The sequence below is a fragment of the Streptomyces sp. NPDC017943 genome, from assembly GCF_044328425.1.
Classification (GTDB): Bacteria; Actinomycetota; Actinomycetes; order Streptomycetales; family Streptomycetaceae; genus Streptomyces; species Streptomyces djakartensis_A.
In genome coordinates this window covers 37,327-93,840 of record NZ_JBIRHH010000015.1, presented here as the reverse complement: position 1 = coordinate 93,840, position 56,514 = coordinate 37,327, and the positions used below count along the sequence as shown (strand labels likewise).

Below are 56,514 nucleotides of genomic sequence, written 5' to 3'. Positions count from 1 at the left end.
TCCGCCTCGGGCATGTCAGCCGCGCCATGGAGGGCACGTGGCATGTGGCACGTGGTGCCCGAGGGGGACGCCGGCCGGCTGCTGAGGAGCTGGACGGGACACGAGATCCACCGGACCGCGTTCGGCCCGGTGGGCGCGTCCGAGGGCGGCGGGTGGTGCATCGTCCGGGCCGAGGCGGAGCGGGATCCGGACCGGTACCCGGACTTCGGGGCGGAGTTCGACGCGGTGATGCCGGAACTCGTCCTGCGCACCTGCGCGTTGGCCGAACCCGCGGCGGATCTGCGCACCCGCATGGTTCGCCTCGTCGCCGAGGCCACGGGCGACACCGACGCCCCCTCCGCCTTCGTGGAGACGAGCCTGCTCGGCACGCGTACGGACCCACCTCCGGCCGACCGGCCGTGACCGGCTCCCGCCGGGGGGCCGGCCCGATCACCCCCGGCGGCGGGAGAGGGCCACGGCGGCTCCGCCCGCGGCCAGGAGGGCGAGGGCGCTCGCCGCCACGTACGGCGTGGTCGAACTGCCGCCCGTCTCGGCCAGGTTCTCCTCCTTCGGGGCGCCCTGCGGTTCCACGGCGGCCGGTGGGGCGGCGGACGCGGACGGAGGCTGCTCCGCCGCCGCGGGCCGGGGTGTCTCACAGCTCGCCTCGGCCAGGGTGAGGGTGCCGTCGACCTCGGCGACGTTCAGCTTCAACGGGTTGACGGAGACCTTGAGTTCGAGGGCCGTGGCGGCCGCCGAGCGGGCTGTCGTGCGGTCGTGGGACAGATCGAGCCGGACCTCGCCGACCCCGGGCACCTCGATGTCGGTGGGGCCGCCGGCGGTGAGGCGCACGCGCTTGCCGAGCACGGTCACCGAGCCGGGCAGGTCGGTCGTGGCCACCGGCTTCCTCCCGACCTCGCAGGTGGCCCTGGACGTGACCTGCTCGATCTCGATGACCGACAGCAGCGGAAGCCCGGGGACGTGCAGCCGGGCGTGGGCCAGGGTGGCGGACGCCTCGGCCTTCGTGGCGCTCGTGGTGGCGGTCGCCCGGGCCGCCTCGGCCCGCAGCACGCTGAACGGCCTGCCGCCGTCCACCGCGTCGAGCTCGGCCGTCAGCGTGCTCTTCTCCGCGCTCTGCGGGGCCCGCACCTCGTTGAGGGACACGGCGAGCGGGACGTTCACCGACTTGTTCAGCAGGGAGACGTCCAGGCCCGTGCGCAGGACGGCGGCGCTCGCGCGGCCGTGGTCGCCGGTGGCGTGCGCCGGGCTCACGCCGGTCAGCGCCATGGCTCCGGCGGCGAGGGTCGTGGCCGTCGCGACGGTCGCCAGTCGGCGTGCGGGCATGCGGAAGCAAGGGCTGTTCACGTGGGGACTCCTGGAAAGACAGGCTCGGGACCCGCACAGAATCGCCCCGGCGCGCGGGCGGCGTCAGCGATCCGCCGCCGCTTCACTCCAACGTGGCGAGACCGCGCGGCCTTTCGAATCTGGCGGCACAGGCGTTCCCCGACGTCACCCGGGTGGCCGGGGGACCTCAGCCCACCACGCGCCCGTTCAGCACCACCCGGCGCGGTGCGGCCAGGACGCGCACGTCGGCCCGCGGGTCCTCGTCGTAGACCACGAGGTCGGCCGGGGCCCCCTCCTCCAGGCCGGGGCGCCCGAGCCAGGAACGGGCCGTCCAGGTGCCCGCCGCCAGGGCCTCCACGGGCGGGATGCCCGCGGTGACCAGTTCGGCGACCTCGGCCGCCGCGAGACCGTGGGCCAGCGCTCCCCCGGCGTCGGTGCCGACGAAGACCGGGATGCCGGCGTCGTAGGCGCCCCGCACGGTGTCGTAGCGGCGTTCGTGCAACCGTCGCATGTGGGCCGACCAGCGCGGGAACTTGCCCTCGCCGCCGTCGGCGAGCTGCGGGAACGTCGCGATGTTCACCAGGGTCGGCACGATGGCCACACCCCGCTCGGCGAACAGCGGGACGAGGTCGTCGGTCAGGCCCGTGGCGTGTTCGATGCAGTCGATGCCGGCCTCGACGAGGTCCCGCAGGGAGTCCTCCGCGAAGCAGTGGGCGGTGACGCGGGCGCCCAGCCGGTGGGCCTCGGCGATGGCCGCCTCGACGGCCCCGCGGGGCCAGCAGGCGGACAGGTCACCCAGGTCGCGGTCGATCCAGTCGCCGACCAGCTTCACCCAGCCGTCGCCGCGCCGGGCCTCCTGGGCCACGTACGCGACGAGGTCCTCCGGCTCGATCTCCCAAGCGTAGTTGCGGATGTAGCGCCGGGTGCGGGCGATGTGCCGCCCGGCGCGGATGATCTTCGGCAGGTCCTCGCGGTCGTCGATCCAGCGGGTGTCGGAGGGCGAGCCGGCGTCGCGGATCAGCAGCGTGCCGGCGTCCCGGTCGGTGAGCGCCTGCTTCTCGGCGACGTCCGCGGGCACCGGGCCGTGCCGGTCCAGCCCGACGTGGCAGTGCGCGTCCACCAGGCCGGGCAGCGCCCAGCCCCTGACGGTGCGCACGTCCCCGGCTCCGGACGGCCGGTCGTAGGTGACACGGCCGTCGACCACCCACAGTTCGTCCCGGACGTCCTCGGGCCCGACGAGCACCCGTCCCCTCACGTGCAGCACCGCGCGTTCGCTCATGCACCGCACCTTAGTGAGCCGGTCCGACCGCCTCGAAGGGGGCCGGGACCGGGCCTCGCCGCGCGAGGGGAAGGGGGCCGCCGGTTACCCTCGTTGCCGTCGAACCTGTGAGTGAAGAGAGCATTGCCGTGACGCATCCGTTTCTGGACCTGGCCCCGCTCGGCGCGGACCGTTTCGCCGCGATCGAGGACCGTGTGGCCCGGCTGCTGAGCACCGAGCAGGATGTCGTGATCATGCAGGGCGAGGCGCTGCTGCCGCTGGAGGGCGCCATCCGCGCCACGGCCGGTCCGGGCACCACCGCGCTGAACGTGATCACGGGACCGTACGGGCAGACCTTCGGCGACTGGCTGCGCGACTGCGGTGCGACGGTGATCGACCTGGCGGTTCCGTTCCACACGGCGGTCACGGCCGAGCAGATCCGGCAGGCCCTCGCCGAGCACCCGGAGATCGACTTCGTCTCCCTGGTGCACGCGGAGGCCGCCACCGGCAACACCAATCCGGTCGCGGAGATCGGCGAGGTGGTCCGCGCGCACGGGGCGCTGTTCTACCTGGACGCGGTGGCCTCCATCGGCGCCGAGCCGGTGCTGCCGGACGCCTGGGGCGTGGATCTGTGCGTGATCGGCGCGCAGAAGGCGATGGGCGGGCCGGCCGGTGTGTCCGCCGTGTCGGTGAGCGAGCGCGCCTGGGCCCGGATGGCGGCCAATCCGCGGGCCCCGCGCCGGTCCTACCTGTCGCTCCTCGACTGGAAGGAGCGGTGGATCGACGGTGGGCGCAAGGCGCTGCTGCACGCCCCCGCGCAGCTGGAGATGCTGGCGCTGGAGGCGTGTGTGGAGCGGATCGAGGCCGCGGGGCTGGACAGGGTGATGGCCCGGCACGCCTCGGCCGCGGCGGCGACCCGGGCCGGGGCGTCGGCGCTCGGGGGCGGCCTGGAGCCGTACGTGCACGAGGCCCGGGACGCGGCACCGGTCGCGACGACCCTGCGGGCCCCGGCCGGCGTGGTGGCCTCGGAGCTGGTGGCGCGGGCCCTGGCGGCCGACCCGGCGCTGCCGCTGGCCGCGGGCGGGGGTGCGCTGGCCAAGGAGATGATCCGGGTCAACCACTACGGCGCGGACGCGACGCCCGGAGCCGTGCGGGCGAGCCTGGCGGCACTGGGCGGGGCGATGGCGGAGTCCGGGCTGACGGTCGACGTGGAGGGCGCACTCCGCGCGGCGGAGCAGGCGTGGCGTTAGCCACCCACTGACCGCCCACCGGCGGCGGCCCCGTCCCACCAGGGGCGGGGCCGCTGTCGCTGTCAGTGGTGCGTCCCACCCGGGGGGGGGCCGCTGTCAGTGGCCCGTGCACCAGGGCGGGGGCCGCTGTCAGTGGCCCGTGCACCAGGGCGGGGGCCGCTGTCAGTGGCCCGTGCCATCCTCCCCGGCATGACCACCGACTCCCCCCTCACCCTCCCCGACGGCCGGCCCGTCCCGCGTACCACCGGTGACGAGCGGGCCATGCTCGAGAGCTGGCTCGACTTCCACCGGGCCACCCTGGAGCTGAAGTGCGCCGGGCTGGACGACGCGCAGGTGCGCACGGCCGCGGTGGAGCCCTCCTCCCTGACCCTGCTCGGGCTGGTGCAGCACCTGGCCGAGGTCGAGCGGAACTGGTTCCAGCGCGTGGCCTGCGGTCAGGACGTACCCCCCGTGTTCGAGGACGGCACGGGCTACGCGCTGGATCCGGCCCGGGGGCTGGACGAGGCGCTCGGGATCTGGCAGCGGGAGATCGCCCGGGGGCGGGAGCTGTCGGCAGGGCTGCCGCTGGACCACGTGGGCCGGGTGGCCGAGGGGCCGGTGCCCGGGATGGAGGTCAGCCTGCGCTGGATCCTCATCCATCTGATCGAGGAGTACGCGCGGCACAACGGGCACGCGGATCTCCTGCGCGAACGCATCGACGGAGTGACCGGTACATGAATTCCGAATGCCTGCGTGATATCGCATCCGTGTAAGCTGGCGCACACGATGAGGAATTCTTCCGGGAACAGCCGACCACGTTCTTCTGCCCGCTTTTCCCGGTCCTAAACGCGTAGATTTCGAGGACCTTTCGCGAGGCAATTACGGCGCCTCGCGTGAGGGTCACATGGTTGTGACGCGTTACACAACGCGACCAATTTGCCCGGAATTTTCCGTGCGAACCAGGACAATGTTCCGCGACCTCGCGTTGATCTACGCGCCCGCGTGATAACACGAGTCCGGCCCATATGTAAGCCCCTCCCCCGATGCATTTTTGAATTCGGCTGGGTAAGTTCGATTTGCATGACCGCCGTACAAGCAGACCTGCACATCGACCGACCGACGGTGGCCGACGGAGCCGCACTGTGGCGGATGGCCAAGGACTCGAAGGTTCTCGATGTGAACTCGTCCTACAGCTATCTGCTGTGGTGCCGCGACTTCGCAGCCACGTCGACCGTGGCCCGTGACGCCCACGGCGAGCCGATCGGTTTCATCACCGGGTACGTGCGGCCGGACAGCCCGCGCACCCTGCTGGTCTGGCAGGTGGCGGTGGACGAGACCCACCGCGGACGCGGGCTGGCGGCCGCGCTGCTCGACGGACTGGTCGCGCGGACCGCCACCGAGCAGGGGGTGACGACGGTGGAGACCACCATCACCCCGGGCAACACCGCTTCCGAGCGCCTGTTCACGTCGTTCGCCGAGCGCCACGGCGCCGGGCTGGAGCGCGAGGTGCTGTTCGACGCGGGCCTGTTCCCCGACGGGCCGCACGACGCCGAGGTCCTCTACCGCATCGGCCCGCTGTCCTCCTGACTTCCTGCCCCACCTCCCACCTCCCACCCAGACTTCCCCCACGCACCGAGGAGCGATTCGTCGTGACCATCACCCAGCCCGACCTGAGCGTCTTCGGGACCCTGGAGTCCGAGGTACGCAGCTACTGCCGCGGCTGGCCCACCGTCTTCGACCGTGCGGTGGGCAGCCGCATGTACGACGAGGACGGCCACGAGTACCTCGATTTCTTCGCCGGAGCGGGGTCGCTGAACTACGGGCACAACAACCCCGTCCTCAAACGGGCGCTGATCGACTACCTGGAGCGGGACGGCGTCACGCACGGGCTCGACATGTCGACCACCGCCAAGCGCCGCTTCCTGGAGACCTTCCAGAACCTTCTGCTGCGCCCGCGCGACCTGCCGTACAAGGTCATGTTCCCGGGCCCGACCGGCACCAACGCCGTGGAGTCCGCGCTGAAGCTGGCGCGCAAGGTGAAGGGCCGCGAGGCGATCGTGTCGTTCACCAACGCCTTCCACGGCATGTCGCTCGGCTCGCTGGCCGTGACCGGCAACGCCTTCAAGCGGGCCGGCGCCGGCATCCCGCTGGTGCACGGCACCCCGATGCCGTTCGACAACTACTTCGACGGCCAGGTCCCGGACTTCCTGTGGTTCGAGCGGCTCCTGGAGGACCAGGGGTCCGGCCTGAACAAGCCGGCCGCCGTGATCGTCGAGACCGTGCAGGGCGAGGGCGGCATCAACGTGGCCCGGCCCGAGTGGCTGCGCGCGCTGGCCGACCTGTGCGAGCGGCAGGACATGCTGCTCATCGTCGACGACATCCAGATGGGCTGCGGCCGCACCGGTGCGTTCTTCTCCTTCGAGGAGGCGGGCATCACGCCGGACATCGTCACCGTCTCCAAGTCCATCAGCGGCTACGGCCTGCCGATGTCGCTGTGCCTGTTCAAGCCGGAGCTCGACGTCTGGGAGCCCGGCGAGCACAACGGCACGTTCCGCGGCAACAACCCCGCCTTCGTCACGGCCACCGCGGCCCTGGAGGCGTACTGGGCCGACGGTTCGGCGATGGAGAAGCAGACCCGCACGCGCGGCGAGCAGGTCGAGCAGGCCCTGATCTCCATCACCGAGGAGAACCTGGCCGACGTGAAGGAGTACCGGGGCCGCGGCCTGGTGTGGGGCATGGAGTTCCACGCCAAGGACCGCGCCGGCAAGGTCGCCAAGCGCGCCTTCGAGCTCGGACTGCTCATCGAGACGTCCGGTCAGGAGAGCGAGGTCGTCAAGCTGCTCCCGGCGCTGACGATCACCCCGGAGGAGCTGGACGAGGGCCTGTCCGTCCTGGCCCGCGCCGTCCGCGAGACCGCCTGACCCCCCGGCACCACAGCACCACAGCACCACCCCACCTAGGAGGCATCGCAGCACCGTGATTGTCCGTTCGTTCAAGGAGATCGAAGGCACCGACCGGCACGTGAAGGCGGCGTCCGGCACGTGGGAGAGCAAGCGCATCGTCCTCGCCAAGGAGAAGGTCGGCTTCTCCCTGCACGAGACGATCCTCTACGCGGGTACGGAGACGTCGATGTGGTACGCGAACCACATCGAGGCCGTCGTCTGCGTGGAGGGCGAGGCCGAGCTGACCGACCACGAGACCGGGCAGAAGCACACGATCACGCCCGGCACGATGTACCTCCTGGACGGCCATGAGAGGCACACGCTGAAGGTCAAGGAGGACTTCCGCTGCCTCTGCGTGTTCAACCCGCCCGTGACCGGACGGGAGGACCACGACGAGAACGGCGTCTACCCGCTGCTCACCGAGGAGGTGTGACGTTCCATGACCGCCACCACCGACACGACCCCCACCACCGGTACGCCCGACCTCTACCCGACGCGCGGTGCCTCCGAGGTGCTCACGCCCCGGCAGGACCCGGTCGTCTGGGGCGCACCCGACGCCCCGGGCCCGGTCGCGCCGGCCGACCTGCTGTCGTTCGAGCGTGACGGCTTCCTCGCCATCGACGAGCTCATCGGCGAGGACGAGGTCTCCGTCTACCGCGACGAGCTGAACCGGCTGGTCGCCGACCCGGGCATCCGTGCCGACGAGCGGTCGATCGTCGAGCCGAAGTCACAGGAGATCCGTTCGGTCTTCGAGGTCCACAAGATCAGCGAGGTGTTCGCGCGGCTGGTCCGCGACGAGCGGGTCGTCGGCCGGGCGCGGCAGATCCTCGGTTCGGACGTCTATGTCCACCAGTCGCGGATCAACGTCAAGCCGGGCTTCGGGGCGAGTGGCTTCTACTGGCACTCGGACTTCGAGACGTGGCACGCCGAGGACGGGCTGCCGCGGATGCGCACGGTGTCGGTCTCGATCGCGCTGACCGAGAACCACGACACCAACGGCGGGCTCATGATCATGCCGGGGTCGCACAAGACGTTCCTCGGATGCGCGGGGGAGACGCCGAAGGACAACTACAAGAAGTCGCTGCAGATGCAGGACGCGGGGACACCGTCCGACGAGGCGCTGACCCGGTTCGCCGCCGAGCACGGCATCAAGCTCTTCACGGGCAAGGCCGGTTCGGCGACGTGGTTCGACTGCAACTGCATGCACGGCTCCGGCGACAACATCACGCCGTTCCCGCGCAGCAACGTCTTCATCGTGTTCAACAGCGTGGAGAACACGGCGGAGGAACCGTTCGCCGCCCCGGTCCGCCGACCGGAGTTCATTGGAGCGCGGGACTTCACGCCGGTGCGGTGATCACCGCCGGCGGTGACGGAGCCGCGTGACTCGGCTGCCGGGTGGGACCTCCTCGTGTGGGACGGGAGGCCCCACCCGGTTTTTCGTGTGCCCTCACGCCCTGAGGGCGTCCAGCAGCCGGTCGACGTCCGCCGCCGTGTTGTACAGGTGGAACGCGGCCCGCAGGTTGCCCGCCCGGTCGGAGACCTCGATGCCCGCACGGCTCAGTTCGCCCTGCCGGTGGCCGAGCCCGGGCACGGACACGATGGCGGAGCCCGGCGCGTCGACGGGCCGGTGACCCAGCTCGGCCAGTCCCGCGCGGAAGCGGTCCGCGAGGGCGGTGTCGTGGGCGTGCACGGCGTCGACGCCGATCTCCTCGATCAGTTCCAGTGACGCGCGCAGCCCGGCGTAGCTGAACAGGGACGGGCTGATGTCGAAGCGACGCGCGGAGCGGGCCGGTTCCTCGACCGGGCCGTAGCAGCTCTCCCAGGGGACCTCGCCGGCGACCCAGCCCGCGAGCAGCGGGGTGAGCCCGCCGAAGCCGGTGGGGACGACGAAGAAGGCGGCGCCGTGCGGTCCGAGGAGCCACTTGAAGCCGACGGCGGCCACGAAGTCGTCGGCGTCGCCGTCCAGGGGCAGCCAGCCCGCGGACTGGGAGGCGTCGACGTAGGTGCGGGCCCCGTGCGCCCGGGCCGCCTCGCGCACGGCGGGCAGGTCCGCGAGCCGCCCGTCCGCGGACTGGGCGGCACTCACGGCGACCAGCGCGGTGCCGGGCCGGACCGCTTCGGCGAGCCGCTCCAGGGGCACGGCCCGGACCTTGAGGTCGCCGCGGACGTGGAAGGGGTTCACCAGGGACGAGAAGTCGCCCTCGGCGGTGAGGACTTCGGCTCCGGAGGGCAGCGACGCGGCGATCAGCCCGCCGTACTCGGCGACCGAGGCGCCCGTCGCGACGCGGGTCGCCGGCACGCCGGCCAGCCGGGCGAAGGACGCGCGGGCGGCCTCCACGTGCTCGTACAGGGGACCCAGGGGCGTGCCCTCGGCGCGCATCCGCACGGCCTGCTGCATCGCGCTGACGGCGCGGGCGGGCAGCAGGCCGTTGCTCGCGGTGTTGAGGAAGGTGTGCTTCGGGGTGAACTCGGCACGGACGAGGTTCTCGAAGGTCTCCATGGGACCACTGTGCGTTCCCCTGGTCTCCCCGTCCATTGCCGAAAAGTGCGTGATATTCCCAAGAAACGCTTATGCATGGGCTCCGAGCTGGGCTTTCACCGCTGCGGCACCGCACACCCGTCGGGACCGCAGGCATCCGCGCCCGCGCCCTCCGCGCTCCCGCCCTCCACGCCCGCGCCCGCGTCGGTGACGAGCGTCAGCGGCGCCCGTTCGCCGTACGCCTGGGTCAGGGCCCGGGTGAAGACCTCGGTGGGCTGGGCGCCGGAGACGCCGTACCTGCGGTCGAGCACGAAGAACGGGACGCCGTTCGCCCCGAGCTGCGCGGCCTCGCGCTCGTCGGCGCGCACCTCCTCGGCGTAGGCGCCCGGGTCGGTGAGCACCGCGCGCACCGCGTCCGCGTCCAGGCCCGCGGCGACGGCCAGGTCCACGAGGCGCTCGTCGTCGTCGAAGACGGACCGCTCCTCGGCGAAGTTGGCCCGGTACAGCAGGTCCAGCAGCTGTTCCTGGCGGCCGTGGTCCTTCGCGAAGTGGAGCAGGCGGTGCATGTCGAAGGTGCTGCCGTGGTCGCGGCCGCGGGTGCGGTAGTCGAGTCCCTCGGCGGCGGCCTGCGCGCCCAGGTTGTCCTCGCCGGCCTCGGCCTGTGCCGGGCTCATGCCGTACTTCGCGGTGAGCATCGTGATCACGGGCTGGACGTCGCCCTTGGCGCGGCCCGGGTCCAGTTCGAAGGAGCGGTGCACCACCTCGACGTCGTCGCGGTGCGGGAAGTCCCGCAGCGCCTTGTCGAAGCGGGCCTTGCCCACGTAGCACCAGGGGCAGGCGATGTCGCTCCAGATCTCGACGCGCATGTGTCGGCTCTCTCCAGGTCGTGCGGTACGGAGACTCCCTCCGCCGGTGCCTGAACGTTCAAGGAGTTGTGCGTATTCCCCTGCCCGCTCACGCGCCGGGCAGGGCGAGCCGCATCCGCAGGTGGTGCTCCCCCGGTCCGGCCGGCTCGGGCACCCAGCCCTGCCGCCGGTAGAACGCCTGCGCCCGCAGGTTGTCCACGTGCACGTCGAGAACCGCCGTCCGCCTGGCGTCGGCGCGCCACTCCTCCAGACAGGCGGTGTGCAGGGCGGTGCCGACGCCGCGGCGCCAGTGGCCGGGGTCGACGTGGAACTGGAACAGCGTGACCTCGTCCGCAGGGGCTCCCGAGGCCGTCCGGAAGGACGCGAGGCCGGTCATGCGCCCCGCCTCGACGACGCACAGCACCCGACCGTCCGGCCGGGTGATCGCGGACCGCCAGGCCGCGTGCCAGTCGGTGCCGTCCTGCGGGACCCCGTCGGGGTAGTACGTCGCCCGGGCCCGCGCGTGCAGCGCGACGACGTCCGCCAGCTCGGCGGGCAGGACGGTGCGGACGACTCGGCCGGGGCTCACTCGGTCACCGATCATGGAACCGAGGACGTGGAAGGAGCGGGCGGCGGTTCCCGGCTCAGCTGCCGTCGCGCAGGTCGTCCGGCCAGCGGGGGCGGAAGGCGAGGTGATCGTAGGTCACCACGCAGCCCTCCCCCATCGGCGACTGGGTCATGAAACCGACGAGGGCCGCCCCGCTCTCCTTCTCGCCGCCGAGGGTGAACAGGCGGACGAAGGTCCAGCGTTCGCCGTCGCGGGAGGCGTGGAAGGCGAAGGCCCGGCCGGTGCGGCTGATCCGCAGCCAGACGGAACTGCCGTCCACGGTGAAGGAGTTGGCGTCGTCGGAGTGGCCCCGCGTGACGACCGTGCAGACGGTGGGGACGTCCGGGGAGTACTCCAGGCACAGCTTGGCCCAGGCGCGCTCGGCGACGTGCACGTACAGCACGCCGGCGTCGAAGGCGGCCCCGAACCCGACCGTGACCCTGGCGATCAGCTGGAAGTCCCCCTCGGGCGCGCCCAGCAGCCGCGGTGCGTCCGAGGCGGGGTCCAGGCCCTCCCCGGTGGGCGGCACGAACCGGTCCTGCCGCGCCCCGGCCCACCCGGTGAGCACACTGTCCTCGTAGGACCAGTGGGCCTCGGGCCCGTAGCTGCGCAGGGCGAACGGGAGTTCGGGAAGTATCAGATCCATTCGGCCAACTCTTTCAGCTACGCCCCTCAGGGGCGCGGGGAACTGCGCGATCGACCACGACGAACCCGCAGCCCGCAATCCACCGCGCCCCTACGGCGCTAGCGCTCCAGCCGCCCGTCGACCCGCCGCGGCAGCCCCAGCGGGTTGTCGTCCCGCAGCTCGGGCGGCAGCAGCGCCTCGGGAGCGTTCTGGTAGGCGACCGGCCGCAGCCACCGCTCGATCGCCGTCCCGCCCACCGAGGTGGACGTCGACGTCGTGGCCGGGTACGGGCCACCGTGGTGCTGCGCCGGCGCGACCGCGACCCCGGTCGGCCAGCCGTTGACCAGCACGCGTCCGGCCAATGGCGTCAGCTCCGCCAGGATCTCGGCGCCGCGGCCCTGCCCGGCGGCCTCCTCCCGCGACAGCTGGACCGTCGCCGTGAGGTTGCCCGGCAGCCGGGCCAGCACCGCCTCGACCTCGGTCTCGTCGTCGTAGCGGGCCACCACGGTGACCGGCCCGAAGCACTCCTCCAGCAGCAGGTCGTGCTCGCCGCCCTCCTGGGCCAGCCTGCTCGCCGGGACGGTGAGGAAGCCGGCACTGACGGTGTGCTCCCCGCCCGCGCCGGGCGTGACCGGGGAGTCGACGTCGGGCAGTTGGGCCCGCTCGGCGACACCGGCGACGAAGTTGTCGCGCATGCGGTGGTCGAGCAGCACACCGGCGTCGGTGTCGCTGACGGCGTCGGTCAGGGACTTCAGCAGGGCGTCGCCGGCGGCGCCGGACGGCGCCAGCACGAGGCCGGGCTTCACGCAGAACTGGCCGACGCCCAGGGTCATCGAGCCGGCCAGGCCCGCGCCGATCTCCTCGGCGCGCTCGGCGGCGGCGGCCTCGGTGACGACGACCGGGTTCAGGGAACCCAGCTCGCCGTGGAAGGGGATCGGCACCGGACGGGCCGCCGCCGCGTCGAACAGCGCGCGTCCGCCGCGCACGGACCCGGTGAACCCGGCGGCCGCGACCAGGGGGTGCTTGATCAGCTCGATGCCCGCGTCGAAGCCGTGCACCAGGCCGACGACGCCCTCGGGGACGTCGTGCCGGGCGGCGGCGCGGCGCAGCACCTTGGCGACGTACTCCGACAGGCCCGGGTGGTCGGGGTGGGCCTTGACGACGACGGGGCAGCCGGCCGCCAGGGCGCTGGCGGTGTCGCCGCCGGGCACGGAGAAGGCGAAGGGGAAGTTCGACGCCGAGTAGACGGCGACGACGCCCAGGGGCACCTTGTAGCGGCGCAGGTCCGGGATCGGCGGGGTGGCGGTGTCGTCGGGGTGGTCGACGACGATGTCGAGGAAGGCTCCCTCGTCGACGATGTCGGCGAAGGCCCGCAGCTGGTAGCAGGTGCGGGCGAGTTCACCGGTCAGCCGGACCGGGCCGAGCGCGGTCTCGGCGTCGGCGGTCTCGACGAGTCCGTCCCTGGCCGCCTCCAGTTCGTCCGCCGCGGTGCGCAGGAAGGCCGCGCGGACGGTGCGGTCGGCCAGCGCGCCCCGCGCCTCGTGCGCGGCCCGGACGGCGGCGTCCACCTCCTGGGCTGTGGCCTCCACCGCAACCTGTTCCCGCTGCTTCCCGGTTCGGGGGTCGACACTCCAGACTGGTGCTGCTGCCACCGCGGGTCCCTCCACACATGTATTGCCGCAGTTCCGGGTCATCCACCAGGGACGTTCGATATACTGAACGCTGTCTCTGATGATGAATACGCTGTGGAGACTATTTCCCGTGGAACGAAGGGGTCAAGGGCGATGTCGGCTGGCGAGACGGGCGGCGGGGCGCAGGTCAAGTCCGCGGTGAGAACGGTTGAACTGCTCGAGTACTTCGCCGGACGGCCCGGGATGCACTCCCTCGCGGCGGTCCAGGAGGCCGTCGGGTATCCGAAGTCCAGCCTCTACATGCTGCTGCGCACCCTGGTCGAGCTGGGCTGGGTGGAGACGGACGCGACGGGCACGCGCTACGGCATCGGCGTGCGGGCGCTGCTGGTCGGCACGTCGTACATCGACGGCGACGAGGTCGTCGCCGCGGCCCGCCCGACCCTGGACCGGCTCTCGGACGACACCACCGAGACGATCCACCTCGCCCGCCTCGACGGCACGAACGTCGTCTACCTGGCCACCCGCCAGTCGCAGCACTACCTGCGCCCCTTCACCCGGGTCGGGCGGCGGCTGCCCGCGCACTCGACCTCCCTCGGCAAGGCGCTGCTGAGCACGTACTCGGACGAGCAGGTCCGCACGATGCTGCCGGAGGCGCTGCCCGCGCTGACCGAGCACACCATCACCGACCGGGAGAAGCTCATCGAGGAGCTGCACCAGGTGCGCGAGCAGGGCTTCGCCGTGGACCGCGAGGAGAACACGCTGGGGCTGCGCTGCTTCGGCGTGGCCATCCCGTACCGGACGCCGGCGCGGGACGCGATCAGCTGCTCGGTGCCGGTGGCCCGGCTGACCCCGGCGCACGAACAACTGGTGAAGGACGCGCTGTTCGACGCGCGGGACCGGCTGACCCTGGCGACCCGGAGGCTGTGAAGGTGCAGATCGCGCTCCGACCCGTCCACGACAGCGACCTGCCCGTCTTCTTCCGGCAGTCGAACGACCCCGAGTCGCTGCACATGGCGGCCTTCACCCCCGCGGACCCCGCCGACCGGGCCGCCTTCGACGCCCACTGGGCGAGGATCCGCTCCTCCGGCGACGTGCTGCGCACCGTCCTGGCCGACGGGGACGTGGTCGGCAGCGCGGCCGTGTACGGGGAACCGGGCGAGCGGGAGGTGACGTACTGGATCGACCGCGCGTATTGGGGCAAGGGCATCGCCACGGCGGCGCTGCGGGCGCTGCTGGCCGAGGTCCCCGAACGCCCCCTGTACGCGAGGGCGGCCTCGGACAACGCCGGGTCGCTGCGCGTGCTGGACAAGTGCGGGTTCCGCGCCGTGGCCTCGGCGCGGGGCTTCGCGCGGGCGCGGGGTGCCGAGATCGACGAGACGGTGCTGGTCCTGGAGGGCTGAGCCCCTCTCCCCCGCGCGGCGGAGGCGGATCGTCGCCGCGCAGGAGGCGGTGCGGGCCGTCGCCGCGCGAGCCTGATCCCATGACGCAGCCGCCCGCTCCCGCCGCTCCGCCCCGGCCCGCCGCCACGTCCCGGCCCGCCGCCCGGACCGGACGGACGCGACGCGCCCTGCGGGCCGTGGCCGTCGTCTCCTGCGTGCCGTACCTCGGGCTGAAGGCCGCCTGGATCGCCGGGAGCCACCTCGGCATCCCGGAGGGCAGCTCCCTGCTCGACGACCGCGTCGGCATGGCCGTGGTCAACGGCCTGTCGGTCCTGCTGGACAGCGCGGTGATCGTGCTCGCCCTGGTGCTGACCAGGCCCTGGGGGCTGCGGGTGCCGGCCTGGCTGCTCGCCTTCCCCCTGTGGGTCGCCACCGGGCTGCTCGCCCCGGTCATGACCGGCTTCCCGGCGCAGCTGGCCGTGCGGGGAGCCGGCGGTGGGGGCGGACGCCCGGCGCAGCGCGCTCCGTTCCTGCACGAGTGGGTGTTCACCGTCGTGTACACCGGTTTCATCCTCCAAGGGCTCGCGCTGGGCGGGCTGTTCGTCCTGTACACGCGGGACCGCTGGGGGTGGTTGTGGCGCGGGCGGGTCCGGGAGCTGCCCGCCGGTACCGCGGGGCCCGCGCACCGCTTCCTCGCCGTCACGGCGTCCGTACTGGCCCTGCTCCCGCTGAGCCTGCACGTCCTGTGGGCCTGCGGAGCCACGGCCGGGCTCGGCGAGCGCCGGGCGGCGGACCGCACCGCCGACGACCACGTCCTGGAGGCCGTCTTCGCGCTCTTCCTGGCGGCGGCGGTGACCGGTGTCCTCCTGCTCGTCTTCCGGCGCGGGCGGGAGCTGCCGGCGGGCGTGCCGCTCGGGCTCGCCTGGACCGGTTCGGCCGCCGCGGCCTGCTGGGGCGGCTGGCTGTCGCTTGCCTCCCTCGGCGGTGCGCAGGACATCGCGGACCGTCCCACGCCGCTGCTGAGCCTCGCCTACGCTGGGCAGATGCTCGTCGGGTTGCTCGTCGCCGCCGTCGTCGCCCGTCACCTCGCGGAGCGTTCGGCCGGGGCCGCACGGCGCGCGGCGTGATCCGGGCCGCCCGTTCGCTGTTCGGCCGGCGGACGCGCCTGCGCTGGATCCACCTGATCCTGGGCGGTGCGCTCGCCATGCCCTACGTCCTGGTCGGCACGACGATCGTCGGCCCGGTCTCCGGGTCCGCGGACGTCTTCGGGTCCTTCCCCCTGCAACTCGCCTCCTTCGCCGTGGGTCTGCCGCTGGCCGCCGTCACCTCGCTGTTCCCGCTGACCCGGCCGCTGGAGTCCGCGGCGGTGCGCTGGCTGTGCGGGGTCGACCCGGACCGGCTGGCCGGCGCTCCCGCCCGGACGCGGGGTGAGAAGGGCCGTACGGCGGCCTGGTTCACGCTGCATCTCGGCCTCGGCGGGATCGTCGCCGGGATGACGCTGGCCCTGCCGCCGTTCGCCGCCGTGCTGATCCTGCTCCCGGTCCTCTCGGCGCTGCGCGGCGACCGGCTCGGGATGCCCGAAGTCTTCGACCACACCTGGGCGTTGCTCCTGTCCCCGGTCGCCGGGGTGCTGTCGCTCGCGGCCCTGGCGGGCTGCGCGGCGGGGTGCGGCGCCCTGCTGGCCCACGGGGCGCCGCGGTTGCTCGGACCCTCGGCGCAGGACCGGCTCGCCGCCGCCGAGGCGCGCGCAGCCGACCTGGCCGTGCGCAACCGGCTGGCACGCGAGCTGCACGACTCCGTCGGCCACGCGCTCAGCGCCGTCACGTTGCAGGCGGGCGCGGCCCGCCGGGTCCTGGACTCCGATCCCGAGTTCGTCCGCGAGGCCCTCGCCGCGATCGAGGACACCACCCGGCGCACGGTCGGCGAACTCGACGCCGTCCTGGGCGTGCTGCGTGCGGGCGACGCCCCGGGCACGGCACCGGCGCCCACGCTCGCCGAGGACCTGGACGGGCTGCTGCGGCGCACCCGGGCGGACGGGCGGCGCGTGCGGGCCACCGTCGCCGCCGACCCGGGAAAGCTGCCCGTGCTGGTGTCCCGCGAGGCCTACCGGATCGTGCAGGAAGGGCTGGGCAACGCCCTCAGGCACGGCGGTGAGCGGGCCGCGGTGGACGTGCGCGTCGCGGTCACCGGCGGACGGCTGGAGATCACCGTGGAGAATCCGCTGACCGGTTCGCGGCGCCCCCGCCCCGGCGGCGGCCACGGACTGCGCGGCGTCGCGGACCGCGCCAGGCTGCTGGGCGGGACGGCGACGGCCGGGCCCGCGGGCGGGACGTGGCGGCTGCACGTCCGCCTGCCGATCGAGGGGCCCGCACCGGGCGGGCCCGCGTGAGAGGACCCGTATGAACCCGCCCGCCGTGATCCGCGTCGTCCTCGCCGACGACGAGCGCATGGTCCGCACCGCGCTGCGCGCCATCCTGTCCGCCGAACCGGACCTGGACGTGGTGGGCGAGGCGGCCACCGGCGCCGAGGCGGTGTCGGTGGTCCGGGAACTGCGGCCGGACGTGGTCCTGATGGACGTCCGGATGCCCGGGACCGACGGCATCCGGGCCACGGAGCAGATCCTGGCCACTCTGGACGGGCCGCCCCGGATCGTCGTGGTGACGACCTTCGAGAACGACTCCTCCGTGTACGACGCCCTGCGCGCGGGTGCGTCCGGGTTCCTGCTGAAGCGGGCGGACGCCGACGCCCTCGTGCAGGCGGTCCGGCTGGTGGCGCGCAGCGACAGCCTGCTCTTCCCGGCGGCCGTGCGCGCACTGGCGACCGAGCACGCCCGCGCGCACCGCACGCCGCCCGCCTGGGTGGCGCGGCTCACCGCCCGTGAGCAGGAGGTGCTGCGGCACCTGGCCGGCGGGCTGACCAACGCGGAGATCGCCCGGCGCATGGAGGTGGGACCGGCCACCGTGAAGTCGCACGTGGCGGCCGTCCTGGCCAAGACGGGCGCCCGGGACCGCACCCAGGCGGTGATCGCCGCCTACGAGGCGGGCTTCCTGAACGCCGGATGAGAAAACCGGGCCGCCGGATGAGAAAACGGGACGGACGGGAACGATCCGCCCGGCGCCGTTCGTCTTTCCGGTCGCCATGAACAAGACGATCAGGCGCGCCTCCGCCTTCACCCTGCTGCTCGTACTGGCCCTGCTGATCAGGGCCACGTGGGTGCAGTTCTACGAGGGCCGGGCGCTGGCAGACGACAAGGACAACCGGCGGAACGCGATCGAGACGTACTCGGCGCCGCTCGGCAACATCATCGTGGGCGGCCGGTCGGTCACCGGCTCGGCGCCGACGACGACGGGCGACCTCGCGTACAAGCGGACGTACCCGGACGGCAGCCTGTACGCGGCGGTGACGGGGTACGCGTCGCAGGCGTACGCGCCGACCCAGCTGGAGGGCATCTACACCGACCTGCTCAACGGCACGGACAGCCGGCTGAGGTCGGTGATGGACACCCTCACCGGCCGGCGGGCCGACCCGGGCAACGTGATCACGACGATCGACCCGGACGTGCAGAAGGCCGCGGTCGAGGCGCTCGGTGACAAGAAGGGCGGGGCCGTCGCCATCGACCCGGGGACCGGCAGGATCCTGGCGGTGGTGTCGTCCCCCTCGTACGACCCCTCGTCGCTGACGGACGCCAACACCGCGGGGACGGCCTGGAAGAAGCTCACGGCGGACCCGGACAAGCCGCTGGTGAACCGGGCCCTGCGGCAGCCGCTGCCGCCCGGCTCGACGTTCAAGCTGGTGGTGGCCGCCGCGGCGCTGGAGGACGGGCTGTACGCGTCGGTGGACGAGCGCACCGACAGCCCCGACCCGTACACCCTGCCGGGCACGAGCCGCGAGCTGACCAACGAGAACCCCGACGCGCCCTGCACGAACGCCACCATCCGCACGGCACTGCAGTACTCGTGCAACAACGTCTTCGCGAAGATGGCCGTCACGCTGGGCCAGGACAAGGTGAAGGCGATGGCCGAGAAGTTCGGCTTCAACGACGACGAGCTGGACGTGCCGGTGCGGGCCTACACGAGCGTGTACCCCTCGGACATGCATCCGTCGCAGACGGCCCTGACGGGGATCGGCCAGTTCGACGTCACCGCCACCCCGCTCCAGATGGCCATGGTGTCGGCGGCCATCGCCAACGGCGGCAAGCTGGTCTCGCCGCACATGGTCGCGCAGATCACCGACAGCGGCGGTGACGTCCTGGAGGACTACGACGACGCGAGCTCGAAGCGGATCATGTCCTCCTCGACCGCCGGGCAACTGCGGTCGGCGATGCGGACGGTGGTGGAGAAGGGCACCGGCACGAACGCCCGGGTGCCGGGTGCGACCGTCGGCGGCAAGACGGGCACGGCCCAGCACGGCGAGAACAACAGCCAGGTGCCCTACGCCTGGTTCACCTCGTACGGCACGTCCGACGCGTCGGGCAAGGAGGTCGCCGTGGCGGTCGTCGTCGAGCAGTCCGACGCGGCCCGCTCGGAGGTGAGCGGCAACGGCCTGGCGGCACCGGTCGCCAGGGCGATGATGGAAGCGGCGCTGAGGGACTGAACCCCCGCCGCCCGGAATCCGTCTCCCCGGACGAGTCCGCACCGAGTCCCCGGCCGACCCCGGCCCCCCTGGGGTCCGCCGGTCGCCGGGGCGTCCGGCCCCCCAGCCGACGCCCCGGTACCGCGACCCTCCGGAGCCCCCCTCCGGACGGTCGGCGCAGCACCGTCCGAGCCCCCCTCGGCCGGTCTGCCGGGCGTCCCCGCCGGTTCGCACCCGGCGGGGGCGCCGTCGCCGGTCCGGGAGAACCCGTTCAGACCGGCCGCCAGTCGCCGAGCCAGGTCCGCCGGGTGTGGGCCCGTGCCTGCTCGGGGGTCAGCCGGGGGCGGTTCTCCGGCACGGTGACGGCGGCTCCGGGACCGGTGTTGCGGTACTCGGCGAACAGCATCGACTGCCAGGGGTGGGCGCTCGACATGTCGGCGTAGGGCGCGGCCGCGTCGATGCCCGGGCCGAGCCGGGTGTCGCGGACGGTGAGCATGGGGCGGGCGGTGGGGTCGGAGCTGGGCACCCAGGGGCGGGCCAGCTTGTAGAAGCCGTCCGGGGCGTCGCCGTCGACCCGGCTGCGGGTGACGAGGTAGCCGAGCGGGGTGGTGCGGGCCGTGGAGGGCGCGAACACGAAGCCGTAGGGGGCGCCGGGCAGGTCGGCGCGCGTCAGGGTGCGGAAGCGGCAGTGCGCGAAGACGGCGGTGGCCCGTCCGAAGACGAAGTCGACGTCGCCCTCGACGTGGCAGTGCGCGAAGTATTGTCGGGCGACGGTGCCGAGGGCCATGGTGTCGGCGTACAGGGTGTCCTGGTGGCCGAGGAACCGGCAGTGGTGGAAGGCGGACCGGTCGCCCTGCACCTTGAGGGCGACGGCCTGGGTGCCGGTGACGCCGGGGTGGTCGGCGCGCAGCCAGTCGTTGGCGAAGGTGATCCAGCGTGCGGTGAACCCGTCGGCCTGCACGGTGGCGGTCGCCGAGCCGGTGGTGCCGTAGGTGCCGCCGCCGGGCTTGGGAGTGCCTGCCGCGTTGTCGTACACGATCACGACGTCCCGGGCGTCCTCGCTCGCTCCGATCCAGGTCATGCCGGTGCGGGCGGGGTCGACGGCGAGGGTCTGCCGGTAGGTCCCCGGGGCGATGACCAGGGTGTGCCCGGGTCCGTCCGCCGCGGCCACCGCGTCCCGGACGGTGGTGACGTCGCCGGCACCGCCGGGGTGCACGTACAGGGTGGCCGGGGTCAGGCGGGCGGCCGGTGAGCCGTAGCGGCCGAACGGGCGCCTCGGGCCCGTGGCGCGGGCCGGGACCGCGGTCGGGCCGGCCACCAGGGCGGCCGCGGCGCTCCCGGCGCTCGCGGTCAGGAATCCTCTGCGGGACACGGGCATGCGGGTGCTCCTTCGGGGGTCGTCGCAAAGGGGGCCGGGGCGGGTGTCAGGTCCGCCCCGGCCGGCAGGGGGAGGGCGTCAGCGGAGGCGGCCGGCGCCGGCGCGCTGCCCGACGATGCCGGGCACGGCCCTGGGCGGGTCCACCCGGGTGCGCAGGGTGGGCGTCCAGCCCGCACCGGTCTGCAGGAACTCGCCCGGGATCTCGGCGTTGTGCACGGCGACGAGGTCGGTGCGCCTGCCGTTGACGTAGTTGTCCGCGGCGGTGAGGGGGGCCTCGCTCCACTTCTTGAGGATCTTCGCCGGGCTGAACCCGGGGGCCAGCGTGAAGGCGTTGTGCTCGGCGACGAGCCGGGACTCCTTGCCGATGCCGTAGACGTACCCCCACTTCTGGCCCTTGGTGACGACGAAGTGGTTGTTGTACGAGTCGACCTGCCCGAAGCGCACCCGGGGGGCGCGCTCGACGATGCCCTCGAAGCGGTTGTGGTGGAGGGTGACCTTGAGCTTGCCGGTGTCGTCGGCGGTGGCGCCGTCGCTGTTGCCGATGAGCATCGTCTTGTCGTGGTCGCGGAACGCGTTCCAGGACACGGTCACGTGGTCCGAGCCGCGCACCACGTCCAGCAGCCCGTCGTGCTGCTGGTACACCTTGCCGAAGTACTGCGGGAGGGAGCTGTCGGGGTGGCGCCCGTCGGTGAGCGTGTTGTGGTCGATCCACACATGGGTGGAGCCGTACACCACCACTCCGTCGTACTCGGAGTTCCAGGCGCCGGTGTTGCCGTCGTCGGTCGGGTCCCACTGCGGGAAGCAGTCGACCGGCGCCTCGAGGTGGAGGTTGCGGACGATGACGTTGTCGACGCCCTTGATCTGGAGGCTGCCGCCGCGGATCCCGGCGCCTCTGCCCACGCCGACGATGGTGGTATTGGCCGGCACGTTCGCCTTGATGGCGGCGTCCTGGCGGGCGGCCGACGCGGCCCGCAGGTCCTCCTGCTCCCCGCTGACCGGCTTGTCGTGGCCCCAGACGGCCGGGTCGTAGGCGGCGAGGTAGGTCCCGAGGTCGTAGCCCTCGGCCGCGAACGCGTCGCAGCCCTGCGAGACGGCGTCGATCATCCCCTTGATCTTGATGATCTTCGGTGCGGATCCGCCCTGCCGCAGGGCGGCCCGGAACTGCTCCCAGGTGGTGACGGTGTGCACGTGTGCGGCGTCGGCGGCGGCGCCGCCCGTGGTGCCGGTGCCGTACGAACCCCAGCCGTCGCCGGCCGGCAGGGTCGCGCGGGCGGGGTCGAACGGCCGGGCCTGGGCGCCCGTTCCGCTCACGGCCAGCACGAGGGCGGCACATCCGGCCACGGCGACCGCTCTCACAATGGCATGATCATGACACTTGCGGACGTTCATGGTTCTGCTCTCTTCCTTCTGCGTCGGGTCTGCGGACACGTGGAGCACCTTTCGAGCGGAGGGGGGCTGCCTCCGGGCGTGCGGGGACCTGCGCGACCGGCCGGGGGGCGGCCCGCACCCGGCACACGTCAGGCCGCCCCGCGGTCGTCACCGCGCCTACGCCTTCTGCTCGTTCCACTCCTTCTGCGCGGCGTTCAGCTGCTCGGCCATGGTGTCCAGGAACGCTTTCGCGCTCATCTTCCCGAGCAGGACCTTCTGGAAGTTCGGCTCGTTGTCCGCCTTGGAGATCGTGTTCCAGTCGGGCAGGTAGTACGGCAGTTGCACGATCGACGTGGAACCGTCCGACAGCGCCTGCGCCGCCAGCTTCGTCGGCTCGGCCTTCGAGATCCACGGGTCCTTCGCCGCGTCGGTGTTCGACGGCACCTGGCCCGCGGCCTCGTTGAACTTCGAGTTCTCGGCCCGGGACGTGGCGAACTCGATGAACTTCCAGGCGGCTTCCTTGTTCTTGCCGCTCTTGAACAGTCCCAGCCCGTCCACGGGGTTGGAGACCTGCACGCGCTTGCCGCCCGGACCGGTCGGCTGCGGAACGCCGCGGAACTTGTCGGCGCCGAGGGCCTTCACATGGTCCTGGTACGAGCCCAGGTTGTGGTTCAGCATGCCGATGGTGCCGGAGTCCCACTGCGCGACCATCTTCGTGAAGTCGTTGTTGAGGTCGGCGGCCGGGGTGACCTTCTTGTACAGGCCCGCGTACTTCTCCAGCGCCGCCACGTTCTTCGGGTCGTCGAGCGTGGTCCTCTCGCCGCCGGCGTCCCAGAACGAGGTGATCCCGGACTGCCCGTACATGGCGTCCAGCGCCTGCGCGATGGACCCGGCGCCGCCGCGGATCGTGTAGCCGAACGCGTTGCCGCCCTTGTCCGTCAGCTTCTCGGCGGCCGTGAAGAACCGCTCCCACGTCGTGGGCTCCTCCAGCCCGGCCTTCTCGAACAGGTCGGTGCGGTAGTACAGCACGCCGTTGTTGGCGGAGGTCGGGACCGAGTAGAGCGTGTCGTCGCCGCCGGCCGCCTTCAGCGACTCGACCATGTCCTTGTTGAGCCGGCCGTCGAGGGAGGAGCCGGCGAGCCGCTCGTCCAGCGGTTCCAGGGCGCCCTGCGCGGCGAACCCGGCGATCATCGCCGATCCGACACCGCCCACGTCGGGTAGCCCGCCACCCTGGAGGGCGGTGTCGACCTTCGACTGGTACTCGGTGGCGGCGATCCCGACGTACTCGACGTCGATGTCCGGGTTGGCCTTCTCGAAGTCGGCGATGATCTCCTTCCAGATCTCGGTGCGGACACCGCCGTTGTTGTCCCAGAAGACGATCCTGCCCTTGCCGCTGCCCTCGGCGCCCTTGTCGCCGCCCGCCCCGCTGCCGTCGTCACCACAGGCGGTGGCGGTCAGCGCGAGCACGGCCCCCAGGGCGACGACCGTGGCGGCGCGCCTGCTTCTGCGATTGCTGATCTTCATTGGTCGGCTCTCTTCTTCCTGATCCAGCGGAACTCGTGGGTGTGGGGGGACGGCGAGAGGCGTCGGAGCCCTTCGCGAGCGCTTGCTGCGGGGGGCGTCGTCAGGGCTCCCCACAGGCGTACGAGGTGGGTCATGCGGGGGTGACGGTGAAGCCGGTGAAGGTCGCGGGCCCGGCGTGTCCCGGGCCGTCGGGCGCGAGCGCGAACAGGCCGAGCAGGGCGCCGACCCAGCGCCACGCGGTGGCCGCGAAGACGGGCCCGGACGGCCGGAATCCGTCGCCGGTGTCGGCCGAGAAGCGGCAGCGCGCGCCCGGGCCGATCTCGACGCGCAGCCGGGCCCGGCCGCCGGGGGCGGGCCGGGCGTGCCCGGCGTCCCGCTCCCCGCCCCCGGCGGCCTCGGCGAAGCGGTGCACGAGGTGCACGGACCCGTCGGTGCCCCGTTGCAGGCCGATCCAGGAGTACGCGTCGCCGAGCACGGCGAGGCCCGCCCGCGCCCCCGCCTCGCCGCTGTCCAGGCGCAGTTCCACCTCGGCCGCGCAAGGGCTGCCGGGCAGCCGCTGGGTCAGCACATGAGGCAGCGTGCGCAGGTCGTGGGGGCCGCCCGAGCGGACGCACACCAGCCGCAGTCCGTCCCCGGAGTGCCGGGTGGCCCAACCGTCGGCCGGATCGGCAGTCCACTGCCACTGCACGCCGTACCGCCCGCCGGGGAAGGCGTCGTCGGTGGCGGGGGCGGCGGGTGGTTGCGGTGGCAGGGCGGGGCGGCGGTGCACGGTGACGGGGGCGCCGTCGTCGCCGATGACCGGCCAGCCGTGCTCCCAGCGCACGGGCTGGAGGTGCACGACCCGCCCGTAGGGGCCGCGCTGCTGGAAGTGCAGGAACCAGTCCTCGCCGGACGGGGTGCGCACCCAGCCGCCCTGGTGGGGGCCGTTGACACCGGTGTCCTTCTGCTCCAGCACGATCCGCTCCTCGTACGGCCCGAAGAAGCCGCGGGAGCGGAAGGCGCCCTGCCAGCCGGTCTCGACACCGCCCGCGGGGGCGAGGATCCAGAACCAGCCGTCGTGCCGGTAGAGCTTGGGGCCCTCCAGGGTGAACCAGCCGGGGATGCGGTCGCCGTCGACGATCACCGTGCCCTCGTCGAGGAGTCCGGTGCCGTCCGCACGCATGCGGTGGCCGGTGAGGCGGTTCTTGACGCCGGAGCGGGACCTGGCCCAGGCGTGCACCAGGTACGCCTCTCCCGTCTCCTCGTCCCACAGGGGGCAGGCGTCGATCAGCCCCTTGCCCGCCTTCAGCAGGAGCGGGCTGCTCCAGGGGCCCCTGACGTCCGGTGCGTTGACCTGGAACACACCCCGGTCGGGGTCGCCCCAGAAGATCCAGAACCGCTCGTCGTGATACCTCAGGGACGGCGCCCACACGCCGCAGTCGTGCCGGGGGGCCGCGAACTCCTCCCCGGGGGAGAGGCGTTCGAGGGCGTGGCCGATCAGCGTCCAGTTGACCAGGTCGCGCGAGTGCAGCAGCGGCAGGCCGGGCGACCGGCCGAAGCTGGAGGCCGTCAGGTAGAAGTCGTCGCCGACGCACACGACGTCCGGGTCGGACCAGTCGGCGTCGAGGACCGGGTTGGTGTAGGTGTCCGCGTCCAGGAGCGTTCCGCGCGTCACGCGCTCACCGCCTTGCGGACGAGGGAGGCCGCGCCCTCCCAGTCGAGGCGGCCGTCGGCGACCACGGTGACGATCCGGCGGACCGCGGTCCCGCCCGGCGGGATCGGCAGCCGGCCGTCGCAGGCCAGCGAGGACCCGACCCCGGGGTACTCCGCGGTCCGCACGAACCAGGGGTCCCTGCGGGTCCGTTCGGTGGCCCCGGCGAAGACGAGCGTCCAGTCCGATCCGGTCAGGGCCAGCCAGTCGGCGCTCCTGCCGTGCGCCTCGGCCTCGCCGTCACGGTCGGCGGTGAACACCTGCGGCGGGGCCGCCTCCTTGCGGGCCCGCCAGAAGAAGCCACCGTAGGCGGCGCCCGGGCGGCCGTTCGTCGCCGGGCTGCCGAGGGACAGCGGTCTCCCGCTGACGTTGATGAGGGAGAAGCTGATGTCCAGCGCCCAGGCGCGGTCGGTGAGTTCGGCGGCGGCGAGGGTGCGGCGCTCGCGCAGCAGCTCGCCGCCCGCGGCGACCCAGCGCAGTTCCTGGACGAAGCGGTCCGGGTCGCGCAGCTGGAAGGCGACGTGCCGCTGGGCACCGTGGTTGTCCAGCTCGGTCGGGCCCCGGTCGCGCACATAGGTGCGCCCGCCCCAGAAGTTGAACCCCTCGACGTCGGGAACGGCGACACCGACGCCGAGGTGGTGTGCGTGGTCGGCCGGACCGGACTCGGTCACGGTGGTGCCGGCCAGGGTGGTGACGGGGTGCAGGTAGGGGCGCGGCGACAGCCGGGCGGGCAGTTCGGGGCGGGTGACGTACCGGGCGACCGGCCGGCCGGCCACCCGCAGGATGGGTGTGTCGTCGCCGGTCATCGGGTCTTCACCTCGTTCGGCAGGGGTTCGGCGGCCGGGGCCCAGGGGGCGCCGAGCTCGGAGTAGAGGGAGAGGGTGTCGGCGGCGGCCGCGACGAGTCCGTCGATGCCGGGCACCACCCGGCGATGCTCGCCGGGGACCCGGTGCCAGGCGGTGTCCGGCAGCGGCGCCGGGTCGGGCGCGGTGCGGACGGCCTCCACCACCTTCATGAACGCGCCGGTCGCCTCCGGCGGGGCCAGCAGGGCGGCGCCGGTGGTGAGGTGCGCGACGAGGTTCTCCAGCAGGTCGGTGCGCCCGTGCCCGGTCTCCTGCGGGCCGTGCCCGGCGCGCTGGAGCAGCACGCGGTCCTGCTTGTACCAGAAGGTGATCCGGCCGCTGCTGCCGTGCGCCAGCACGTACGGCTCGTCCGCCCGCTCGGCGCACAGGGTCGCGGCCACGGTGACCGGGTGGCCCTGAGCGGTGGTGACGCGGACACAGGAGGTGTCGTCGGACTCGATGGCGTTGGCGCGCAGCAGTTCCGTCTCGACACCGAGGACGTCCTCGGCGCGGCTGCTGCCGCCGAGGGCGAGCGCGGTGGCGACGGCGTGGGCGAGGGGGTTGGTCAGCGCCCCGTCGATCACGTCGACGCCGTTCATCCGCCGTCTGCCCGCCCAGGGCGCCCGGCGGAAGTAGTCCTCGTCGCGGACCCAGGCCCCGGCGCCGCCGACGCCGGCCAGGGTGCCGATGGCGCCCTCGGCGATCAGGGCGCGGACGGCGGGCAGGGCGTGCGAGCCGAGCGACTGGAAGCCGATCTGGCAGGCGACCCCGGCGGCGGCGACCCCGTCGGCCATCCGGCGGAACTCCGCGTAGGAGGGCGCGGGCGGCTTCTCCAGCAGGAGGTGCACCCCGCGTCCGGCGGCCGTGAGGGCCAGGTCGGTGTGGGTGGGGATGGGCGTGCAGATCACGGCGATCCGGGCGCCCGTGGAGTCCAGCAGCGCCCCGAGGTCGGCGGACTGCTCGGGGGTCCCCAGGCCGTCGAGCTCCCGGCCGGCCAGCGGCGTCAGCTCGCAGACGCCCACCAGCCGGACGAGGCCCCGCTGCTGGAGACGCCGGATGTTCGCGACGTGCCAGCGGCCGTGACCGCGGGCACCGGCGAGGACGACGGGCACGGGTGCGCTCACGGGATCCTCCCCGCTCCGACGGCGGGAGCCGACCCGGCCGCGCCGGCGCGAACCGGCCCCCACCCGGCGTCCGCACCCCGGTGCACCCGACCCTCCGGGATGACCACCCGGCCGACTGTGGCGGGATGGACGGGGACCCGGCCGACTGTGGCCGCGTGGGCGGGGACCCGCCCGGCTGCGGCCACGCGGACCGGGACTCGCCCGGCTGCCGCGGCACAGTTCGGCGCCCGCCTCGCTGCGGCGGTCCGGGCAGCTCCGCCCTGCGAGGCGGCCACCCGCCCGGCGGCCGCACCCCAGTGCACCCGACCCTCCAGGATGACCGCCCGGCCGACTGTGGCCGCGTGGGCGGGGACCCGCCCGGCTGCGGCCACGCGGACCGGGACCCGCCCGGCTGCCGCGGCACAGCTCGGCACCCGCCTCGCTGCGGCGGTCCGGACCGCTCCGCCCTGCGAGGCGGCCGTCTGCCCGGCGTCCGCACCCCGGTGCATCTGACCCTCCGGGATGACCGCCCGGCCGACTGTGGCCGCCTGGACGGGGACCCGCCCGGCTGGCGCGGCGCGGCGCGGGACCCGCCCGGCTGCCGCGGCACAGCTCGGCACCCGCCTCGCTGCGGCGGTCCGGACCGCTCCGCCCCGCGAGGCGGCCACCCGCCCGGCGGCCGCACCCCGGTGCACTCCACCCCCCGGGGCGGTCGCCCGCCCCGCGTTGCGCGGCCTCATCCCTTCACCGCCCCGGCGCTGAACCCGGTGATCAGCCACTTCTGGATGAACGCGAACACGATCACGACCGGCACGGCCGCGATGATGCCGCCCGCGGCGAGTGCGCCCAGGTCGACGCTGTCGGCGCTCATCAGGGAGTTGAGGCCGACCGGGATCGTCTGCTTGTCCTGGTTGTTGAGGAACATCAGGGCGAACAGGAAGTGGTTCCAGGAGTGGACGAAGGCGAAGGAGCCGACGGCGATCAGGCCGGGCCGCAGCAGTGGCAGGACGACGATGCGGAACGCCGTCATGCGGCTGCACCCGTCCACCCAGGCCGCCTCCTCCAGGGAGGGCGGCACGTTCTTGATGAAGTTGCTGATCAGGATGATCGACAGGGGCAGCTGGAACACCGTCTCGGCGAGGATGACGCTGCCCAGCGAGTTGATCATCTGCAGCTCGGCGAAGATCTCGAAGAGCGGGACCAGCAGCAGTGCGCCGGGCACGAACTGCGAGCACAGCAGGGCCAGCATGAAGCCGCGCTTGATCCTGAAGTCGAACCGGGCCAGGGCGTAGCCGCCGGCCAGGGCGACCAGCGTCGTCATGACGAGGGTGGCGACGCCGACGAGGACGCTGTTGGCGAAGTAGGTGCCGAAGCTGCGGTCCGTCCAGACCTTCTCGAAGTGCTCGAAGGTGACCGGCCAGGGCACGAGCGAGGTCGAGCCCGCCGGGCGCAGCGAGAACAGCAGGATCCAGTAGAAGGGGACGAGGGTGAACAGCAGGTAGATGCCCAGGGGCAGGTAGATCTGCCAGCGGGGCGCCTGGTCCCAGGCGCGGTGCCGGTGGACGGGCCGCGGCGGCCCGGGGGTGGCGCGCACGGGGACGGGCGCCGTCCTGGTGGCTTCCTTCACGCTCACTTGTTCTCGCCTCCGAACTTGCTCAGCCGCAGGTAGACCATCGAGCAGAAGAGCAGGATCACGAACGCCACGGTGGTCAGGGCCGACGCGTAGCCGAAGTTGTGGGCGTCGACGGACGTGTTGGCGATGTACAGCGGCAGCGTGGTCGTCTCGCCCGCGGGTCCGCCGCCGGTCAGGGTGTAGAGCAGGTCGACGTTGTTGAACTCCCACACCGCGCGCAGCAGCGTGGACAGGATGATGGCGTCCTTCAGGTGCGGCAGCGTGATGTGCCAGAACTGCTTGAGGCGGCCGGCCCCGTCGACCTCGGCGGCCTCGTAGAGGTCCTTCGAGACGGACTGGAGGTCGGCGAGGATGAGGATCGCGAAGAACGGCACACCGCGCCACAGGTCGGCCACGACCGTCGCCGGGAACACGGTGGAGGTGTCCGACAGCCAGCTGGTCCCGTAGGAGCCGATGCCCAGGTCGGCGAGGTAACGGGTGATGCCCGTCTGGGAGTTGTAGAGCAGCACCCAGATCGCGGAGGTCAGCACGCCGGAGACGGCCCACGGGGAGAACACCAGGGCCCGCCCCAGGCCCCGGCCGACGAAGGTCTGGTTGACGACGAGGGCCAGCGCGAGACCGAACAGCAGCTGGAGCCCGACCTCGACGAAGACCCATTGGGCGCTGAAGACGAGGGTGTCCCAGAAGACGGGGTCCTCGGTGAAGGCGTGGACGAAGTTGTCGAAGCCCGCGAAGCCGTTCCGCCAGGGCTTGGTGGGGTTGTAGTGCTGCAGGCTGTAGTAGAAGACGCTGATGACCGGGTAGGCGATGAAGCCCAGCATGAGCAGGGCGGCGGGCGCGATCAGCAGGTACGGGAGCCTGCGCGGGGTGGCGGAGGCACGGCGCCGCCTCGGTGGCGCGGGCGGTTTCGCCACGGCTGCGGCTTGGGCCATGACTGTTCTCCGTTCTCGGTACGTCTGTGCGTGGTGCGTCGGACGTGTGGAGCAAGCGCTTTCTGCCCGGGCGGCGCCGGGCCGGGTCGTGCCGGAGGTGCCTGTGTGGCGCCGGAGGTGGCTGGTGGTGCCGGAGGTGGCTGGTGGTGCCGGAGATGCCTGGTGGTGCCGGAGGTGCCTGTGCGGTGCGGCCGTTCAGCCCGCGTACGGGTCGGCGACCCGGCCCGGCCGGGCGAGGAACCCGAAGTCGCAGCCGGTGTCGGCCTGGGTGATCTGCTCGTCGTAGAGGGCGCCGTAGCCGCGCTCGTACCGGGCGGGCGGCGGTGTCCAGGCCGCTCTGCGCCGCTCGAGCTCCTCGTCGTCCACGTGGAGGTGGAGGCTGCGCGCCTCGACGTCCAGGGTGATCGGGTCGCCGGTGCGTACGAGGGCGAGCGGGCCGCCGACGTGGGACTCGGGCGCCACGTGCAGCACGCAGGTGCCGTAACTGGTGCCGCTCATCCGGGCGTCGGAGATGCGGACCATGTCCCGCACGCCCTGCTTGAGCAGGTGGTCGGGCAGCGGCAGCATCCCGTACTCGGGCATGCCGGGGCCGCCCTTGGGGCCGGCGCCCCGCAGCACGAGCACATGGTCGGCGGTGATGCCCAGTGCCGGGTCGTCGATGGTGCGCTGCATGGTCCGGTAGTCGTCGAAGACGACCGCGGGCCCGGTGTGCTTGAGCAGGTGCGGCTCGGCGGCGATGTGCTTGATGACGGCGCCGTCCGGGCAGAGGTTGCCGCGCAGCACGGCGACTCCGCCCTCGGCGGCGACGGGGTGGTGTCGGGGCCTGATGACGTCGTCGTCGTGCACGACGGCGTTCGCGATCTGCTCCCCCAGGGTGCCGTTGACGGTGGGCCGGTCCAGGTGCAGCAGGTCGGTGATCCGGGTCAGGAAGGCCGGCAGCCCCCCGGCGAAGTGGAAGTCCTCCATGAGGTACGTCCGTCCGCCGGGCCGGACGTCGGCGAGCACCGGCACGGTGCGGGCGACGCGGTCGAAGTCGTCGAGGGTGAGCCGGACGCCGGCGCGGCCCGCCATGGCGATCAGGTGGATGACGGCGTTGGTGGAGCCGCCGAGCCCGAGCACCGTGGTGACGGCGTCCTCGAAGGCCTCGCGGGTGAGGATCCGGGACGGCCGGAGGGCGGTCCAGGCGAGTTCCACGGCACGGCGCCCGGACGCGGCGGCCATCCGCTCGTGGGCGGAGTCGACGGCCGGGATCGAGGAGGCGCCGGGCAGCGTCATGCCGAGGGCTTCGGCCGCCGCGGTCATCGTGGAGGCGGTCCCCATGGTCATGCAGTGACCGGGCGACCTCGCCAGCCTGCCCTGGAGCTCCCGCAGGTCGCAGTCGGTCAGGTTGCCGGCGCGGTGCTCGTCCCAGTACTTCCACATGTCGGTGCCGGACCCGAGGGTTTCCCCCCGCCAGTGGCCCGGCAGCATCGGCCCCGCGGGCACGAAGAGGGCCGGCACGTCGGCCGAGGCCGCGCCCATGAGCAGGGCGGGCGTCGACTTGTCGCAGCCGCCGAGCAGGACCGCCGCGTCGACCGGGTACGACCGCAGCAGCTCCTCGGTCTCCATCGCCAGCAGGTTGCGGTAGAGCATCGGGGTGGGCTTCTGGTACGTCTCGGAGAGCGTGGCGACCGGGAACTCCAGCGGGAAGCCGCCCGCCTGCCACACCCCCCGCTTGACCGCCTCGGCCCGCTCGCGCAGGTGGACGTGGCAGGGGTTGATGTCGGACCAGGTGTTGAGCACGGCGATCACCGGGCGGCCCAGGTACTCCTCCGCCTCGTAACCGAGCTGCCGCATCCGGGCGTTGTGCGACCAGGTGCGCAACTGGCCCTCGGTGCCGTACCACTGGTGGCTCCTGAGCTCCTCCGGGGACAGGCGGCCGGTCACAGGGACCACCCCGCGGCGAGGGCGGCGACCTCGGCGCGCGCGTCCTGCGCCAGCGGCTTGCTCGGCGGGCGGACCTCGCGGCGGCACAGCCCCAGGGAGGCCAGGGCCTCCTTGACGACCGTGACGTTGTCGGCGGAGCCGTTGGCGGCGCGCAGCTCCTCGAAGCGGCGGATCTGCTCCCAGACCTTCATGGCGGCCGGGTAGTCGCCGGAGCGCAGCGCCTCGATCATGTTCAGGGAGACGGCCGGGGCGACGTTCACCAGCCCCGAGGTGAAGCCGGTGGCGCCCGCGGAGAAGTAGGAGGGGGCGTAGGGCTCGGCGAGCCCGGCGACCCACACGAACCGCTCCAGCCCGGCGTCCCGGGCGAACGCGGCGAAGCGGGAGGCGTCGGGGACGGCGTACTTCACGCCGATGACGTTCGGGCAGGAGTCGGCGAGTTCGGCGAGGCGGGCGCCGGTGAGCTGGGCGTTGCGGATGTAGGGGACGACGCCCAGCTCGGGGACGGCCTCGGCGACGGCCCGGTGGTAGTCGACCCAGCCGGCCTGGGAGACGTAGGGGTGGACGGGCTGGTGGACCATCACCATCTGCGCGCCGAGCTCGCGGGCGTGCCGGGCGGAGGCGACGGCGGTGGGGACGTCGTGGCCGACGCCGACCAGGACGACGGCCCGCTCCCCGGCCTCCTCGACGGTGAGCTCCGTGACCAGGCGGCGTTCGTCGGGGGTCAGGGCGTAGAACTCGCCGGTGTTGCCGTTCGGGGTGAGGGTGGTGATGCCGCCGTCGAGCAGGCGGCGCAGCAGGGCCCGGTGGGTGTCCCGGTCGACGGAGCCGTCCTCGGCGAACGGGGTCACCGGGATGGCCACCACGCCGGCCAGGGCGGCCCGCTGGGTCTCGAACGCCACGCTGCTCATTCCTGACCTTCCTGTTCCAGGGCCGCCTCGGGGAAGGCGCGTTGCACGAAGGACGCGATGTGGGCGTGCAGGGCGCGCGCCGCGCCGTCGGCGTCGCCGTCCAGGGCGAGCCGGAGGATCTCCCGGTGCTCGCCGGCCTCCCGCTCCCAGGAGGGCGAGGCGGCCCAGGCGACGGCGGAGACCAGGGCGGCCTGGTCGCGGACCTCGTCGAGCATCCGGCCGAGCAGCGGGTTGCCGCACGGCAGGTACAGGGCGCGGTGGAACTCCCGGTTGGCCAGGGAGCGTTCGGCGGTGTCGGTGGCGACGTCGGCGCGGGTCAGCGCGTCGCGGGCGGCGTCCAGGCCGGCCCCGCGCTGCACGGCCCGCCTCAGCGCCTCCGGCTCCAGCAGCAGGCGGACGTCGTAGACCTCGCGCGCCATGTCCGCGTCCACCATGCGCACCGTGACGCCCTTGTACTGGCTCATGACGACCAGTCCGGTGCCGGCGAGTGTCTTCAGCGCTTCGCGCACGGGCGTCTTGGACACCCCGAACTGCGCGGCGAGCTCGGTCTCGACGAGCGCCTGTCCCGGCGTCAGCTGCCCGGTGAGGATGCGGTGTTTGATCCCCTCCAGCACGTACTGCGTGCGGGAGGGGATCGGCGTGGGCACAGAGGTCATGCGCGCCTCTCGGATCTCGCGGTCTCGATGGATCGCGTAGCGGATCTCGCGTATCGCGTCTCATATATGACGTACGAAGTACGACGCGATGACCGTAGGAGGGCGCGTTTGTTTCGTCAATGCTTCCGACGCAAGAAACAGCAATCGCTTTCTACGACCGGGGCCTCCACCCGGGTTCCCGCCCGCTCAGCCCCACGGCCCGGTCCAGCAAGGACGCCTGCGGCCCGACCGGCACGACGGGGCCGAAGATCGCGTCGCGGGTGGGGTCGTCCACCCCGGCGGCGAGGAAGTCGTGGCAGGCCCGCAGCGCATCGGGGTCGGGGGTGTACTCCTGGCCGGTCGCACGGGCCAGGTCCCAGCCGTGGACGACCAGTTCGTCGGTGGCCACCAGGCCCGCGACGTCCCCGGGCAGGTCGACGCCGCCGGCCCGGGTCGCGCCGGTCCAGGCGGCCGGGTCGCGCCAGGCGTCGGCCAGTTCGGCCAGGGCCTTCGGCAGCTCCCCGCGCCAGCCGGGCGTGACGTCCGGGAGCGCGGAGTCCGGGCTGGTGTCCGTGGTGGCCCCGAGGTCCTTGCGTCCGGCGTCGCGGAAGGCGACGGTCAGCCCCAGCAGGTGACCGAGCAGATGGCGCACCGCGTAGTCCGGGCAGGGCGTGGGGCCGGCGAGCTGTTCGTCGGTGACGCCGGCCGCGAGCCGCGCCAGGACCTCCGTCTGCGGTCCGAGGTCGAGGACCGGGCCGGCCGTGCCCGTGGTGCTGTCGGTCATGGGGTGCTCCTTCGTGAGTCGTCGCAAGGGCAGACCGCCCCCGGCGGGGGAACTCATCGGCGCACGGCCCGGCCCCCTCCCCAGGCCAGGCTCCTAGGGCATCTGCCCGATCCCCTCCCCGGGGCCTCAGCACCACGATGGGCGGGCATGACGACCTTCACGACCTGGCCCCTGCTGCGCGTACTGCGCGACCGTGCCGCGGGGCTGTACCTGTGCGGCGTGGTGGTGTCCGGCTTCGGCACCTCGGCGCTGTGGCTGGCCTGCGGGGTGTGGGTGAAGGAGCTCACCGGCTCGGACGGGCTGGCCGCGCTGTGCATGCTCGCCCTGTGGCTGCCGACCCTGGCCGGTCCGCTGCTGGGCACCGTCGCCGACCGGGTCCGCCGCACCCCGCTGCTGATCGGCACCAACGTGTTCCTGGGCGCCCTGCTGGTCAGCCTGGTGGGCGTGACGGGCCCGGGCGACGTGTGGCTGCTGTACGCGGTGCTGGTGGTGTACGGCGCGGCGGGCGTCGTGCACGACGCCGCCGAGTCGGCCCTGGTCGCGTCGGCGGTGCCCCGGCCCCTGCTGGGCGACTTCAACGGCCTGCGCACGACCGCCGCCGAGGGCATGAAGCTCCTGGCGCCGCTGGCGGGCGCCGGCCTGTACACGGCGTACGGCGGCACCGCCGTGGCCCTCCTGGACGCGGCGACGTTCCTGCTGGCCGCGGGCCTGTACGCCCTGGTGCGGCTCCGGGAGGACCGGCCCGCCCCGGTGGCCGGCGGGCACCGGCGCGGCACGGCCGAGGGCGTTCGCCACCTGTGGGCACACCCCACCCTGCGCCCTCTGGTGCTGGCGGGCGGCATCACCATGCTCGGGGCCGGGCTGAACGGGGCGATGATCTACGCCGTCGTCGACGCACTGGACCGCTCCCCCGCGTACACCGGGGTGCTGTACGCCGTGCAGGGCGCCGGGTCGGTGGCCGTCGGGCTGCTGTGCGGCCCGGCCCTGCGGCGCTGGGGCGGGCGGCGCTTCGCCGCGTACGGCATCGCCCTGCTGGCCCTCGCCGCGGCCCTGCGGGCGGTGCCGTCCGACGCGGTGGCGCTGGTGTGCAGCGCGGCGATCGGCGCGGGGCTGCCCGCCGTGCTGATCGCCGCGCTGACCGCCGTGCAGCGCGAGACGCCCGGCCCGCTGCTGGGCCGGGTCACCGCCACCGCCCACACCCTGGTGTACGCGCCCAACGTGGCCGGGCTGGCCGCGGGCGCGGTCCTGGTGGAAGCGGTGGGCCACCGGCCGGTGCTGGTGTCTCTGGGCGCGGTCCTGCTGGTCGCGGCGGCGGCGCTGGGTCAGGGCCCCGCAAGGGCCGAGCGGACCGCGTCCAGGTCGCCGTCGGATGCCAACCCGGCGTGATAGAGCCGCAGTTCGGTGGCCCCCTGGCCGCGCGCCGCGGCGGCGTCCGCGGCGAGGGTGCCGGGGCTGCCGCCCATGCCGGAGACGACGGTGAGGTTGGCGGCGAGCACGGTGCCCTCGCGGCGGTGCTCCGCGAACGGCGCCAGGAGGCCGGTGCCGCCGGCGCAGGGCACGACCACGCCGTCCGCGACGGAGAGGATGTGCGCCGGGTCGACACCGGCGTTGGCACCGACGTGGTAGGACACGGGGTCGGCGTGCAGCAGCACCTGGAAGCCCTCGGGCGCCGCCGCCCGGACCGCCGCGACGGCGTCCTGCTGCAGGCTCTGTGCGGTCGCGTCGCGGTACGCGCGCGTGGCGTGCGCGAGCCGCTCCCCGAGCAGCTTCTCGACGCCGGCCCAGCCTCCGTCGGAGGGCGCTCCCCGCCACACCGGTTCCAGCGCGTCCCGCACGGCGGCGGCGAGTTCGCCCGCGTCCGCTTCGTGCCGGCCGTAGCCGTCCCGGCAGGACGGGCAGAAGCACAGCGCCATGAGGTACTGGCCGGCGTCCCCGAGCGCCACGCCGCCGGTCTTGTCGTGCGCGTGCAGATGCTGGAGGCCGTACCAGCCGAGGGACTCCAGTTCGGTACCGCGCGCTCCGGGCCGTACGGCCGCCTCGGCCGCCAGGTCGACGAGGTACGCGCGCGTGGCGGGCTGGGCGATGCAGGGGGCCCAGGGGTAGCGGTCGCCGTAGGCGTTGACGACGGAGGTGTCCGGGTGCTCGGCGCCGAGGCGGGAGTTGTGGGCCAGGACGACCCAGGTGTGCACCTCCAGGCCGGCGCCGGCCAGGGCGGCTGCGGCCTCGCCGAAGGCGTCCCCGGGTGCCCAGTCCCCGGCCGCGTAGGGGCGCAGCGCGCGCCCGTCCCAGCGCTCGCCCGGCGGATACAGCACGGCGGCGTGGGCGGCGGTGACGACGCGGTGGCGGGGGTGGCGGGGGGTCAGGGCCCGGGTGGAGTGGTAGGCGGCGGCGAGCGTGACCTGCTCCACGCCGAGCGCGGCGATCCGCCCGGGTGCCTCCGGGTCCCCGTCGACGTCCCAGGGGTAGACGAACGCGGACGTCCTCACGTGGTCTCCTCCAGCAGTGCGTAGCCGCGGTCGATCACTTCGGCGAGCTGCTTCACGTGGTCCGCAGCCGGTTCCTGGAGGGGCGGCCGCACCTCGCCCACGTCCAGTCCGCGCAGCCGTACGCCCGCCTTGACGAGCGCGACGGCGTAACCACGGCCCCGGGCGCGCAGTTCGACGAACGGCCGGTAGAAGCCGTCCAGCAGGGTGTGCGCGGTGTCGTCGTCGCCGTCGCGCAGGGCGCGGTGGAAGGCGAGGGCGATCTCGGGGGCGAAGCAGCAGACGGCCGAGGAGTACAGCGTGACGCCGAGGGCGCGGTAGGCGAGCTGGGTCTGTTCGGCGGTCGGCAGGCCGTTGAAGTACAGGAAGTCCCCGGGGGCCTCGGTGCGCACGGCGCTGACGACGCGCTGCATCAGGTCGAGGTCGCCCAGTCCGTCCTTCAGGCCGACGATGCCGTCCGTGCGGGCGAGTTCGACGACGGTCTCCGGGGTGAAGACCGCGTTGTCGCGCTGGTACACGACGACCGGCAGGGTGGTCGCGGCGGCCAGCTCCCGGTAGTGCCGCAGCAGGCCTTCCTGCCCCGCGACGACGAGGTAGGGCGGCATGGCCAGCAGCCCGTCCGCCCCGGCCGCCTCGGCGAGGCGGGCGTAGCGCACGGCGAGCGCGGTGCCGTAGCCGGCGCCGGCGACGACGGGCACCCGCCCCGCCGCCGTCTCGACGGCGGCCCGGACGCACGCGTCGAACTCCTCGGGCGTCAGCGCGTGGAACTCGCCGGTGCCGCAGCAGGCGAACACGGCCGCGGCCCCGGCCTCCACCCCGCGGCGGACGTGGGTGCGGTAGGTGTCGAGGTCCACGGATCCGTCGGGTCCGAAGGCGGTGACCGGGAAGAACAGCGGCCCGCTGGGGATGTCGAGTCGAGCGGCGAGAGGGGCTGACGTCACGAGCTCTCCCGGTTCCATATTCATGATTGGCGTCTATATTTCTGAACACCACCACGCTAAGGCGCCCTCGCGGCGCCGGTCAAGCGCACGAACCCGCGACGCACCAGCGGATTCACCGACTCCACCGGCCACTTGACGGGTTCCGCCCCGGCTCCCTAGCGTGTCCACGCATATGAATGCCGTGCGCTCATCTGCACGACCGGCGAGTCAAGGAGACCCGAGGATGCCCGCTGTCCGCACCGTCCTGCTCACCGGCGCCGCCGGCGGCCTCGGCACCCTGATGCGCGGGCTGCTCCCGGACTACGGCTACGACCTGCGACTGCTGGACATGCGCCCCGTCGAGGGCGCGCCCGACGCGATCACCGCCGACCTCGCCGACCGGGACGCCCTGCGCGAGGCCGTCCGGGGCGTCGACGCGATCATCCACCTCGCGGGCATCTCCCTGGAAGCCCCGTTCGAGAAGATCCTCAGGGCCAACATCGAGGGCACGTACCACCTGTACGAGGCCGCCCGCGAGGAGGGCGTCCGCCGGATCGTCTTCGCCTCCTCCAACCACGCCGTCGGCTACACCCCGCGCCCGCAGGGCGACGACCCCCTGATCCCCGTCGGCACCCCGCGCCGCCCGGACACCTTCTACGGCCTGTCCAAGTGCTTCGGCGAGGACCTCGCGCAGCTCTACTGGGACAAGCACGGCCTGGAGACGGTCTCGGTGCGCATCGGCTCCTGCTTCCCGGAACCGACCAGTGTGCGCATGCTCTCGGTGTGGATGAGCCCCGCCGACGGCGCCCGCCTCTTCCACGCGGCCCTGACCGCCGAGGGCGTCGGCCACACCGTCGTCCACGGCTCCTCCGCCAACACCCGGCTGTGGTGGGACCTGAGCGGCGCCCGCGCGCTCGGCTACGAGCCGCAGGACGACTCCGAGCCCTGGGCGCCGAAGCTCATCGCCGAGCAGGGCGAACTGGACCCGGACGACCCGGCGCACGCCTGCCTGGGCGGCCACTTCGTGACCGACCCGCCGATCTGGCCGTACTGACCGGAAAGAGCGGTCGCGGGAGGACGGGCGGGCAGCAAACGGGCCCGCCCGTACGGGCGTTCGGGCACAGTCATGATCCGATCGGGCATCGCCCCCCGGACCTGCGGACGGCACCTGAGCAGCCGATACACCCCCGCAGACGGCCCCGCCCCACCCGTCACAGCCCGGGCGTGTCCACGACCGAACGGGCACAAGCGGGCAGGATCGCCGTCACAACAGACCTGGTCCAGGCGGCGCAACCCGCTGTAGAACTTCCTGCGAGGCCCCGCTCCGGCCCGAACGGGCAGGGCACGGCAGGAAGGCAGCATGACGGCCATGAACAAGACGGCGGAAGAACGCCAGCGCGAGATCGTGCTGGCCGCACGGCGTGACGGATCGGTCGACGTCACCGCCCTCGCCGGCGAGCTCGGGGTGGCCAAGGAGACCGTCCGCCGGGACCTGCGGGTCCTGGAGGACCACGGCCTGCTGCGCCGCACCCACGGCGGCGCCTACCCGGTGGAGAGCGCCGGCTTCGAGACGACGCTCGCCTTCCGGGCCACCAGCCACGTGCCCGAGAAACGCCGGATCGCCGCCGCCTCGGCGCAGTTGCTCGGGGACGCCGAGACCGTGTTCATCGACGAGGGCTTCACCCCGCAGCTCATCGCCGAGGCGCTGCCCCGGGACCGGCCGCTGACCGTGGTCACCGCCTCCCTGCCGGTCGCCGGCGCGCTCGCCGGGACGGACACCGTGTCCGTGCTGCTGCTCGGCGGCCGGGTGCGCTCCGGAACGCTCGCCACCGTCGACCACTGGACGACGAAGATGCTGTCCGGCTTCGTCGTCGACCTGGCCTACATCGGCGCCAACGGCATCTCCCGCGAGCACGGCCTGACCACCCCGGACCCGGCCGTCAGCGAGGTGAAGGCGCAGGCGATCCGGGCCGCCCGGCGCACGGTCTTCGCCGGTGTGCACACCAAGTTCGGCGCGGTCAGCTTCTGCCGGTTCGCCGAGGTCGGCGCGCTGGAGACGATTGTGACGAGCACCCTGCTGCCGTCCTCCGAGGCCCACCGCTACTCCCTGCTCGGACCGCACGTCATCCGCGTCTGAGACGAGCGCACCCGTCCCCGCCGGGGCACCAGCCCCCGCCCCGGCACACCTCCGCACATCCCTTATGTCCCCATACATCCAGGAGCGATCCATGCGAACCCAGAGCCGACGACGGCCACCGCGAGCCCCGCTCGCCCTGGCCGCCGCAGGGACGCTGCTCGCCCCGCTGCTCTCCGGCTGCTGGGTCGGCGCGGGCGGGGCCGGATCCGGCGGCGACGCCATCAACGTCCTGATGGTCAACAACCCGCAGATGGTCGAACTGCAGAAACTGACCCGCGAGCACTTCACCGAAGAGACCGGCATCAAGGTCAACTTCACCGTCCTGCCCGAGAACGACGTCCGCGACAAGATCAGCCAGGACTTCGCCAACCAGGCCGGCCAGTACGACGTCGCCACGCTGTCCAACTACGAGATACCCATCTACGCCCGCAACGGCTGGCTGCACGAGATGAACGGCTATGTCGCGAAGGACCGGGCCTACGACGAGCAGGACGTGCTCACGCCGATGCGCCAGTCCCTCACCGCCGAGGACGGCAAGCTCTACGGCCAGCCGTTCTACGGCGAGTCGTCGTTCCTGATGTACCGCAAGGACATCTTCGAGAAGAAGGGCCTGACGATGCCGGCCCGGCCCACCTGGCGGCAGGTGGCGGACCTCGCGGCGAAGGCCGACGGCGCCGAACCCGGCATGAAGGGCATCTGCCTGCGCGGGCTGCCCGGCTGGGGCGAGGTCATGGCACCCCTGACGACCGTCGTGAACACCTTCGGCGGCACCTGGTTCGACAAGGACTGGAAGGCGCGGCTGGACTCCCCCGAGTTCGAGAAGGCCACGAAGTTCTACGTGGACCTGGTGCGCGAGCACGGCGAGTCCGGCGCGGCCCAGGCCGGGTTCGCCGAGTGCCTCAACAACATGACCCAGGGCAAGGTCGCCATGTGGTACGACGCCACCTCCGCGGCCGGTTCCCTGGAGGCGGCCGGGTCCCCGGTCAAGGGCAAAGTGGGCTACGCCCCCGCCCCCGTGGAGCGGACGAAGTCCTCGGGCTGGCTGTACACCTGGGCCTGGGGCATCCAGCAGGCCTCCCGCAACCCGGACAACGCCTGGAAGTTCGTCTCCTGGGCCTCCGGCAAGGAGTACGAGCAGCTGGTCGGCGACAAGGTCGGCTGGTCGAACGTGCCGGCCGGCAAGCGGGCCTCGACGTACGCCAACCCCGCCTACCGCGAGGAGGCCGGCGCCTTCCAGGAGATGACCAAGGAGGCCATCGAGCAGGCGCGGCCCACCGATCCGGGCGTGCAGCCGCGGCCCGCGCCCGGCATCCAGTTCGTCGGCATCCCCGAGTTCACCGACCTGGGCACCAAGGTCTCCCAGGAGATCAGCGCGGCCATCGCCGGACGCCAGTCCGTGGAGTCGGCCCTGCGCACGTCCCAGGAGCTCGCCGAGAAGATCTCCGAGGAGTACGAGGGACGATGACCGCCACCACCACGGCCCCCGTGGCCGCTCCCGGGACACCCGCACCGGTCCGCCGGCCCTCCGGCCGCCTGCGCGCCTGGGCCACCCGCGCCCCGCTGCTCCCCGCCCTGATCTTCATGATCGTCGTCACCCAGCTGCCCTTCGTGGCCACGCTGGTGATCTCCTTCTTCGACTGGAACTCCCTCTACCCGGACGCCCGTCGCTTCGCCGGCCTCGACAACTACCAGGAGGTCCTCACCGACCCGGACCTGCGCCACTCGGTGGGGACCACCGTCCTGCTGACGGTGGCGGTGGTCCTGGCCAGCCTGGTGCTCGGCCTGGTCCTGGCGCTGCTGCTGGACCGCAGGTTCCGTGGCCGGGGCATCGTGCGCACGCTGCTGATCGCACCCTTCCTGGTGGTGCCGGTCGCGGCGGCCCTGCTCTGGAAACACGTGCTCTACAACCCCGAATACGGCCTGTTCAACGGGCTGCTGCACTATGTGGGCGGACCACAGCCCGACTGGATCTCGAACACCCCGCTGCTCGCCGTCGAGGCCTCGCTCATCTGGCAGTGGACGCCGTTCATGATGCTGATCCTGCTCGCCGGCCTGCAGAGCCGCGACCACGAGCAGATCGAGGCGGCGCGGGTCGACGGGGCGAGCGACTGGCAGATATTCGTCCACCTGACGCTGCCGCACCTGCGCCGCTACCTCGAACTCGGTGCCCTGCTGGGGTCGATCTACATCGTGCAGAACTTCGACGCGGTCTTCACGATCACGTCCGGCGGCCTCGGCACCGCCAACCTCCCCTACACCGTCTACCAGACCTTCTACCAGGCCCACGAGAACGGCCTCGCCTCGGCCGCCGGCGTCCTGGTGGTCATCGGCTCGATCGTCATCGCGACCTTCGCCCTGCGCGTGGTGTCGTCCCTGTTCCGCGAGGAGGTGTCCCGCGCATGAGCACGATCGCCCCGCGTGCCCGCCGCGTCCGTGGCAAGGGTGCGGGCCTGGGCCTGCTGGCCTGGCTGCTCGGCATCGCGTTCTTCCTGCCCATCGCGTGGATGGCGCTGACGTCCTTCCACTCGGAGACGGACGCGGCGACCAATCCGCCGTCCTTCGCGGCGGCCCTGACCCTGGACGGCTACCGCGAGTTCTTCGGCGCGGGCGGCGGCGCGAGCCCCTGGCCCGCCCTGATCAACTCCACGGTCGCGTCCGTCGCGTCGACCCTGCTGGTGCTGCTGCTGGCCTTCCCGGCGGCCTACGCCCTGTCGATCAACCGGGTCCGCAAGTGGACGGACGTGCTGTTCTTCTTCCTGTCCACCAAGATGCTGCCGGTCGTGGCGGGCCTGCTGCCGATCTACCTGTTCGCCAAGAACGCCGGGATGCTCGACAACATCTGGCTGCTCGTCATCCTCTACACCTCCATGAACCTGCCGATCGCGGTGTGGATGATGCAGTCGTTCCTCGCCGAGATCCCCGTCGCGGTGATCGAGGCGGCCCGGGTGGACGGGGCCCGGCTGCCCACCGTCCTGGCCCGCGTGGTCGCCCCCATCGCCCTGCCGGGCATCGCCGCCACCGCCCTGATCTGCTTCATCTTCAGCTGGAACGAGCTGCTGTTCGCCCGTGTGCTGACGGGCGTGGTCGCCGAGACCGCGCCGGTGTTCCTGACCGGCTTCATCACCAGCCAGGGCCTGTTCCTGGCGAAGGTGTGCGCCGCGTCGCTCGTCATCTCCCTGCCGGTGCTCGCCGCGGGGTTCGCCGCCCAGGACAAGCTGGTCCAGGGCCTGTCGTTGGGAGCCGTGAAATGAAGGCCGCCGTCATCGAGTCCGTGGGCAGGGCCGTCGTCACCGAGGTCCCGGACCCGGCGCCGGGGCCGCGCGAGGTCGTCGTCCAGGTCGCGGCCTGCGGCCTGTGCGGCACCGACCTGCACATCCTCCAGGGCGAATTCGCCCCCAAGCTGCCGATCGTGCCCGGGCACGAGTTCGCGGGCGAGGTCGTCGGCGTCGGCACCCAGGTCACCGAGGTGGCGGTCGGCGACCGGGTCGCCGTCGACCCGTCCCTGTACTGCTACGAGTGCCGCTACTGCCGCACCGGCCACAACAACCTGTGCGAACGCTGGGCGGCGATCGGCGTGACGACGGCCGGCGGCGCCGCGCAGTACGCCGTCGCCCCGGTGGCGAACTGCGTCAGGCTCCCCGACCACGTCCGCACCGAGGACGCCGCCCTGGTGGAGCCGCTGTCCTGCGCGGTGCGCGGCTACGACGTGCTCCAGTCCCGCCTGGGCGCGCACGTGCTGATCTACGGCTCCGGCACGATGGGCCTGATGATGCTGGAGCTGGCCAAGCGCACCGGCGCGGCGAGCGTGGACGTCGTCGACGTGAACCCGGCCCGGCTGGAGACGGCCCGCCGCCTCGGCGTGTCGGCCTCCGCGGCGAACCCGGACGAACTCGACCGTCCGCAGGGCTGGGACCTGGTCGTGGACGCCACCGGCAACGCGGCCGCCATCCAGGACGGCCTGGACCGGGTGGCCAAGGCCGGTACGTTCCTGCAGTTCGGCGTCGCCGACTACGCGACCCGCGTGACCATCGACCCGTACCGCATCTACAACCAGGAGATCACCATCACCGGCTCGATGGCGGTGCTGCACAGCTTCGAGCGGGCGGCGGAGCTCTTCGCCAACGGCGTCCTCGACCCCGAGGTCTTCATCAGCGACCGCATCCCGCTGGCGCGGTACCCCGAGGCGCTGGAGCAGTTCGCGGCGGGCGTCGGCCGCAAGATCGTGGTCGTGCCGTAGGACGGCGTCGTAGGACGGCGGGCCGCCGAGGGCACGCCGGGCGGGGCGGGCTGGGCGGGGCCGGCGGGCGGGGCGGGCGGAAATCCGGTGGGCCGGCCCGCCCCGCCCCCGTACGCTCGCGGGCATGCCACGACCTCACGGCTTCACCTACGAGCAGCACACCGGCGGAAGCGTCCGCATCAGCCACCACGGCCGCCCCGCCACCACCCTGAACGGGCCGCGGGCCGCGCGGTTCCTCGCCGAGGTCGAGGCCTCGGACCCCCAGCTCGTCATGGCCCGCTGGACCGGGAACTACAAGCGCGGAAACGAGCGCACCGCCCGCGATCACCCGCGCAACCGCCGCTGACCCGAATGGCAGCAAGGTAAGGGAACGGCAAAACCGCCTCGCTCGTTCACCCGGCATGACAGCTATGACCCCCGGCTCGAACATCCCCCTGTCCGCCGCCCGCGTGACGGTGGACGTCGCCGCTCCGGTGCGGCTCGACGTATCGGGCCTGCTGCTCACCGCCGACGGCAAGGTGCGCTCCGACGACGACTTCATCTTCTACAACCAGCCGTCGGGCCCGGGCGTGACGTACCGCTCGGGCGGCGGCTCCGCCCCCGACGCCATCGTCGTCGACACGACCGCCCTCCCCCCGGGCATCGAGAAGATCGCCATCACGGCCAGCCCGGACGCCGCGGGCCAGACCTTCCAGGGCATCGAACCGACGGCCACCCTCCGCAACGCGGACGACGGCTCGGTCCTCGCCACCTTCACACCCCCGCAGCTCGGCAGCGAGACGGCCCTGGTGATCGTCGAGGTGTACCTGCGCAACGGCCAGTGGAAGGCCCGCGCGGTCGGCCAGGGCTACGCCGACGGCCTGGCGGGCATCGCCACGGACTTCGGTGTGACGGTGGAGGAACCGGCCGCCCCCGCTCAGCCGGTGGCCCCGCCCCCGGCCCCGGTGCAGCCGCCGGCCCCGCCCGTCACCGCGCCCGCCGCTCCCCCGGCCGCTCCCGCCACGCCCCCGCCGCCCGCTCCCGGCGCGGGGAAGATCAACCTCGACAAGGGCCGCGTCAGCCTCCAGAAGAACCAGACCGTCTCGCTGATCAAGGGCGGCCGTCCCCTGCTGTCCCAGGTGCAGATGGGCCTCGGCTGGGAGCCGGCGTACCGCGGCAAGGACATCGACCTGGACGCCTCGGTCATCGCCTACGGGCCGCAGCGCAACCACATCGACAGCTGCTACTTCGGCAAGCTCCAGATCGTCGGCGGCGCGATCCGCCACTCCGGCGACAACCTCACCGGTGAGGGCGGCGGCGACGACGAGGTCATCACGGTCGACCTCGGCCGTCTGCCCCAGGAGGTCACGGGCCTGGTGTTCACGGTGAACTCCTTCTCCGGCCAGAAGTTCACCGAGGTGGCCAAGGCCTACTGCCGCCTGCTCGACGCCGCCACGGGCGAGGAGCTGGTCCGCTTCGACCTGACCGGCGCCGAGGCCCAGACGGGCGTGATGATGGCCAAGCTGATCCGCCAGTTCTCCGGCGAGTGGGAGATGACGGCGATGGGCGACTTCGTGAAGTCCCGCACGGTTCGGGGGATGGTGAAGCCGGCCGCCCAGGCCCTGTGACACCCCGGCCGCACCCCGGGCGCCCTCGCCGAGGGCGTCCGGGCGGCCTCGCCGGAGCCGGCCGCCCGGGTCAGTGGTCGCGCGGGCGGAGCCCCTCCGTCAGCAGGGACAGGTAGCGCCGCATATGACCGCACTCCCCGTCGGCCAGTTCCGACGCCGTCGCCATGCCGTGGGCCAGGCGCAGGACGTCCTCCGGCGCCACGTCCTGCCGCAGGGTGCCCTCCTCCTGCGCGGCCCGGACCAGCCGTCGCGCCGCGCCGCGCACCGAGTCGCCGCAGGCCGTGGCCACCGCCCCCGCACCGCCGGTGACGGCCGGGCCGAGCAGCGTCCGCAGCCCGCGCATCCGGATCAGCCCGGCGCCGACCTCATACAGCCACTCCGCCAGGGCCTCCCCCGGTGCCAGCGCGGCGGCGAGTGCGTCGGCCCGGGCGGCGATCGCCTCGATCCGGTCCAGGTACACCGCCTCCAGCAGGGCCTGCCGGGTCGGGAAATGCCGGTACAGCGTGCCGGACCCGACACCCGCCCGCTTGGCGATGTCGTCCAGGGACGCGTTCTCGCCGTGCTCGGCGAACGCCTCCACGGCCACCTGCAGCAGCCGCTCGCGGTTGCGCCGGGCATCCGCCCGCATGGGCCTGACCTGCACCACGCGCCCTCCTCACGGACCGACCGGGGACCCTTCGGGCACCTTAGCCGCAACGCCCCGCCGCACCGTGCTCGTCCGGTGCGGCCGTGCGGCTCAGGCGGAGGCGCGCACGACCAGCTCGGGCGTCACCCAGGCGTCCGGGCCCCGCAGCGGCTCGTCGCCCTTCCGCAACCGGGCCACCTGTTCCACGGCCAGCCGCCCCAGCCGCCGCTTGTCGATGTGCAGGGTGGTCAGGGCGGGCTCCACCAGTTCGCCCAGGGAGAGCCCGTCGAAGCCCAGGACGGCCAGGTCGTCCGGAATCCCCCGGCCGCGGCGGCGCGCGGCGCGCATCGCCCCTACCGCGATGAGGTCGTTGAAGCCGAACACGGCGGTGATCCCGGGCCGTTCCCGCAGCAGCCGCTCCATGCCGGCCTCGCCGCCCGCCACACTGTGCTCCGGGCACGTCGCGACCCAGCCCTCGTCCACCGGCAGGCCGAGCCGCCGCACGTGGTCCAGGAAGGCCCTCCGCCGGTGTCCGGGGCCGTGCACGCCGTCCAGCATGCCGATCCGGCGGTGCCCGGCGCGGTACAGGTGCTCCAGGCCCGCACCGACCCCGCTCACGGCGTCGATGCCGACGGCAGCGAACCCGGTCTGCCGCGGCCCCCGTTCCAGCAGCACCAGCGGTACGCCCGCGAGGTGCCGGGTGAGGACCTCGTCGGAGTCCCTGAAGTAGCCGATGACCGCGTCGGCCTGGTGGGACAGCACGTCCAAGGCCTGCCGCTCGCGGGCCTCGTCGATCCGGGAGTCCCAGACGACGACCTGCCAGCCGCGCTGCTCGGCGGCCTCCAGCACCCCGGCGGCGACCTCGGGGAAGAACGGGTTGCGCAGGTCCGGGATGACCAGGCCCGCGGTGACGGCGCCCTTCTGCACGAGTCCGCGCGCGAACCGGCTCGGCCGGTAGTCCAGGAGCCGCACCGCCTCCAGCACCCGTTCCTTGGTGGCGGGGTCTATCTCGCCCTTGTCGTTGACCGCGCGGGAGACCGTCTGGCGGGACACGCCGGCCAGGCGGGCGACGTCGTGGATGGTGGCCCGGCGCCGCGCACCGCGGGGCCCTTCGGCTCCCGGCTCCGCGCGCTGTTCGTCGGTCCACACGTCCAGCACTGTAACCGGCGCGGGCCGGGCCGGGTCCGGGCGGCCGGACGGCGGGCCCCGTCAGCCGTCGAGGTCGGTGAACAGCGTCAGCTGGAGGGCGCCGGGGGCCTGGAGCCGTGCGTTGAGGGAGTTCCAGGGGGTGCGGACCGGCTCGGCGACGACCTCGGCCCCGGCGGCCTCCAGCCGGGCGCTGGCGGCGGCCGAGTCGTCCACCCGGAAGGCGACGCGGATGTGCCCGGCCACGCGCCGTCCCACCTCCACGTCGTCGATGAACGCGGCGTGGTTCGGATCGGTCAGCTCCAGCGTGGCCCGTCCGGCCTCCAGGATGGTGACCCGCCCGTCCTCGGAGGCGAACGCGTCCCTCTCGGGCAGGCCGAGGACGTCCCGGTAGAAGTGCAGGGCGGCGTCGTAGTCGTCCGCCGTCACGACCAGGCGGAGCTCGTGGACGGCTGGTGCGTCGGACATGGCGCCTCCTCGGCGACGTCGGCTCACCAGGGGCAACGCCCCCGCCGCCCGGCCGATTCCCGCGAGGGGACTCAGAACAGCGCGCTGTAGGCGTTCAGGGCCGGCTGCCCGCCCAGGTGGGCGTACAGCACCGTCGCGTCCCGGCCTATCTCGCCCCGCCGCACCAGGTCCACCATGCCCGCCATGGACTTGCCCTCGTAGACGGGGTCGGTGACCATCCCCTCCGTGCGCGCGGCCAGGCGCATGGCGTCCAGGGTGGCCTCGTCGGGCACGCCGTAGACGCCGGCGTGGTACCGGTCGTCGAGTTCGACGTCGTCCTCGGTCAACTCCCTCTTGACGCCGATCAGTTGGCCGGTGCGATGGGCGATCCGGGCGATCTGCGCCCGGGTGGCGGCGGGTGCGGCCGAGGCGTCGATGCCGAGCACCCGGCGGGGGCGTCCTCCGGCCTCCTCCAGCGCGGCGAAGCCGGCGACCATGCCGGCCTGGGTGGACCCGGTCACCGAGCACACGACGACGGTGTCGAAGAAGACGCCCAGTTCCCTCTCCTGCTGGGCCACTTCGTGCGCCCAGGCGGCGAAGCCGAGTCCACCGAGGGGGTGGTCGGAGGCACCGGCCGGGATGGCGTAGGGCTTGCCGCCGGACTCCTCGACCTCGCGCAGCGCCTGTTCCCAGCTCTCCTTGAAACCGATGCCGAACCCGGCCCTCACCAGCCGTACGTCGGCCCCGGCGAGCCGGCTGACCAGGATGTTGCCGACCTTGTCGTACACCGCGTCGGGCCAGTCCACCCAGCTCTCCTGCACGAGGACGCACGCGAGTCCGGCCCGGGCGGCGACGGCGGCGACCTGGCGGGTGTGGTTGGACTGCACGCCGCCGATCGACACGAGGGTGTCGCAGCCCTGGGCGAGCGCGTCGGCGACCAGGTACTCCAGCTTGCGGGTCTTGTTCCCGCCGTAGGCGATGCCGGAGTTGCAGTCCTCGCGCTTGGCCCACAGGGAGGCGCCGCCGAGACGTTCGGTCAGCCGTTCCAGCCGGTGCACGGGCGAGGGGCCGAAGAGCAGGGGGTAACGGGCGTACGAGGAAAGGGGCATGGGTCCTCCCGGTCGGTTCCGGTCCGTCAGTCGGCGAGCTCTTCGAGCCCTCGCCAGATCTCCGCGGTGACACGGACCGCCTCGGCCGCGTCCCCGGCCGCGCAGGCGTCGATGAGCCGCTCGTGCAGCCCGGCCGAGCGGCAGCTGCCCCCCTCGCCGAAGCGCCGGCGTTCCAGGCGGCGGATGAGCGGGGTGTAGCGGGCGGCGGTCGCGGCTGCCGCGCGGTTGCCGCCGGCGCGCACGAGGACGTCGTGCAGTTCGTCGTCGGCACGCAGGGCCGCCTCGACGTCCCCGCTGTCCACGGCCGCGGCGAACCGCGCGTTGGCGGCGCGCATCGCGGCGATGTCCACTGCGGTCAGGCGGGGCACGGCGGCCCGGGTGGCGAGTTCGTGCATGGCCCCGACGACGGCCGCGGCGTCCCGGACGTCGGCGGCCACCAGCGGCGTCACCCGGGTGTAGCTCTGCGGCTTGCTCTCCAGCAGGCCCTCGTCCACGAGCCGGGAGAAGGCCTCGCGCACCGGGGCGCGGGACAGCCCCAGCCGCTCCGCGAGGTCGGCGTCCCGCACCACCGTGCCGGGTTCGATGTCCCCGGCCACGATGGCGTCCCTGATCGCCGCGTACGCCCGGTCCCTGAGCAGGGTGCGGGGCACGGGCCGCATGGTGTCCACGACTGAAATGTTAGATGTCAGTGCCGGAGGCAACAAGGGTCCGGACGCGGCGCTCCGGGGCCGGCGCTCCGCATGCGGTGCGGGGCCCGTGGTCCGCGTGCGGTGCGGGGCCCGCGGTCCGCATGCGGTGCGGGGCCCACGTTGCGGATGCGCAGCGCGGGCCCCGATCGCTCAGGCCGCCCAGGGCCAGTCGGCGTCCCGGGCGGCCTCGATCAGCGGGACCATGCGGAAGGCGGCGTCCGACAGGCCCCCGAAGGTGTGCCGGTTCGCCGCGCCCGAGGGGCCGTGGCCCGCCGGGTGACCGGCCAGGTTCCAGGTGTAGAGCGGCACGTCGGCCGGGACCTGCTCGGCCGGACCGCCGCGGTGGTGGTGCGTGTACTGCTCGTCGGTGACGATCAGCACCCGGTCGTGCCCGTCGTAGTGCCGGCGCAGCGCTTCCGTGGTGTCGGTGCCGCCCAGACCGTGGAAGCGGTCGAGGACCTTCAGCACGGACTCGCCCGCGCGGAAGGACACGCGGTCGCTGGTGGAGCCGAACTCGACCAGGTCGGCGTGCTCGGCCCGCAGCGCGAGCGCCGTGCCGAACACCGCGGCCGCGTCGGCCCAGGTGAGCGCCGAGCGGTCGGACAGCCGCGACCAGAACATCGAACCCGAGCGGTCCACGAGCACCAGGGTCCGGCCGGACAGCGCGGGCACGTTGGCCAGCGAGTGGCCGAGCGCCCGCTCCAGGGCGTACGACCAGCGCAGCGAGGGCGCGTGCCGGTGGGCGGCGAGGTAGCGGAAGGGGAACTGCCGCGAGCGGGCGACCTCCGCCGGGTCGCTGATCCGGGCGCAGACCTGCTCGGCGACCTCGTCGCGCACACCGGCCTCGTCGAAGTTGCGCAGATTGCGCAGCAGCGCCATCGGCCCCATGGAGGGGATGACGGCCTCCCAGGCGGCCGCGTCCATCGGCCCCTGCAACCAGCCCGCCAGCGCCTCCCACGTCATGCCGGCCGCGGCCAGCCGCTCGGAGCCGCCCTCGGCGGTCACGACCGCGCGCCGCTGTGCGACGGGCAGTGCCATCAGCGCGCGGTGCGCGGTGAGGACGGGCTCCGAGGCGGGCGGCACGGCGGTGTCCGGGTGGTGGCGGCGGTCGAGGGCGTGGCGGAACAGCTCGCCCTGCCAGGGCTTTCCCGGATCGGGAGCCGCGTGCACGAGGTTCAGGATGTCGCCGAAGCGGTAGCCCTTGGAGGCGGTGTCGTACTTCAGCAGGGCCCTGCCGTGGTACAGGCGGCGCACGGCGTCGGCGACGCCGCGCTTGACGGGCTTGGGCACGTTGCGGCCGTAGGTCGTGGTCCAGTAGGCGAGCAGCTCGCCGGGCTCGTCGGGCCGCTGGAGGACGGAGTCGACGACCTGCCGGTTGGACGGTCCGCCGGTCGCTCCGGCGTCCAGGCGGGCCTTGACGTACTCGGCGGCGCCGACGACGGAGGCGGTGCGCAGGTTGCCCGCGCCGCGCAGCCAGCCGAGCAGGCCGGCCGTCCACCGGGGGTCCCGGACGGCGAGTTCGCGCACGAGCCGCCGGAACCGGTCGTCGCGGTCTTCGCCCGTCTCGTAGAAGCTCCGCTGGGAGACGAGGTGGGACACGGCGAGCAGGAACAGCTCCGAGCGCGCGTCCCGTTCGCGGCCCCGGCCGCCCTCGAAGGTGCGCAGCACACGCCCCGTCGACGTCACCCGCGAGACGGGACGGGCCCGCGTCGTCTTGCTGTTGAATCGCGCCATGGTGAATTCCCCCGAATTCGTTCCTCGTTGTTCAGGGGACGCGGCAGGAAAAGCGGTGGGTGCCCGAGGACAGAATGCGGCGACGGACTCATTCAGATGCTCTACCCATTGAGCTACGGCGACCCGAGGTCGCCGACGGGACTCGAACCCGCAACCATCCGATCCCAGGAAGTAGCCGTTGCCTTCGCACCGGGCACCCACCATGCCGCGCCTCCCGAGATCAGATCGGCGGCGGCGTCGAGTTCTTTGGAGGAAGTAGCCGCTGCCCTCGCACCGGGAGGTGCGTGACGTTGTGATCTCACTGTAGGAGGCGCGCCGCGGGAGCTGCGAACGAATTTAGTGCTTCTTCTGCCGCTTCCAGGGGCCGGTGATGGCGAGCATGATGCCGGGCGTCTGGATGTTGGCGTAGAGGGTCCGGCCGTCGGGCGAGAAGGTGACCCCGGTGAACTCGCTGTACTCCGGCTCCTCCTCGGTGCCGATGTTCCATTCGTTGCGGGCGATCGGGTACGTGCGTCCGCTGTCGGTGGCTCCGAACAGGTGCTGCACGCCCTCGCCGTCCTCCGCGATGACGAGACCGCCGTAGGGGGAGACGGTGATGTTGTCGGGCCCGTCGAACGCGCCGTCCTTCGCCGGGTCGGGGTTCACGCCGAGCAGCACCTTCAGCGTCAGGGTGCGGCGCTTGGGGTCGTAGAACCAGACCTGGCCGTCGTGCCGGACGGGGCTCTCGTCACGGGCGTAGGACGACACGATGTAGGCGCCGCCGTCGCCCCACCACATGCCCTCCAGTTTGCGGGCACGCGTGACGTCGCGGTCGCCGAACTGCTTGCGCACGGGGGTGGTGCGGGCGTCGCGGTCGGGGACGTCCACCCAGTCGACGCCGTAGACGGTGCCGATGCGGGTGGCGCGGGAGAGGTCGTCGACGAACCTGCCGCCGGCGTCGAAGCACTTGGGCGCCTGGAGCACACCGGCGTCGTCGGCGAGCCGGCGGAACTTCCCGTGGCCGTAGGTGAAGCCCTTCGGCGGGGTCCAGCGGAAGAAGAGGCCGTTGGGGCCGGAGGCGTCCTCGGTGAGGTAGGCGTGGCCGCGCTTGGGGTCGATGACGACGGCCTCGTGGTCGTAACGGCCGAAGAACTTCAGCGGCTTGGGGTCGCGGTTGGCGCGGCGGTCGGCGGGGTCGACCTCGAACACGTACCCGTGGTCCTTGGTCATGCCGTTGACGCCGGCCTTGTCGGAGTTCTCCTCGCAGGTGAGCCAGGTGCCCCACGGGGTGCGGCCGCCCGCGCAGTTGGTGGAGGTGCCGGCGATGCCCACCCACTCGGCGACGCGTCCGTCGGGGCGCACCTCGACGACGGTGCAGCCGCCGGCCGCGGCCGGGTCGTAGACGAGGCCCTCGGTGAGGGGCACGGGATGCGTCCAGTTGGCGCGCGGGCCCTTCAGCTCGTGGTTGTTGACGAGCAGGGTGGTGCCGCGGGGGCCGTCGAAGGCGGCGGTGCCGTCGTGGTTGGACGGCGTGGACTCGCCGGTCTCCAGCGTGGTCCTCCCGCTGTGCGTGATGACGCGGTACGTGAAGCCGGCGGGCAGCGCGAGGATGCCCCGGGGGTCGGGGACGAGCGGCCCGTAGCCGACGCCGTGCCGGGCGTCAGCGGCGCCCTCGGCACTGTCGGTGTCGTAGGACGCGAGGGCGTTCGGGGCCGTGGCGAGGGCCCCGACACTGCCCGCCAGCGCGACACCGGCGCCGGTGATCGCGGTGTTCCTGGCGAAGTCCCTACGGGTGAGCGACATGGAGTCTCCTGAGACGGTGAGGATGCCGTGGGAGGTGGCGGACCTCTTTCGGCGAAACCGTCCCGCTCAACCGTGAACGCCGGTTGAACACACCCTGGGGGCGCGGGGAACTGCGCGACAAGCCGAGACGGCGCCGCGCACGCGCGGAACCGGATCAGCTCCCCTGCTGCGACCGCGCCTTGAACGCGGCCTTCCGCGCTTCCTTCGCCACCTTCTTGTCGGGATGCAGCCGCCCCATGGCTTCCAGCACATCGGCGGTCGCGGGGTGGTCCACCCGCCACACGGCGGCGAAGAACCCGCTGTGCTGCTGCGCGAGCCCCTGCACCAGAGCCCGCAGCTCCTCGGAGTTCCCTTCCGCCGCGAGCTGCGCGGCGACCGTGTCGATGGTCAGCCAGTACACCATCGCCTCGGACGGCGTCGGCACGTCCGCCGCACCTTGCTCGGTCAGCCAGACACGGGCGAGCCCGCCCAGTTCGGCGTCGTCGAGCACCTCCCGCAGGGCGGGTTCGGCCGAGGCGCCGACCAGCGACAGGGCCTGCTGGCAGCGCAGCCGCCGCAACGGCGCCCCGGCGTCGGAACCCCGCGCCGCCGCCAGCAACTCCCGTGCCGCGGCGAGCGGTTCGCGCTGCCGGAGCCACTGCCCCGTCTCGGCCTGCGCGGCCCCGGGCGGGTAGCCGGCGGTGCCGTCGAGCAGCGCGTCGGCTCCCTTGTCGGTGAGGCCGCCGACGGCGGGGGCGTCGAAACCGGCCTCCAGCAGCCGGGCGCGCATGCCGTAGAGCCCGAGCGGGGTGAGCCGGACCATGCCGTAGCGGGAGACGTCGGTGTCGTCGACGGGAGCGGCGGGCTCCTCGTCGGCGTCGGCCATCAGCGCCTCGTCCACCGGCTGGTACTCGACGAATCCGACCGGCTCCAGCATCCGGAACTGGTCGTCCAGCCGCATCATCGCGTCGGACACCTGCTCCAGGACGTCGTTGGTGGGCTCGTCCATGTCGCTCGGCACGATCACCGAGGCGGCCAGTGCCGGGAGGGGCACGGGGGCGCCGCCGGGGGTGTCCTCGCCCGCGGTCAGCAGGTAGAGGTTGCCGAGGACGCCGTCCAGGAACTCGGCCTCGGCCTCGGGGTCCCACTCCAGGGCGGACAGGTCGACCTCGCCGTCCTCGTCGAGGAGTCCGTCCAGGTCGGGCACGCTCGCGTCGGCGAGCACGGTCTCCAGGGCGGCGAGCCAGACGGCCAGCACGTCCTGCGGGGAGCCGCCGGTGAGCAGCGCGAGTTCCTCGCCCGCCCGGACGGTGCCCTCCTCCTCGTCGAGGACCTCCACGAGACCGGCGTCGACGGCGACCCGCCAGGCCTCACTGGCATCGGCGGCGGCGTCGTCCCCGCTCAGGCCGAGCGTCTCGACGGCGGCGGGCAGCTGTTCGTCGACGAGGCCGCCCCCGGCGTCGACACGGGTGTCCGGCCCGGCCCAGCGGGCGAGCCGGGCGGCTCGGGACAGCAACGGTGTGGACAGCGCGTCGCGCGCCAGCTCCGCTTCGGTGTGCAGCCGCACCGGCGGCAGGGGGGAGCTGTCTGACATCGGCTGGTTCTCCTAGGGCCTGTCGTTCGGATCACGCCGCAGACGCGGGTTCCGACAGGCACGTCTGCCGCGTTGTCGTCCGCCTTGCAGCTGCACGCGCCGGATCCCGCTCGACCGCGTCGATCAGCCACTGTCGGTTCCCGGGCCCGATCCGAACGACAGGCCCAGCGCGCCTCAGGTGGCTCAACCGCTCAGCCTAGACGGATTTCCACCCATGCCGCCCACTTCATCTCCTCGTCGGCCGCCGTACATGGCCGAAACCTTGACAAGTGACATGAACAGGCTGGAGATTGACGCGCGTAGAAGTCGGCGGACACTTGTTCACCGGACCGGCCCCACCCCGTCCATCCGTCCCGCCCGCGTCTACGCGCGTCACCGCCCCGCCCCGCAGGGAGCGGCCAGCTGTCGTCCCACCCGTTCGCCCTCGTCCCGGCGCCCTGTCACGTCCCCGGAGGGAATCCCATTGCCGAGCAAGTCGTCCGCGCGCCTCGCCGCGCTCACCGTCGCCGCCGCCTGTTCCGCGGCTTCCACGATCGTCCTCACCACCCCCGCGCACGCGGAGTCGGTCCGCGTCCACGACATCCAGGGCACCACCCGGACGTCCCCGTACGCGGGCAAGCAGGTCACCGACGTGGCCGGAATCGTCACCGGCATCCGGACCTACGGGTCCTCCCGCGGCTTCTGGATCCAGGACCCGAGCCCGGATGCCGACCCGGCGACCAGTGAGGGCGTCTTCGTCTTCACCAGCTCCACCCCCAAGGGGGTCGCCGTGGGCGACTCGGTGACGGTGAGCGGCACGGTCACCGAGTTCGTCCCGGGCGGCGCGAACTCCGGCAACCAGTCCGTCACGGAGATCACCAAGCCGACGACCACGGTCGTCTCCAGCGGCAACGCCCTCCCCGCCGCGACGGCGATCACCTCGCGCTCGGTCCCGGCGGCCTACGCCCCGGCCGGTGACACCGCCGCCGGCGGCTCGATCAACGCGCTGCCGCTGAAGCCCGCCGCGTACGCCCTGGACCACTACGAGGCCCTGGAAGGCATGACCGTCCAGGTCACCGACACCCGCGTGGTCGGCGCCACCGACCCGTACACCGAGCTGTGGGTGACGGTGAAGCCGCACGAGAACCGCAACCGCCACGGCGGCACGGTCTACGGCTCCTACGACGACCAGAACACCGGCCGTCTCCAGATCCAGTCGCTCGGCACGCCCGCCGCCTTCCCCAAGGCGAACGTGGGCGACACCCTCGCGGGCAGCACCTCCGGTCCGCTGGACTACAACCAGTTCGGCGGCTACACGCTGGTCGCGAGCGAGCTCGGCACCCTGGAGAGCGCGGGGCTGGAGCGCGAGACGACCCGCGAACAGCGCTCGTCCGAACTCGCGGTCGCGACCTACAACGTCGAGAACCTCGACCCGTCGGACGACACGTTCGCCGCGCACGCCTCCGCGATCGTGAACAACCTGAAGTCCCCCGACATCGTGTCCCTGGAGGAGATCCAGGACAACAACGGCGCGACGAACGACGGCACGGTAGCGGCCGACCAGACGTTGAACAAGCTGATCGACGCGATCGCCGCGGCCGGCGGTCCGACGTACGACTGGCGCTCGATCGACCCGGCCGACGGCACCGACGGCGGCGAGCCGGGCGGCAACATCCGCCAGGCGTTCCTGTTCAACCCGGAGCGGGTCTCCTTCGCGGACCGCGCGGGCGGCGACGCCACGACGGCCACCGGCGTCGAGAAGATCCGCGGCAAGGCGCACCTGACCCTCAGCCCCGGCCGCATCGCGCCCACCGACGAGGCCTGGAAGAGCAGCCGCAAGCCGCTGGCCGGCGAGTTCACCTTCCGCGGCCGCACGGTCTTCGTCATCGCCAACCACTTCAACTCCAAGGGCGGCGACCAGGGGTTCACCTCCCAGTACCAGCCCCCGGCGCGCAGCTCCGAGACCCAGCGCCACCAGCAGGCCACGGTGGTGAACGCCTTCGTCAAGGACATCCTCGACGTCCAGAAGAACGCGGACGTCATCACGCTGGGCGACATCAACGACTTCGAGTTCTCGAAGACCGCGCAGCTCCTGGAGGGCCGCGGCGAACTCTGGTCGGCGATCAAGTCGCTGCCCCGCAGCGAGCGTTACTCGTACGTCTACCAGGGCAACAGCCAGGTCCTGGACCAGATCCTGGTCAGCCCGTCGATCCGCCGCGGCTGCGACCTGGACTACGACAGCGTGCACATCAACGCGGAGTTCCACGACCAGATCAGCGACCACGACCCGCAGATCCTGCGCTTCCGCCCGTGACACCCGGCGTGGGGGGGGGGGGGGGGGGCGCCCCCCCCCCCCCCCCCCCCCCCCCCCCCCCCCCCCCCCCCCCCCCCCCCCCCCCCCCCCCCCCCCACCCCCCCCCCCCCCCCCCCCCCCCC

52 protein-coding genes are annotated in these 56,514 nt (G+C 73.1%); 23 read left to right on the top strand and 29 right to left on the bottom strand.

Annotation, left to right across the window (positions count from 1 at the left end):
* Positions 1–42 precede the first annotated feature (42 nt).
* The gene (locus tag ACH4C6_RS33260) at positions 43–402 is read left to right on the top strand and encodes a hypothetical protein (RefSeq protein ID WP_398112397.1); all 360 of its coding nucleotides are present in this window, start codon (positions 43–45) and stop codon (positions 400–402) included.
* A gap of 27 nt (positions 403–429) precedes the next feature.
* Here the strand turns inward: ACH4C6_RS33260 and ACH4C6_RS33255 are convergent, their stop codons facing one another.
* Positions 430–1,341: an SCO1860 family LAETG-anchored protein gene (locus ACH4C6_RS33255; RefSeq protein ID WP_398112396.1), complete on the bottom strand. Its 912-nt coding sequence runs from the start codon at positions 1,339–1,341 to the stop codon at positions 430–432.
* Between the two features lie 166 nt (positions 1,342–1,507).
* Complete coding sequence (locus tag ACH4C6_RS33250; RefSeq protein ID WP_398112395.1) at positions 1,508–2,599, bottom strand: amidohydrolase family protein; 1,092 nt, start codon at positions 2,597–2,599, stop codon at positions 1,508–1,510.
* A gap of 128 nt (positions 2,600–2,727) precedes the next feature.
* On the opposite strand from ACH4C6_RS33250, the gene ACH4C6_RS33245 reads away from it, so the two are divergent.
* From ACH4C6_RS33245 to thpD, 6 genes are all read left to right on the top strand, one after another.
* Positions 2,728–3,828 (top strand): pyridoxal-phosphate-dependent aminotransferase family protein, encoded by a 1,101-nt coding sequence (locus ACH4C6_RS33245; RefSeq protein ID WP_398112394.1) that lies wholly within the window; start codon positions 2,728–2,730, stop codon positions 3,826–3,828.
* A 189-nt stretch (positions 3,829–4,017) separates the two neighbouring features.
* Positions 4,018–4,545, top strand: a complete 528-nt coding sequence (locus ACH4C6_RS33240; RefSeq protein ID WP_398112393.1) for a DinB family protein — start codon at positions 4,018–4,020, stop codon at positions 4,543–4,545.
* A 342-nt stretch (positions 4,546–4,887) separates the two neighbouring features.
* Complete coding sequence (ectA, locus tag ACH4C6_RS33235; RefSeq protein ID WP_398112392.1) at positions 4,888–5,394, top strand: diaminobutyrate acetyltransferase; 507 nt, start codon at positions 4,888–4,890, stop codon at positions 5,392–5,394.
* A gap of 62 nt (positions 5,395–5,456) precedes the next feature.
* Positions 5,457–6,728, top strand: a complete 1,272-nt coding sequence (ectB, locus tag ACH4C6_RS33230; protein ID WP_398112391.1) for a diaminobutyrate--2-oxoglutarate transaminase — start codon at positions 5,457–5,459, stop codon at positions 6,726–6,728.
* Positions 6,729–6,783: 55 nt separating this feature from the next.
* Entirely contained in the window at positions 6,784–7,182 is a 399-nt protein-coding gene (locus ACH4C6_RS33225) for an ectoine synthase (RefSeq protein ID WP_369197715.1), read from the top strand.
* Positions 7,183–7,188: 6 nt separating this feature from the next.
* The gene (gene thpD / locus ACH4C6_RS33220; protein ID WP_398112390.1) at positions 7,189–8,103 is read left to right on the top strand and encodes an ectoine hydroxylase; all 915 of its coding nucleotides are present in this window, start codon (positions 7,189–7,191) and stop codon (positions 8,101–8,103) included.
* A 93-nt stretch (positions 8,104–8,196) separates the two neighbouring features.
* On the opposite strand, the gene ACH4C6_RS33215 is transcribed toward thpD, so the two are convergent.
* The 5 genes from ACH4C6_RS33215 to ACH4C6_RS33195 all read right to left on the bottom strand — a co-directional run bounded on the left by ACH4C6_RS33215 (position 8,197) and on the right by ACH4C6_RS33195 (position 12,957).
* The gene (locus tag ACH4C6_RS33215) at positions 8,197–9,249 is read right to left on the bottom strand and encodes an aminotransferase class V-fold PLP-dependent enzyme (RefSeq protein ID WP_398112389.1); all 1,053 of its coding nucleotides are present in this window, start codon (positions 9,247–9,249) and stop codon (positions 8,197–8,199) included.
* Between the two features lie 95 nt (positions 9,250–9,344).
* The gene (locus ACH4C6_RS33210) at positions 9,345–10,094 is read right to left on the bottom strand and encodes a DsbA family oxidoreductase (protein WP_398112388.1); all 750 of its coding nucleotides are present in this window, start codon (positions 10,092–10,094) and stop codon (positions 9,345–9,347) included.
* Between the two features lie 88 nt (positions 10,095–10,182).
* Positions 10,183–10,677, bottom strand: a complete 495-nt coding sequence (locus ACH4C6_RS33205) for a GNAT family N-acetyltransferase (protein WP_398112387.1) — start codon at positions 10,675–10,677, stop codon at positions 10,183–10,185.
* A 40-nt stretch (positions 10,678–10,717) separates the two neighbouring features.
* The gene (locus ACH4C6_RS33200; protein ID WP_398112386.1) at positions 10,718–11,326 is read right to left on the bottom strand and encodes a DUF1349 domain-containing protein; all 609 of its coding nucleotides are present in this window, start codon (positions 11,324–11,326) and stop codon (positions 10,718–10,720) included.
* A 98-nt stretch (positions 11,327–11,424) separates the two neighbouring features.
* Positions 11,425–12,957: an aldehyde dehydrogenase (NADP(+)) gene (locus tag ACH4C6_RS33195; protein WP_398112384.1), complete on the bottom strand. Its 1,533-nt coding sequence runs from the start codon at positions 12,955–12,957 to the stop codon at positions 11,425–11,427.
* A 132-nt stretch (positions 12,958–13,089) separates the two neighbouring features.
* Here ACH4C6_RS33195 and ACH4C6_RS33190 point away from each other — a divergent pair, with 132 nt between their 5' ends.
* From ACH4C6_RS33190 to ACH4C6_RS33165, 6 genes are all read left to right on the top strand, one after another.
* On the top strand, positions 13,090–13,863 hold the full coding sequence (locus ACH4C6_RS33190; RefSeq protein WP_398112383.1) for an IclR family transcriptional regulator: 774 nt from the start codon (positions 13,090–13,092) through the stop codon (positions 13,861–13,863).
* Between the two features lie 2 nt (positions 13,864–13,865).
* Positions 13,866–14,336: a GNAT family N-acetyltransferase gene (locus ACH4C6_RS33185; RefSeq protein WP_398112382.1), complete on the top strand. Its 471-nt coding sequence runs from the start codon at positions 13,866–13,868 to the stop codon at positions 14,334–14,336.
* 80 nt (positions 14,337–14,416) lie between these two features.
* Entirely contained in the window at positions 14,417–15,442 is a 1,026-nt protein-coding gene (locus ACH4C6_RS33180) for a hypothetical protein (RefSeq protein ID WP_398112381.1), read from the top strand.
* Positions 15,442–16,704 carry a sensor histidine kinase gene (locus tag ACH4C6_RS33175; RefSeq protein ID WP_398112410.1) on the top strand — a complete coding sequence of 421 codons (1,263 nt, stop codon included), beginning with the start codon at positions 15,442–15,444 and terminating at the stop codon, positions 16,702–16,704. Before ACH4C6_RS33180 ends, ACH4C6_RS33175 begins: the two co-directional genes overlap by 1 nt.
* Positions 16,705–16,714: 10 nt before the next feature.
* Complete coding sequence (locus tag ACH4C6_RS33170; RefSeq protein ID WP_398112380.1) at positions 16,715–17,377, top strand: response regulator; 663 nt, start codon at positions 16,715–16,717, stop codon at positions 17,375–17,377.
* A gap of 76 nt (positions 17,378–17,453) precedes the next feature.
* Positions 17,454–18,908: a peptidoglycan D,D-transpeptidase FtsI family protein gene (locus ACH4C6_RS33165; RefSeq protein WP_398112379.1), complete on the top strand. Its 1,455-nt coding sequence runs from the start codon at positions 17,454–17,456 to the stop codon at positions 18,906–18,908.
* A 250-nt stretch (positions 18,909–19,158) separates the two neighbouring features.
* On the opposite strand, the gene ACH4C6_RS33160 is transcribed toward ACH4C6_RS33165, so the two are convergent.
* From ACH4C6_RS33160 to ACH4C6_RS33105, 12 genes are all read right to left on the bottom strand, one after another.
* Entirely contained in the window at positions 19,159–20,265 is a 1,107-nt protein-coding gene (locus ACH4C6_RS33160; protein WP_398112378.1) for a pectinesterase family protein, read from the bottom strand.
* 78 nt (positions 20,266–20,343) lie between these two features.
* Positions 20,344–21,654, bottom strand: coding sequence for a polysaccharide lyase family 1 protein (locus tag ACH4C6_RS33155; RefSeq protein ID WP_398112409.1), 1,311 nt, complete (start codon positions 21,652–21,654; stop codon positions 20,344–20,346).
* 156 nt (positions 21,655–21,810) lie between these two features.
* Positions 21,811–23,157 carry an ABC transporter substrate-binding protein gene (locus tag ACH4C6_RS33150; protein ID WP_398112377.1) on the bottom strand — a complete coding sequence of 449 codons (1,347 nt, stop codon included), beginning with the start codon at positions 23,155–23,157 and terminating at the stop codon, positions 21,811–21,813.
* 130 nt (positions 23,158–23,287) lie between these two features.
* Entirely contained in the window at positions 23,288–24,793 is a 1,506-nt protein-coding gene (locus ACH4C6_RS33145; RefSeq protein WP_398112408.1) for a family 43 glycosylhydrolase, read from the bottom strand.
* A 14-nt stretch (positions 24,794–24,807) separates the two neighbouring features.
* Positions 24,808–25,653 carry a PmoA family protein gene (locus tag ACH4C6_RS33140; protein ID WP_398112376.1) on the bottom strand — a complete coding sequence of 282 codons (846 nt, stop codon included), beginning with the start codon at positions 25,651–25,653 and terminating at the stop codon, positions 24,808–24,810.
* Positions 25,650–26,813, bottom strand: a complete 1,164-nt coding sequence (locus ACH4C6_RS33135; protein ID WP_398112375.1) for a Gfo/Idh/MocA family protein — start codon at positions 26,811–26,813, stop codon at positions 25,650–25,652. Before ACH4C6_RS33135 ends, ACH4C6_RS33140 begins: the two co-directional genes overlap by 4 nt.
* Positions 26,814–27,528: 715 nt before the next feature.
* Positions 27,529–28,425: a carbohydrate ABC transporter permease gene (locus ACH4C6_RS33130; RefSeq protein WP_398112374.1), complete on the bottom strand. Its 897-nt coding sequence runs from the start codon at positions 28,423–28,425 to the stop codon at positions 27,529–27,531.
* Positions 28,422–29,357: a carbohydrate ABC transporter permease gene (locus ACH4C6_RS33125; protein WP_398112373.1), complete on the bottom strand. Its 936-nt coding sequence runs from the start codon at positions 29,355–29,357 to the stop codon at positions 28,422–28,424. The genes ACH4C6_RS33130 and ACH4C6_RS33125 overlap by 4 nt, the downstream gene beginning before the upstream one ends.
* A 195-nt stretch (positions 29,358–29,552) precedes the next feature.
* A complete protein-coding gene (gene araD / locus ACH4C6_RS33120; RefSeq protein ID WP_398112372.1) occupies positions 29,553–31,283 on the bottom strand; it encodes an L-arabinonate dehydratase in 1,731 nt (576 codons plus the stop codon).
* Positions 31,280–32,191: a dihydrodipicolinate synthase family protein gene (locus tag ACH4C6_RS33115; RefSeq protein ID WP_398112370.1), complete on the bottom strand. Its 912-nt coding sequence runs from the start codon at positions 32,189–32,191 to the stop codon at positions 31,280–31,282. The genes araD and ACH4C6_RS33115 overlap by 4 nt, the downstream gene beginning before the upstream one ends.
* Positions 32,188–32,847, bottom strand: coding sequence for a GntR family transcriptional regulator (locus tag ACH4C6_RS33110; protein ID WP_398112369.1), 660 nt, complete (start codon positions 32,845–32,847; stop codon positions 32,188–32,190). The genes ACH4C6_RS33115 and ACH4C6_RS33110 overlap by 4 nt, the downstream gene beginning before the upstream one ends.
* Before the next feature lie 151 nt (positions 32,848–32,998).
* Positions 32,999–33,610, bottom strand: coding sequence for a TIGR03086 family metal-binding protein (locus tag ACH4C6_RS33105; RefSeq protein ID WP_398112368.1), 612 nt, complete (start codon positions 33,608–33,610; stop codon positions 32,999–33,001).
* A 147-nt stretch (positions 33,611–33,757) separates the two neighbouring features.
* Here ACH4C6_RS33105 and ACH4C6_RS33100 point away from each other — a divergent pair, with 147 nt between their 5' ends.
* The gene (locus ACH4C6_RS33100; protein WP_398112367.1) at positions 33,758–34,996 is read left to right on the top strand and encodes an MFS transporter; all 1,239 of its coding nucleotides are present in this window, start codon (positions 33,758–33,760) and stop codon (positions 34,994–34,996) included.
* On the opposite strand, the gene ACH4C6_RS33095 is transcribed toward ACH4C6_RS33100, so the two are convergent.
* Positions 34,933–36,096, bottom strand: coding sequence for a hypothetical protein (locus tag ACH4C6_RS33095; RefSeq protein WP_398112365.1), 1,164 nt, complete (start codon positions 36,094–36,096; stop codon positions 34,933–34,935). The genes ACH4C6_RS33100 and ACH4C6_RS33095 overlap by 64 nt on opposite strands.
* Positions 36,093–37,034, bottom strand: a complete 942-nt coding sequence (locus ACH4C6_RS33090; protein ID WP_398112364.1) for a 5-dehydro-4-deoxyglucarate dehydratase — start codon at positions 37,032–37,034, stop codon at positions 36,093–36,095. Before ACH4C6_RS33090 ends, ACH4C6_RS33095 begins: the two co-directional genes overlap by 4 nt.
* A gap of 223 nt (positions 37,035–37,257) precedes the next feature.
* On the opposite strand from ACH4C6_RS33090, the gene ACH4C6_RS33085 reads away from it, so the two are divergent.
* The 8 genes from ACH4C6_RS33085 to ACH4C6_RS33050 all read left to right on the top strand — a co-directional run bounded on the left by ACH4C6_RS33085 (position 37,258) and on the right by ACH4C6_RS33050 (position 44,994).
* Positions 37,258–38,067, top strand: a complete 810-nt coding sequence (locus tag ACH4C6_RS33085; protein WP_398112363.1) for an NAD-dependent epimerase/dehydratase family protein — start codon at positions 37,258–37,260, stop codon at positions 38,065–38,067.
* 306 nt (positions 38,068–38,373) lie between these two features.
* Positions 38,374–39,150, top strand: a complete 777-nt coding sequence (locus ACH4C6_RS33080; protein ID WP_398112362.1) for a DeoR/GlpR family DNA-binding transcription regulator — start codon at positions 38,374–38,376, stop codon at positions 39,148–39,150.
* Positions 39,151–39,241: 91 nt separating this feature from the next.
* Positions 39,242–40,615, top strand: coding sequence for an ABC transporter substrate-binding protein (locus ACH4C6_RS33075; RefSeq protein WP_398112361.1), 1,374 nt, complete (start codon positions 39,242–39,244; stop codon positions 40,613–40,615).
* Complete coding sequence (locus tag ACH4C6_RS33070) at positions 40,612–41,553, top strand: carbohydrate ABC transporter permease (protein ID WP_398112360.1); 942 nt, start codon at positions 40,612–40,614, stop codon at positions 41,551–41,553. The genes ACH4C6_RS33075 and ACH4C6_RS33070 overlap by 4 nt, the downstream gene beginning before the upstream one ends.
* Positions 41,550–42,401 (top strand): carbohydrate ABC transporter permease, encoded by an 852-nt coding sequence (locus ACH4C6_RS33065; protein ID WP_398112359.1) that lies wholly within the window; start codon positions 41,550–41,552, stop codon positions 42,399–42,401. The genes ACH4C6_RS33070 and ACH4C6_RS33065 overlap by 4 nt, the downstream gene beginning before the upstream one ends.
* Positions 42,398–43,387: a zinc-dependent alcohol dehydrogenase family protein gene (locus ACH4C6_RS33060; RefSeq protein ID WP_398112358.1), complete on the top strand. Its 990-nt coding sequence runs from the start codon at positions 42,398–42,400 to the stop codon at positions 43,385–43,387. Before ACH4C6_RS33065 ends, ACH4C6_RS33060 begins: the two co-directional genes overlap by 4 nt.
* Before the next feature lie 124 nt (positions 43,388–43,511).
* Entirely contained in the window at positions 43,512–43,733 is a 222-nt protein-coding gene (locus tag ACH4C6_RS33055; RefSeq protein ID WP_398112357.1) for a hypothetical protein, read from the top strand.
* Positions 43,734–43,797: 64 nt separating this feature from the next.
* Positions 43,798–44,994, top strand: a complete 1,197-nt coding sequence (locus ACH4C6_RS33050; protein ID WP_398112407.1) for a TerD family protein — start codon at positions 43,798–43,800, stop codon at positions 44,992–44,994.
* A 70-nt stretch (positions 44,995–45,064) separates the two neighbouring features.
* Here the strand turns inward: ACH4C6_RS33050 and ACH4C6_RS33045 are convergent, their stop codons facing one another.
* The 8 genes from ACH4C6_RS33045 to ACH4C6_RS33010 all read right to left on the bottom strand — a co-directional run bounded on the left by ACH4C6_RS33045 (position 45,065) and on the right by ACH4C6_RS33010 (position 54,099).
* Positions 45,065–45,640 (bottom strand): TetR/AcrR family transcriptional regulator, encoded by a 576-nt coding sequence (locus ACH4C6_RS33045; protein WP_398112356.1) that lies wholly within the window; start codon positions 45,638–45,640, stop codon positions 45,065–45,067.
* 90 nt (positions 45,641–45,730) lie between these two features.
* Positions 45,731–46,768 carry a LacI family DNA-binding transcriptional regulator gene (locus ACH4C6_RS33040; protein WP_398112355.1) on the bottom strand — a complete coding sequence of 346 codons (1,038 nt, stop codon included), beginning with the start codon at positions 46,766–46,768 and terminating at the stop codon, positions 45,731–45,733.
* A 60-nt stretch (positions 46,769–46,828) separates the two neighbouring features.
* Positions 46,829–47,233, bottom strand: a complete 405-nt coding sequence (locus tag ACH4C6_RS33035) for a VOC family protein (RefSeq protein ID WP_398112354.1) — start codon at positions 47,231–47,233, stop codon at positions 46,829–46,831.
* Between the two features lie 71 nt (positions 47,234–47,304).
* Positions 47,305–48,321 (bottom strand): 1-aminocyclopropane-1-carboxylate deaminase, encoded by a 1,017-nt coding sequence (locus tag ACH4C6_RS33030; RefSeq protein WP_398112353.1) that lies wholly within the window; start codon positions 48,319–48,321, stop codon positions 47,305–47,307.
* 26 nt (positions 48,322–48,347) lie between these two features.
* On the bottom strand, positions 48,348–48,989 hold the full coding sequence (locus tag ACH4C6_RS33025) for a GntR family transcriptional regulator (protein ID WP_398112351.1): 642 nt from the start codon (positions 48,987–48,989) through the stop codon (positions 48,348–48,350).
* A 171-nt stretch (positions 48,990–49,160) separates the two neighbouring features.
* On the bottom strand, positions 49,161–50,744 hold the full coding sequence (locus ACH4C6_RS33020) for a TROVE domain-containing protein (RefSeq protein ID WP_398112350.1): 1,584 nt from the start codon (positions 50,742–50,744) through the stop codon (positions 49,161–49,163).
* Positions 50,745–51,080: 336 nt separating this feature from the next.
* Entirely contained in the window at positions 51,081–52,526 is a 1,446-nt protein-coding gene (locus ACH4C6_RS33015; RefSeq protein ID WP_398112349.1) for an alkaline phosphatase PhoX, read from the bottom strand.
* A 154-nt stretch (positions 52,527–52,680) separates the two neighbouring features.
* The gene (locus ACH4C6_RS33010; RefSeq protein ID WP_398112348.1) at positions 52,681–54,099 is read right to left on the bottom strand and encodes a hypothetical protein; all 1,419 of its coding nucleotides are present in this window, start codon (positions 54,097–54,099) and stop codon (positions 52,681–52,683) included.
* Between the two features lie 463 nt (positions 54,100–54,562).
* Between ACH4C6_RS33010 and ACH4C6_RS33005 the strand changes: the two genes are divergently transcribed.
* Positions 54,563–56,392, top strand: a complete 1,830-nt coding sequence (locus ACH4C6_RS33005) for an endonuclease/exonuclease/phosphatase family protein (protein WP_398112347.1) — start codon at positions 54,563–54,565, stop codon at positions 56,390–56,392.
* Positions 56,393–56,514 lie beyond the last annotated feature (122 nt).

Coding starts and splice junctions, on each gene's coding strand:
- ACH4C6_RS33190 (WP_398112383.1), top strand. CDS start 13,090: ATGTCGGCTGGCGAGACGGGCGGCGGGGCGCAGGTCAAGTCCGCGGTG.
- ACH4C6_RS33065 (WP_398112359.1), top strand. CDS start 41,550: ATGAGCACGATCGCCCCGCGTGCCCGCCGCGTCCGTGGCAAGGGTGCG.
- ACH4C6_RS33115 (WP_398112370.1), bottom strand. CDS start 32,191: ATGAGCAGCGTGGCGTTCGAGACCCAGCGGGCCGCCCTGGCCGGCGTG.
- ACH4C6_RS33200 (WP_398112386.1), bottom strand. CDS start 11,326: ATGGATCTGATACTTCCCGAACTCCCGTTCGCCCTGCGCAGCTACGGG.
- thpD (WP_398112390.1), top strand. CDS start 7,189: ATGACCGCCACCACCGACACGACCCCCACCACCGGTACGCCCGACCTC.
- ACH4C6_RS33240 (WP_398112393.1), top strand. CDS start 4,018: ATGACCACCGACTCCCCCCTCACCCTCCCCGACGGCCGGCCCGTCCCG.
- ACH4C6_RS33150 (WP_398112377.1), bottom strand. CDS start 23,157: ATGAAGATCAGCAATCGCAGAAGCAGGCGCGCCGCCACGGTCGTCGCC.
- ACH4C6_RS33050 (WP_398112407.1), top strand. CDS start 43,798: ATGACCCCCGGCTCGAACATCCCCCTGTCCGCCGCCCGCGTGACGGTG.
- ACH4C6_RS33140 (WP_398112376.1), bottom strand. CDS start 25,653: ATGACCGGCGACGACACACCCATCCTGCGGGTGGCCGGCCGGCCGGTC.
- ACH4C6_RS33205 (WP_398112387.1), bottom strand. CDS start 10,677: ATGATCGGTGACCGAGTGAGCCCCGGCCGAGTCGTCCGCACCGTCCTG.
- ACH4C6_RS33155 (WP_398112409.1), bottom strand. CDS start 21,654: ATGAACGTCCGCAAGTGTCATGATCATGCCATTGTGAGAGCGGTCGCC.
- ACH4C6_RS33030 (WP_398112353.1), bottom strand. CDS start 48,321: ATGCCCCTTTCCTCGTACGCCCGTTACCCCCTGCTCTTCGGCCCCTCG.
- ACH4C6_RS33125 (WP_398112373.1), bottom strand. CDS start 29,357: ATGGCCCAAGCCGCAGCCGTGGCGAAACCGCCCGCGCCACCGAGGCGG.
- ACH4C6_RS33180 (WP_398112381.1), top strand. CDS start 14,417: ATGACGCAGCCGCCCGCTCCCGCCGCTCCGCCCCGGCCCGCCGCCACG.
- ACH4C6_RS33110 (WP_398112369.1), bottom strand. CDS start 32,847: ATGACCTCTGTGCCCACGCCGATCCCCTCCCGCACGCAGTACGTGCTG.
- ACH4C6_RS33015 (WP_398112349.1), bottom strand. CDS start 52,526: ATGTCGCTCACCCGTAGGGACTTCGCCAGGAACACCGCGATCACCGGC.
- ACH4C6_RS33165 (WP_398112379.1), top strand. CDS start 17,454: ATGAACAAGACGATCAGGCGCGCCTCCGCCTTCACCCTGCTGCTCGTA.
- ACH4C6_RS33210 (WP_398112388.1), bottom strand. CDS start 10,094: ATGCGCGTCGAGATCTGGAGCGACATCGCCTGCCCCTGGTGCTACGTG.
- ectA (WP_398112392.1), top strand. CDS start 4,888: ATGACCGCCGTACAAGCAGACCTGCACATCGACCGACCGACGGTGGCC.
- ACH4C6_RS33035 (WP_398112354.1), bottom strand. CDS start 47,233: ATGTCCGACGCACCAGCCGTCCACGAGCTCCGCCTGGTCGTGACGGCG.
- ACH4C6_RS33075 (WP_398112361.1), top strand. CDS start 39,242: ATGCGAACCCAGAGCCGACGACGGCCACCGCGAGCCCCGCTCGCCCTG.
- ACH4C6_RS33055 (WP_398112357.1), top strand. CDS start 43,512: ATGCCACGACCTCACGGCTTCACCTACGAGCAGCACACCGGCGGAAGC.
- ACH4C6_RS33010 (WP_398112348.1), bottom strand. CDS start 54,099: ATGTCAGACAGCTCCCCCCTGCCGCCGGTGCGGCTGCACACCGAAGCG.
- ACH4C6_RS33215 (WP_398112389.1), bottom strand. CDS start 9,249: ATGGAGACCTTCGAGAACCTCGTCCGTGCCGAGTTCACCCCGAAGCAC.
- ACH4C6_RS33080 (WP_398112362.1), top strand. CDS start 38,374: ATGACGGCCATGAACAAGACGGCGGAAGAACGCCAGCGCGAGATCGTG.
- ACH4C6_RS33170 (WP_398112380.1), top strand. CDS start 16,715: ATGAACCCGCCCGCCGTGATCCGCGTCGTCCTCGCCGACGACGAGCGC.
- ACH4C6_RS33250 (WP_398112395.1), bottom strand. CDS start 2,599: ATGAGCGAACGCGCGGTGCTGCACGTGAGGGGACGGGTGCTCGTCGGG.
- ACH4C6_RS33260 (WP_398112397.1), top strand. CDS start 43: ATGTGGCACGTGGTGCCCGAGGGGGACGCCGGCCGGCTGCTGAGGAGC.
- ACH4C6_RS33160 (WP_398112378.1), bottom strand. CDS start 20,265: ATGCCCGTGTCCCGCAGAGGATTCCTGACCGCGAGCGCCGGGAGCGCC.
- ACH4C6_RS33020 (WP_398112350.1), bottom strand. CDS start 50,744: ATGGCGCGATTCAACAGCAAGACGACGCGGGCCCGTCCCGTCTCGCGG.
- ACH4C6_RS33100 (WP_398112367.1), top strand. CDS start 33,758: ATGACGACCTTCACGACCTGGCCCCTGCTGCGCGTACTGCGCGACCGT.
- ACH4C6_RS33085 (WP_398112363.1), top strand. CDS start 37,258: ATGCCCGCTGTCCGCACCGTCCTGCTCACCGGCGCCGCCGGCGGCCTC.
- ACH4C6_RS33060 (WP_398112358.1), top strand. CDS start 42,398: ATGAAGGCCGCCGTCATCGAGTCCGTGGGCAGGGCCGTCGTCACCGAG.
- ACH4C6_RS33105 (WP_398112368.1), bottom strand. CDS start 33,610: ATGACCGACAGCACCACGGGCACGGCCGGCCCGGTCCTCGACCTCGGA.
- ACH4C6_RS33070 (WP_398112360.1), top strand. CDS start 40,612: ATGACCGCCACCACCACGGCCCCCGTGGCCGCTCCCGGGACACCCGCA.